The organism is Actinomycetota bacterium, from assembly GCA_035765775.1.
GTDB lineage: Bacteria > Actinomycetota > CADDZG01 > JAHWKV01 > JAOPZY01 > DASTWV01.
This window is the reverse complement of sequence record DASTWV010000034.1, coordinates 1-57125: the sequence shown is the minus strand read 5'-3', so window position 1 is coordinate 57125 and position 57125 is coordinate 1. Positions and strand designations below refer to the sequence as shown.

Sequence of the window (57125 nt, the reverse complement as noted above, 5' to 3'; positions counted from 1 at the left end):
GAGGCTTTCCACCAAGCGCTGGAATACTCCGTCGGCGATATCGAGGCGTTCAGAGAAGTGGTTGGCGAATAGCTGCCCGTTGTATACGGCGTCCAAATGCCGAAATGTGGGGACCAGCCGCCGGTACGAGTCGCTGAGCCGAGCATGTCGACGAAGTATGGGTTCATTGAGGATTCCTCGGTCCTCCATTACGCGTATGAACACGACACGATCCAGGATTCGCTGCGTGGCCTCAGCGATCTCCCATCGGTCGAGATCAGCATTGCGAGCCTTGAGATCGGTGGCGATCTCCACACGCCAGTCCGCCAGGTCAGCAAGAAAGGCTTGGTCCACTGCGGAAGCGCCACGGGTGGGATTTTGCGCCAGAAAGGTCTCAAGGCTGCCTGACACCACGGCATCTCTAGAAAGGAGTTCCCAGATCCTGTCCCACGCGTCGAGGTACTGGTCGTATCGGAGATCCAATCCCGGGACCTGGCCGCTATTGGGCTGACCGAAGCTCGGGCGATAGCGAGCGTCGAAGACGCGGAGCTCCTCGAAGTCGGTGAGAATGGCCAACGGTAGTCGCATGGTCCAGGCGTAGGATTTCGCCTGGAAGGCGGGCGCCCGGTGCTGTAGGTCCACACTCGGCTTTTTTGCTTCAGCTACCAGTCGATTACGTAGGTCGACCCGGAAAACGTAGTCAGGATACAGGTTCGTGGGCGTACGCTCTGCGACTTCATCCTCGCTGAGGTCTACATCCCAATCTTCTTCACCCGCGGCACTGGTTTCTGTCTGTTGGCGGTTTTCGACCAGGACGTCGCGCCGCGGACCCAGACCTTGGCGGTCACCCACATCCCACCCGAGAGCCTCGAAGAGCGGGTCAATGAACTGATTGCGAGTTGCGGTCTCCGAGTAAGCCGATGATTTGTAGTATGGAACGTTCGAAGCGAAAGTGCGCGTCAGTATGTCGACGGCTGCGCGTCCCTCTTCCTTGCTTCGTGCCACTGTCACGCCAGGCACCCTCTCCTGTGGTCGGTAGCTGTCCCCCAAGGGCGGTTCACACCGAGGATCGTGTCATGAACCGCAAAGGCTTGCGCGGTGAGGATTGTTCGCCGATGCTACAGCATTGATAGAAACTCCAGACCTTTTACAGACTCGGTGCCTGCACCACCACAAGAGCGGTGCCATCGGCGACGTCAATCTCACAAGGCACGGTCCATGCGCCATGGCCAGTGTGCTCTGCCTCGAGGGCAAGTCGAATCACCGTGCCTTGCTCACGTCGCCAGTCTTGGGGCGTCATCTGGGACCAAGGCGGCGGCGGCGTGTTCTCAAGCTGGAGGAGTAACTCCTCCCCGAGCGGCAAGTGCCCTTTGTAAGCGAGGGTGCGACCAGTAGCGTCCGCCAGCGCTCCATGGGAGCCTGTGAGGGGTGTAATTCGGTAAGGCCCCCAAACCTGCTGTCTTACTTGGTCCTTAGTCAGCTGCGTAAGGAGTGGGCCTTCATCCCGACCAAAGTGATCGTCCCTGACCGCTACGGTTAAGCCGTCGAGCCGGTCCAGGCCGGGAGGTCCAAGAAGCCGGACGTGTAGCCGCAACACAACCGAGCCCGGTGGACCGGGCTCGCAGGAGAGCCGGAAACGGGGGCACAGCTCCGAGTGCCGACGGTCATGCTCAATCGCAGCCATCGTCTTGGCTGCAGCATTTGCCTCCTGCGCGGAGGAGCGCGACTGGTGTGCCGCCCAGGCGGCTACCCCTGCCGCGGTCACCGACCCGACGGCTCCAACGAGTTCCCAGACGTCCATCAACCGGCTAGGCCGGCGGGGTGACCCCCTTGGCTCCCGACCCGGTCGACCTCAAATTCATCCGTCATCCGAATCACATCTCGAACCTTCACTGTCCCCAACCGTTCTGGCGGTCCTCAGGCAGGGACCCCGTGGTCCCAGCCCGTTTCGGAAACGCGCGGGCAAAGATGGCACCGCCAACCTGAGTTCGTCCCCCCATCACTCTGGCGCGCCTAGAGAAATGCGTCCGGTGAGATCGGCTTCTCGTACGTATACCCGGGCGAGGCCTCAACCTCGCCGAGGTCAAACAGCCGCAACACACCGGCCTTCTGGTCACGGGTCGCTTGGCGCATCGCCGGAATCTCGTCAGCAGCCCGGGCATAAAGATGGCTCATGATCGCCGTGCCAGCCGAGTGGTCTGTGGCGAAGATCATGTCGTAGATCGGTACCCCCTGCAGGTTTCGGATCTCTAAGGGGTGGGTCTGGGCGTATCCCAGCACGCTCTCAAGGCGCCAACGCATTAGGTTGAGATAGCCAGCGCGAGCCTGGGCACCTTCGATCAGCCCTTGCCGGCGGGCCGCAAAGATCGCCTGCCACTGGTCGGAGCCAAAGAGTCTCGTGGCCCTTGCCAGGTCAGCCTCGGATGGCTCCCCGCGTAACGTCAGGGTTCGAAGCAGGCCTCCGGTGGGGAACAGCATCCACAGCTCCACCTTGTGGTTCCCCGTTCGGTGGTCCGCCAGATGCTCCAACGTCCCCCATCGCAAGGCCATGCCGTCGGGGTCCAGGAAAGCGAACGTCGGGGCCCATCGGACATCCTTGAGATCTGACAACGCCAGCGGGATCGCCTCGTTGCAGTCCCCGCCGTACACGCGGATGTCCCTGCCTGGGTACTCCTGCTGCAGTTGGTCCTGAAGGGCCTTCGCCCGCTCGGGAAGTTCGAAGTACCGCAGCCGGGTAAACGCTGGATCGGCCACATTCAGTGCAATCCGGGCCGAACCTTGGAACTGCTCCCCGGTCACGCGATCGATGCCGAAGCCCTCGCCAGCGAAGGCGTCGAGGTACACCCGCTCGTCGGCACCCTTGGACGCAGTTGCGAAAGCCTTGAGGTAGCGCTCAAGAATCTGCAGTTTCGCCTGCGTCCAGTACCCCCAGGTCCGTTGGGCCTTCCCTTCACCTGGCACTGGCAACCAGCCCTGTCCTGTCGGGCATCTCATCCCAGGTACGGCCATCGAGGTCACGACCCCCGGCTTTCGGCGTTCGGCCTCCCACCTGCTTGAAGAAGAAGGGGACCCGGGCTTCCACGCAACGGTCTCGCAGATCCCTCACCCAAGCCAGGTCGACCGGTCGGTGGTGGTGACCCGACTCGCCGCCGACGATGACCCATTCGATGCCGCTCAGGTCAAGACTGGGTAGCGATTCGAGTAAGGGCTCGAGCGACAGGAAGTGCACCGCAGCCGGCGTCTCCCTCACGGCATCAGCCCTTCTGGCGAAACGGTCCGCTTCTATGGACGTTCCGAGCCAGACGTTCGGAAGGGGGATCGGCCGCACGTCCTTGAGCACCGCCGCCATCCTCTCCGGCCGCTTCGTCAATATCTGAAAGGTGTGCTGGTCAGCCTCCGCCATGACCCCGAACACCTTGGCGATGAACTCTGCCGGGACCCTCGGGTGGAACAGGTCGCTCATCGAATTGACGAAGACGAACCTTGGGCTGCGCCAGCTCAGGGGCAACGGCAACACGTCCTCGTGGAGGACCAACCCGAACCCAGGGCCACTGCTCTTGGGGTTGCCGTCCGTCTGGTAACGCGGGTTGCCCATCGCCTTCAGACGCTTCGCCAGGTTCAGCGCGTAGCAGTTTACGCAGCCCTCGCTAACCCGATCACACCCCGTCACCGGGTTCCAGGTCGCGTCCGTCCACTCGATTGCTGAATGATCGCCCATCGCTCCCCCGCCCTCGGCGTTGCCTTCGACAGACGGTAGTCGGTTTTCCCACTCTCGTCACGCATCGCCTTGCCATTGCAGGTGCCAAGACTAAGCGAACGCCTTCGGTCGCCAGACCGCTCCGTCCTTGACTGGTCTTTGCCGATGAGGCGTGGCATCGTCGGCAGACTCGCCGCCGGGCTGTCGCCAGTGGTAACACTGTAATCTCCGGTGACAACAATGGCCAAGCCTCAGATGTTTGGCATCGCGGAGCTTGCCGCCGCCACCGGGCGCCCGAGAGGCACGATCTCCCAGTGGTACCGCCGGGGCAAGCTACCTGACCCCACGGCCCGCCTCGCCATGGGGCCGGTGTGGACAGGCTCCGACATCGAGGACTGGATCACGACGCAACGCGTGCCTGACGCCACGCTTGTCCCCGACCCCCCAAGCCGGTCAGAGGTCCACGAGCAAATCGCCCAAGCACTCGCCCGCCTCGGGTTCCCCCAAGCCGTGACAACCCAGGTGCTCGACGAGCTGCGCACGCTCTTGGAGGATCCGGCCGGCCGGCAGACGACTGACATCGGTCTGTGGTGCGTCAACCGCGCCACCGAGATCCGCAACGAGTTGTCTGCCAGCCGCCGCTCTCCCTCACCCGCGGCCGACGAGCCCGAGGATAGGTGCCCGCACGGCCTGGGCCTGGCTCGAGTGCAAGCTCTGCATGGCCGCCGGCGAGGAGCTTAAGCGACGAGGCCTCCGAGCGTTCCTGTCCACGTTCAAACCGATCGAACCGCCCGTGGCCAACGAGTAGCGCCCGCCCACAGACCTCTGGCCGTGCCAACCCATGGGATGCGTGGCCATGGCATTCGCACCCCGGCTTGAGGCAGCCAGTTCCCACCGCGCCGTGCGGGTCCCCTTACGTTTAGCCCTGCAGGGCGACCCGCATGAGCAACCAGCGGACCTCCACGCGCATTCACGAACCCCTCCTCCTCATCTCCCCCGAACCAGCCAAGCGCCCCCTGCTCAGAGCCACGGAGAGGCACGTTCGGCGACGCTTCGGTAGGAAACCCTTCGGGATCGAGACATCCCTGTGCCCGTTACCCGCTCGTCGCCAGGGACCCTCACCTGTCACCCCCGGCGAGGCCTCCCACTCTCCCAGGCCCGGAACCCCGCGCCCCCGGCTCCGGGGAACCCCGACGGTGGCCGCCCAAATGCGGATGTAAGCAAGCCTTCCGTGCGGTGTCCACCTCCTGTGTGAAGCACAGCCTCGTCCCGTCTCCTGACGGCACAATCATTGGCCCCCGGATCCGCCCAGGACTCCTTGCCTCTCACTCCCCCGGCGACGGCTGACCGCGGATCTTGCACCGCCTTGCAGCCCGGCAAAGCGATCTAACCAGCCATCTCGCACCCAACTCTTTGCGCTGAGCAAGAAGTTTTTTTCGCGTGTAAGGCCGCCAGCAAGCATTTGAGCAAAGTGCACCCTTCCACGCTGTCCCCTATTGGTCCGCCCGGCCATCCCCGGCTTCCGTCGGCACCGGGCACCAGGAAGGGAGTGACAGCCGATGGCCTCACGAGCAGCACTTCTCGACCCCCCGAGCCACATCACCGGCCACCACCTCGACGACACGATGGATCACGCGATGGCCGACGCCCACCGAGCCTTGGCCGCCGCCATCGACGAGCTCAATGCGAGCGGGATCCTCCTGGATGTCGTCGGCCTCCGGCATCTGCACCGTTGCACAGCAGCCGCGCTGAACGTCGCCATCATCTATGAGCGTCGCACCGGGAGGTGTGGCTACCCCTGCCGCCTGCCCGGCCTGCACTGCCCGGAGCGAGAGGCACTCCCCACGGTTCTCGCCGCCCTGCAGGGCGGCGGGTGGCAGCTGGCCGACCGGTTGTCCTCCCGCCGAGTCACCTGCATCTGTGGTGCCACGATGGAGCCCACCAGCCTCCGCCTGGACCGCCGCACCAGGAGCTGGGCCGCCTGTCCGGAGTGCGGCCACTGGGTGACTCTGTGATGTCGCAGGCCAGCCCCGCGCTCGCCGAGGATCTCTCCACCGAAGACACTGCTCCAACCCAGTGCTACCTGCGCACGGGCCCGGTCAGCACCAGCGCCGGCACCGGGTTCACGCTGCGCTGCCTCGCGTGCAGCTGGTCGTGCCAAGCGCCGGTGTGCGCCATCGCCATCCGCCTCCCCCAGGTCGATGGGGGCCAGCAACCCGTGGAGAGTGCTTTGCCTGTCCCTGCCGACCTGCCAACGCGGGGGCAGATCACCGCCGCGCGCAACTACGTTCGCCGCATCCCGGATACCGCGCAGCAGGGTTACGCCGAGGAGCACTTGCTCTGGTGCCTCATGGGCAGACCGGAGGGATGCGGCCCGCGTCTTCGGACCTACGGCCTGTCGCTGGCCGCCGGCCACCACCTGCAAGCCACGGTCGAGGCGCAGCTGCGCCTCCCCGCTCCCCCACCACCGCGGAAGCGCCGGAGACGGCGGTGAGCGCAGGCGTCGTGGCGGGGGTCGCCGCTGGGGCCGTGGCGACGTTCACGATCGGGGGACTGCTGATCGGTGCCGCCTCCCCGAGCCCGGCGTCCGCTCCGGGGACGGCGCTCCTCGTTGGGCCGCTGACGCCGACGGCGGTCCCGGATGCTGCGCTGGCTCCTTGGGTGATACGGGCGGGATCGCTGTGCCCGGCGGTGCCGGCGTCGGTCATCGCTGCCCAGGTCGCGGTCGCCTCAGGGTGGAACGCCCAGGAGGCGTCCTCCACCGCCCGGGGCATCGCCCAGCTGGGCCCGGGCATCTGGTCGAGGTACGGCCAGGACGACGAGCACAACGGGCAGCCCAGTCCGATGGACGAAGCGGACGCCCTTATGGCCCTCGGTCGCTACGACTGCGCCCTCGCCGGCGCCGAGGCCTCCACCGCCACGCGGAGCGGCACCCCACTCCTCTCCCTGTTGCTCGCCGCGTACGACGCCACCCCGGAAGCTGTGGCCGCCGCTGGGGGCATCCCGCCGGTCCCCGCGGTGAGCGCGTACGTCAACCAGGTCGAGGCCCTGGCCGCCACCTACGTCGTGGCGACCGCGACCCCCTTCGGCCAGGCAGTGGTTGCGGCCGCCGAAGCATGGATCGGTACCCCCTACGTCTGGGGCGGTGGTTCCTATACCGGGCCAACCGGTAGCCCCGCGGGCTTCGACTGCTCCGGCCTCGTCATGTACGCCGTCTACCAGGCCTCCCACGGCGCCGTCGCGCTCCCCCACTCCTCGGAGCTGCAGGCCACCCTCGGCCAGCCGATACCGCTGGCCGCCATCCAGCCGGGCGACGTCGTAGCGCTGCAGCTGGACGGCCCGGGCGACTACTCCCACATCGTCATCTACGTCGGTGACGGCCAGGTCGTGGCCGCGCCGCACACCGGATCCAGCGTCCGCGTGCAACCCCTCAGCGACTTCGCCGGGATCGCTTACACCGTGAGGCGGTACCAGTGAACCCCCGGCGTCAGCAAGCTGGGGCGCTGGTCGTGGCACTGAGCCTCGGCCTGTCGGCCCTGTCCGCCTGCCGCTCGCCGCAACGCCGTGACGCCGAGGCGCCGGAGAGCCCCGGACCTATCCCGTCTGGCCGGACCGCCCCGACCCCCCAGCCGCAGGCCGTGCCTCCTGTCGCTGACGCTCCGGTGGCTCCCGGCGCCCAGGGACTGCTCGCTGGTGTCGATCCTACGGACCCAACCGCCGTCGCAGCGGTGTTCGCTCGGGACAGCTGGACCTTTGACACCGCGGTCGTTCCGAGCGAAGCCGCCGCGGAGGCCCGCCTTACCGGGCTGATGACCCCCTTCCTGGCCGCCGAGATCGCGCCTAGCGGCCAGACACTGCCCGCCACGACCTTCAGCTTGTGGCAGGCCCACCACGCCACGACCACCGCCCAGGTCGTCCAGACCCATGACTCCGGCGCACCCCAAGACACCGCCACCACCGCCTACCGGTCCTTCGCGGTGACCGTCACCCCCCACGCCGGCAACGGCTGGGTGGGGACGGCCTTCCTCGACATCGAGTTCCTCACCCTTTCCCGACCAGGTCCGGGAGGAGCCTGGCGGGTCGCGCAGGTGTCCTGACCGTCCCCACCGAAGGAGCACGTCCACCATGCACAGCCTGGTCGCACTCATGCAGCACCTCGCCGGATTCCCGGCTCAGACCGTCCCGACCGGCAACGGCGGTGCCCCCCTGCCCAGCGACGTCGTCGCCAAGCTCAACACCCTGCTCGCCTGGTTCAAATACGGCGGCTTCGGCGGCACGATCATGGGTTTGATCGGCGCCGCCGTGGCCATGGCTATCTCCCACCGCAGTGGTGGGGGCGGCCTCGGCGAGCACACCCGGGGCATCACCCTGGCCATCCTCGCCACGATCATCATCGGGGCCTCGGCCACGATCGTCGGGGCCTTCGCCTGATGCCGTTGCGCTCCCGCTCCCGCACCCGCGCCGGCACCAGGTTCTCCCCCTGGCTGATCACCTCCGTCGTCGTCCTTGCTGCGGTCCCGGTCCTGGCGGCATGGCTCGTGCTCAGCCCAAGCCCGCGGGCCCGAGCCCTGAACCAGGCAGCGAGCCTGGCCGAGCCGGCGCCCTCCGCCACCGCGACCGGGCAGACCGACGCCTGCCCCGCCCTGGCGGACACCCGCCATACGAGCCTCACCAGCGCACCTTCGGATACGACCTGGTCGGTCATTGACGGGGCACTGGCGCCGGCATCCCCCACCGCCGGGCCGGCCCAGGTCACCGCCACGGCGAGCAGCTGCTTCGCCCACGACCCCGAGGGGGCGCTGATCGCTGCCGTCCGCCTGCAGGAGCAGGTGGCCGACGCCACCGCCGCCAGCTGGCCGGCTGCCGCGGCCGCCCTCGCCCCGAGCTCGACCACCGACACAATCAAGGCCCAGGTCGCCACCGCCCTGGCCCAGGCCGATACCGCCAGCGATCCCGGCCAGGCCTTCGCCGAGGTCGCCGGCTTCGACCTCCTCAGCTATTCGCCGGGGCAGGCGGTGGTGGACCTGGTCTACCGGACCCAGGCCGGCACGCTCTATGCGGCAGCCACCACCCTGGCCTGGACGAGTGGCGACTGGCACCTGGTGCCGGTCGGCGTCAACAGCCTCACCTCGCCCCAGAGCGCGGTGGCGAACCTGGTCGGCTACGTCGTGTGGGAGCAACCATGAGCTGCTCGGCTGCGACCGACGTGATCACCCTAGGGCTGTGCCCCGTCGCGTCGACGCTGGCAGGCGGCGTCGCCAACGCGGCCTCCTCGAGCGTCCTCTCAGCGATCTCCGGAGCCATGGCCGACGCGGCCAACCAGTCCGTGAAGTACGTCGTGACCGGCTGGACGAACATCGCCACGCCGGGTGTGTCGGGCGGCACCGCTTCCTGGCTGCAGGGGATGCTCATGCCCGTCACCACCGTCGCCGGCGCCGTCGCGGTCATCTCCGCCGCCGTCCGCATGGCCTGGCAGCAGCGAGTGGAACCGGGCAAGGAGATCGCGGCAGCCCTGTTCCGCCTGGTGGTGATCAGCGGCGGCGGGCTGGCCCTGCTCGACGTCGCCCTCAAAGCCGGCGATGCCTTCTCGACCTGGATCCTCAACGCCGCCACGCCGACGACCGGCAACTTCGGCCATCTCGTCGTTCTGTCCAGCGCCGCCTTGCCCGCCGCCGGCCTCCTGCTGATCCTGGCGGTCATCGCGATCCTCGCAAGCCTCATCCAGATCTTCCTGCTCATCGCCCGGGCGGGCCTGATCGTCGTCCTAGGCGGGACCTGGCCCCTGGCTGCCGCCACCAGCGGAAGCGAGCAGGGCAAGGCCTGGTTCCAGAAGACCACGGGCTGGCTCGCGGCCTTCGTGCTCTTCAAGCCGGTCGCCTCCATTGTCTACGCCGCTGCGCTACGCCTCAGCCTCTCGCAGGACAGCAGCGGGCTGGCCACCGTCGAGGGCGTGATGCTCTTCGTGATGGCGGTGCTGGCCCTGCCCGCCCTCATGCGACTGGCGGTGCCCGCGGTCTCGGCCATCGGCGGCGTGTCCGCAGGCAAGGTGGCCGCCGGTGCCGCCGTCCTGGCCACCGGCGCCGTGGCGCTCAGCGGCCGCGGATTCGGCGGCCTCAGCGGTACCGCTGGCGGCGGCGGCCAGCCGGACAGCGCCAGCCCCAGCGGTTCGGCTCCCACCGCAGGTGGCTCGGGGCCACCCCCGGGCTCCGGCCCGGCTGGCAGCGGCGCGGCACCCGCCCCCGGATCCGCGGCGGGTTCCGCCAACACCGCAGCAGGTGCGGCAGGGGCAGCAGCGGCCGGCCCCGCAGCACCCGTCGCTGCCGCCGCCTCGGTGGCGGGCCACCTCTTGTCGACCGCCAGCAGGGCCGCCACCAACGCCACCGGAGAGGAGCACGCCCGATGACCACCAGCACAACCGCGCCAGCACCCGAGTTCCGCACCTATGGCGGCTGGCGCACGCCCGGCCGACCCGGCCTGGGCAAGCTCGGCCTCGCTCCGACCGTGCTCTTCTTCATCGCCGCGGTCGGCGTGATCGCCTGCCTGGCGTTCAGCCTCAGGCTGGCCCTGTTGACGGCTCTCGGCGCCACCGCGCTGATCGCCCCGCTGGTGCTGACCGACCGTCACCACCGCAGCCTGCTCCAGGGGGTCACCGCCCGGGCAAGCTGGCGGGTCGCCCACCACGGTGGACAGACCCTGTACCGCGCCGGCCCCACCGGTCGGGTGCCGACGGGGCGCTGGTCCCTCCCTGGTCTGGCGGCTGCCATCACCGCCACCGATCAGTTGGACAGCGCTGGCCACCCCTTCGCCCTGCTGCACCACCCCCACGCCCACCACGTGACCGCAGTCATCCAGGCATGCCCGGAGGGTGCCAGCCTCGTCGACGACGCGACGATCGACCACTGGGTGGCCAGCTGGGGAGAGTTCCTCCGGGTGCTCGGCCAGGACTCCTCGCTGGTGGCCGCCTCGGTGACGATCGAGACCGCCCCCGATCCCGGCGGCCGACTGGCCAGCGAGCTGAACCAGAACGTCAGCATCTCCGCGCCCCAGCTCGCCCAGGTGGTCATGGCGGACATCGCCCGCAGCTACCCGCTGACCGCCGCGATCACCACCGCCCGCATCGCCCTCACCTGGACCTGCACGCCCCGGGCCACCGGCCGCCGTCGACCCCTGACCGCCATGGCCGCCGAGGTCGGCCGTCGGTTGCCTGGCGTGTGCCTCGCCCTGCAGGCAACCGGCGCCGGCGCCGCCCGGCCGATGACGGTCGCGGAGCTCGCCGGCGCCATCCGCACGGCCTACGACCCAACCTCCGCCGGCGACGTCGAGGCGGCCGGGCCCGGGTCGGTGGCCTGGGAGGACTGCGGGCCGGTCAGCTTCGACGAGACCGTGGGCGAGCTGCACCACGACGGCGCCGTCTCGGTCAGCTGGGCGATGACCGCCCCACCCCAGGGGCCTGTGCCGTGCAACGTCCTGGTACCGGTGCTCGCGCCCCACCCCGACGTCGACCGCAAGCGGGTGACGATCCTGTTCCGGCCCTACAGCCCCGGCCAGGCGGCCACGCTGGTACAGCGGGACCACCGCGACGCACTGTTCAGCGCCAACTCGGTCAAGATCCCGCACGCCGCCGAGCTCGGCAAGCTCAGGGCGGCCCAGCAGGGGGAGGCCGAGCACGCCCGGGGCGCAGGCCTCGTGCGCTTCGGCCTGGTCGTCACCGCCACCGTGCGGCGCCGTCGCACTCCCGATGCCACCGGAGAGGCACTCGCCCTCGCCGAGGCGGCGGTGGACGGACTGGCCACCGCCAGCCGGCTCACCATCCGCCGGGCGTGGCGCAGCCAGGCGACCACGTTCCTCGCCGCCCTGCCCCTGGGGCTCGTGCTGCCGGCCCACACCCGCATCCCCACCGAGTTCAAGGAGCTGCTCTAAATGGCGGGTGCCACCTCCCCCCCGACCCCGGGACGGCGCGGGTGGGCTGGCCGGGCCCAGGGCAGCACCCACCTGGTGGAGCCTGCCCTGGAGTTCCGCGCCACCACCGTGCAGGCATGCGGGCTATGGCCCTACGCGGTCGGCGCCGGGGCGCCCCGCATGGGCGTGCCGCTCGGACAGCACCTGCATACCGGCGAGACGGTGTGCTGCGATCCGATCAGCCACTTCCTGCGGGCCGGCCTGATCCCCAACCCGAGCGGGCTGCTGATCGCCCTGCCGGGCTTCGGCAAGTCGACCGTCGCCCGGCGCATGCAGCTGGGGCTGGCCGCCTTCGGGGTCAACCCGTTCGTCATCGGAGACCTCAAGGGCGAGCACGTCCCCCTCATCGAGGCGCTGGGCGGCAAGGTGGTCAAGCTCGGCCGGGGGCAAGGCTGCCTGAACATCCTCGACCCCGGCGCCGGGCTCGCCGCCACCGCCCGCCTGGCCGGCCAGGCCCGGGCCAAGCTCACCGCCGACATCCTCGGCCGCCGGCTGAACGTGCTCTGCGCGCTCATCGCCCTCAACCGGCGCGGCCAGGTCCTCGACATCGAGGAGGCCGTGCTCTCGCTGTGCCTGAGCATCCTCGACGACCGGCTGCCCCCCGGGCATGCCACCCTCCACGACCTCGTCGCCCTCCTGGAGGAGGGTCCCGAGCCGGTGCGGGCTCTGACGCTGGAGCGGGGTGAGGACCCCCGCTACCGGGCTGCCGTCGACCCTCTCCAGCTGTCCGTTCGGGCGCTGACCGACGGCGCCCTGGGACGGTCTTTTGCCCAGCGCACCACGGTCGAGCTCGACCTCACCGTGCCGTTCTGTGTCGACATCTCGGGCATCGCCGAGTCCGACGAGCGTCTGGTGGCCGCCACCCTGCTCGCCACCTGGGCCGAGGGCTTCGGCGCCATTGCCGCTGCCCACGCCCTCGCCGAGGCCGGCCTGCAGCCCCGGCGCAACTGGCTGGTGGTGATGGACGAGCTCTGGCGGGTGCTGCGCAGCGGCGCCGCCGGCATGGTCGCCCGCATCGACGCGCTCACCCGGCTGGACCGCTCGCTCGGCACCGGAACGCTGCTCATCACCCACAGCGTCAGTGACTTCCTCGCCTTCCCCGACCCTGCGGACGCGCTGCGAGCCAAGGGCTTCGTCGAGCGCGTCGCCCTGAAGATCGTCGGAGCGGTCCCGCCAGCCGAGATCGCCGACCTCCGCCAAGTCATCGGCTTCTCCGACGCCGAAGCCGAGTTGGTGACGGGCTGGTCCTCCCCGCCCTCCTGGGACACCGCCGGCGAGCGCCACGTCGCCCCGCCCGGACGCGGCCATTTCCTGATCAAAGTCGGCGGCCGCCCGGGCATCCCTGTCCGCGTCGCGCTCACCCCCCGTGAGCTCGCCCTGAACGATACCAACCAGCGCTGGGAGTCCTCATGAACTCCTCCCACGGCACCACCGTCGCAACCGACCAGGAGATCGCCGCCTGCGCCATCGCCGCCCTGATGGCCGTCGCCGTCGGCGTCGCCATGGGGGCCGCCCATCTCGCCGCGGTCTTCGCGCATAGCCCCCGGCCGACCGCCAACCCGATCGTCTTCGTCGCCCAGCTGGCGAGGGGCCGCTTCGCCTGGACGGGCGCCGCCTCGGGCTACGCCGCGGTCCTGGGCACCCTTGCCGTGTCGATCGGCGTCTGGGTGATCAGCGCGCTCGCCCGCCGCAAGCCCCCCACCCACGTCGACCGCCGGGCGCTGCACCTCACCCGCTCCCAGGAGATCGCCCGCTACACGACCAAGCCGCCCGCCCACCTGTATTGCGCCCCCGGCCTGCCGATCGGCAAGGTCCTGCCGGGCGGCCGCCAGCTGGTGCGGGCAACCTGGGAGGACCAGGTCATCCACATCGCCGGCACCCGCACCGGCAAGACCACCTCGACCGCGATACCGGCGGTATTGGCCGCCCCCGGCGCCGTGGTGGTGACCTCGAACAAGAGGGACATCGTCGACGCCACCCGCGGGGTGCGGGAGAGCCCCGATCGGGGCCCGATCTGGCTGTTCGACCCGCAGGCCCTCGCCGGCGGCCAGCCCACCTGGTGGTGGGACCCCCTCAGCTACGTCACCAACGTCCGCACCGCCCGCCAGCTGGCAACCATCTGGGCGACCTCCGGCCGGGACGCGGATGCCCGCCCGGACCCGTACTTCGACCGGGCCGGCCAGGAGCTGCTCTCCATGCTCCTGCTCGCCGCCGCCCGGGGCCGCCGGCCGATCACCGACGTGTACGAATGGGTCGCCAACCCCGACGACGACATGCCGCGGGAGCTGCTCGCCGAGTACGGCGACTGGATCTGGCACCGGGGCCTCACGATGACCCAGCGCCTCCCCGAGAAGCAGCGGGCCGGTGTCTACGGCACCGCCGCCACCTTCATCGCCTGGGCCGCCGACCCCGACGTGCTCGCCTGGATCGCCGACCCGGGCGGCTTTCGGCCCGCCTTCGACCCCCACGCCTTCGTCGAGGGCGCCAACGCCACCCTGTATTCGATCAGCCGGGAGGGGGAGGGCTCCAGCGCCCCGCTGACCACCGCTTTGACCGCGGCGGTCCTCGAGGCCGCCGAGGAGCGAGCCTCCACCTTCCCGGGCGGCCGCCTGCCGGTGCCGCTCACCGCGATCCTCGACGAGGCCGCCAACATCTGCCGCTGGCACCAGCTGCCCAACATCGTCTCCCACTACGGCAGCCGCGCCATCGTGCTGGTGATCATCCTGCAGTCCTGGTCCCAGGGGATCCGTGCCTGGGGCCAGCACGGCATGCGGGCAATGTGGGGTGCCGTGAACCTCCGGGTCTACGGCGGGGGTGTCGCCGACACCGAGTTCTTGAAGTCGCTCTCGGACCTGTGCGGACAGTGGGACCGCCCGATGCGCAGCCGCTCGCACAGCTACCGCATGGGGCCGTCCACCTCCCTGGCGCACCACCGGGAAGAGGTCTTCGACGTCGCGTCGCTGGGCGCCCTGCCACCCGGGCGGGCCCTCGTGCTGATGTCCGGCGCCCGTCCCGTGCTGGTCGCCGCCCAGCCCTGGATGGCCGGGCCCCACGCCGAGGCCGTGCGGGCGAGCATCGCCCGCTTCGAGCCTGGTTCCGCCGCGGACCCCGTATCCGACTCTGCCTCCTTCATCCCCTACCCCGACTGGCTGAGCGAGGAGGCGCCTATGGAGTGACGCCTGAGGTACGGGTCGAAGACAGCAACTGCACACATCGTTTGATCGACATCTACGACACGAGGAGAAATCCATGAACAACGTCAGCATCGCCGGCAACCTCACCCGCGACCCCGAACTGCGCTACACGCCCCAGGGCCAGGCCGTCGCCAACTTCTCCCTGGCGGTCAACCGGTCGTACTTCAACCGGGCCGGGGAGCGCGTGGAAGCCACCGACTTCGTCAACGCCAACGCCTGGGGCAAGCTCGCCGAGAACGTCGCCGAGTCCCTCCGCAAGGGCAACCACGTAGTGGTCTCCGGGCGCCTGCAGTCCCGCCAGTACGAGACCGAGGACCACTCCAAGCGCACCGCCATCGACATCCAGGCCGAGGAGGTGGCCGCCTCTCTGCGCTTCGCCACGGTCAAGGTGACCCCGTCCGCCCGGGAGAACGGCAAGGCCCAGGAGGCCGCCGTCGGCCGGCAGGCACCGACCGCCGAGGCGGGCCAGGTCGCCAACCTGGCGGGCGCCTCGTTCCCGGGCGGGGCCAACAACGCGGCACCGGCTGCCGCCCCCACCGCCCAGCAGCCCGCCCAGCAGCCGGTCCCGGCCATGGCGACGACCGCCCAGGCCGGGCCCGCGCTCTGAGGTCCGCAGGTCCCGACATGGCAGACCCCCTCGGCCGTCGCCAGACCCACCGGTCGACGGCGGCCGGGGGGGACCCTCACGAGAAAGCCGCAGGCGCCCATGACCCTGACCGACGCGCCCTACCAGCCCGACGCCCCGCCCGGCGGCCTGGGCGAGTCCTACTACCCGGACCTGCTCTCGTTCTACACCGGCTTCCTTGCCCCGCTGATCCGGCGCCGGGACGGGGGTGGCCGGCGCTGGTGCGCCGAGTGGTGGCGCCACGCCGAGGTCGTCGCCCGGCTGACGGCCCTGTGGCACGCCTGGGAGGCCCTCCGGATGGAGCCGGGCACGGGCATGTCCACCTGGTGGACCTACCACTTCGAGCCCTGCTTCAGCGTCCTCGCCGACGCCGAGCGGGGCCCCTTCCAAGCCTGCGACGGCAAGCACAAGGACAAGCTCAAGCCTCTCCCCCACACGCCCCTGCCTTCCGAGTGGATCGCGGTGTGGAGCGGCCCCCCCACCGAAAGGAGCAACTGACATGCCCGAGCCTGTCGACGATCCGCTGCGCGAGGCCGGCGAGGCCATCAGCGGCACCGTGCGCACCGCCGCGATGGCGGCCGGCCAGATCCTGCACGTCAAGCTGACCCGCCAGGCCCACGCCGACCGTAAGGCTGCACTCGCCGACCAGGCCGACGCCCGGGCCACCACCCAGCGCCTCCAAGCCGAGCGCACGACGGCGGCAGCGCTCTACACCCCGACCCGGTATTCCAGCTGGTGGCAGACCGCCACCCCGGACGGCGTGGCCACGGCCTGGGACGCCGCCGTCGCCTTCGAGCATTCCGACCCGGCCGCGAGCCGAGCCTTGCACGACTTGCGTCAGGGCCTTGACCAGCACCCCGACCTCGCCCGAGACCTGCGTGCCGGCCGCCCGGACTGCGCGGCGGCTCAGGCGGTCCAGGGCTCGGGGACGGAAACGGGCGGGATCACCCAGCCATCGGCCGCCGGTGCCGAGTCCGTCGTCGACGCTCCCCTGGCCGAGCCGCTCCAGGCCGCCGCCGTCGCCGAGCTCGTGGCCCCGAGCTTCCCTCCCGAGGCCTCCGGATCGCCGCCCCGCCTGGCCAGCACCGGCGGGGTACTCCAGGACCCTGCCGCCGTCAAGGAAACCCCGACAGCCGTCGCCGAGCTCGTGGCCCCGAGCTTCCCCGACGGCCCCGCCGAGGCGACTTCCCGACGGGCCCGGGCCCTAACCATGGGCAACGCCCCCTGGCAGGTACGCGCCGGCGCCGCCCACGACCAGCCCGCTCTTCCGCTCCCGACCTTGCCCGCCGTCGGCGCCGAGCTCTGAAACTCACTGACCACCTTGCTCGACGCCGTTACCCGACCTCACAAAGCCCATGAGCCGACCTTACACACACCCCGGCGGCCACCGATGCCTCCGGCGTCAAAGGACGCAAGTGGTCCGAACAGGTGCCCTACGCGCGCCTGCCGACCTTACACACGCCCGCCGGCGTCAGTAACGGTGTCCCGAACCAGCACCGTCTACCTCCTGCACTTCGACCGCCCGATCGGTGCCGGCGGCCCGCATGGCTTCGCCCAGCATTACATCGGCAGCACCTCCGACCTCCCCGCCCGCATGGAGGACCACCGCGCCGGGCGGGGCGCCCGACTGATGGAAGTCATCTCCGGGGCCGGTGTCAGCTTCGTCGTCGCCCGCACCTGGCCCGGCGGCCGGACCCTGGAGCGCCGGCTCAAGAACCGCAAGGAGGCTCCACGTCTCTGTCCCATCTGCCGGGCGGACGCCCACAAGCCCGGTGGCCACCAGTCCCGCACGAACGACCTTGCTCAACACCCGACCCGACCTGACACACCCTTCCAGGAGGTCCCCGTGACCAGTCCCCCCTACACCAGCCACCACGACCCGCGCTTCTTCGTGATCGACGAGGCCAGCCAGCTGATCGACACGTTGGAGACCCACATCCCCATCGCCCCCGACTTCCCCGGCGAGCTCTACAGCAGCTGGGTGGCCGCCTGGGACGGCGTCATCGCCGACCCGGCCGACCCCTCCGCACGGCAGCGCATGCTCTTCTACGCCCGGGCCCGAGGCCCCGAAGGTCGTCAGGACCTCGCCGCTCGTGAGGCGCTCTGGCGTCGAGTGCAGTCCCCGGCCTGGTACCGGACGGCCAGCCCGTCGATGGTCATGCGGGCCGTCCGGGAGACCACGGCCTTCGCTGATCGCAACCCCCATGCCGCCGCCGGCCTGGAGGCCCTTCGCACCCACCTGCCCGCCAACCCCGTCCTGTCGGCGGAGGTGCTGCAGCACTGCCCGGGTTCCCTCGCCGCCCGGGAGATCCGCCAGTTGCTCCACGCCCCGGCCGCAGAGGATGCAACGGCAATCAGCCAGTTGGTATCCCCCAGCTTTCCCGCCCTCCAAGGGCCTGCCGGCGTCAGCCCCGCCGCGGCTGGCCCTGCCCGGACCGGGACGCCCAGCGCCATCGCGATCCCGCCCCCCGTCATGTCCCCACGCCACGCCGCACCCGAGGTTGCCTGATCCCCGTCACCCCGCGAAACGAAAGGACAAGCAATGACTGACACGATCATCACGCCGAGCGGTGTCGACGCCGACATCGGCCAACTGATCAGCCGAGTGGCCGACGCCGTCACCCATCTGCACAACGTCACCGCACAACTCGAGGGCGCAGGCGACACCGACCCCCAATTCTTCGACCTCATCCGGGCGGTGTCGAGCTCGGCCGCCGAGAGCGCCTACTACGGGCGAGCGTGCCTCAAGCATCTGCACCAGCTTCTGGGGACCGACCGACACTCGGCGCAGGGAACTCCCCCGCGCCAGCAAGAACGCCGCAAGGGTCTCCAGACGGCCACAGCCCATCATCCGGCTCCCACCCAGACCGACGCTGAGCTGGTCGCGGAGCTCACGACGAGCTGTTTTCCTGGCCAGACTCACCAGACCAACCATGACGAGCCGGCTCCGCTGCGCGGCACCCGGACCGGCTCCGCCCTCCTACCACCACCACTGCCCTCGATGGCCCGGCCCGCACCGGAGGTGGCGTAATGTCGGTCGTCCGGGACTCCATCCCCGAGGAAGCCGCCTGGACCGTCCGTGACTCCAGGCCACACCAGACGATCACCGAGGTTCACCCCTACCACGGCATCACCCGAGCGGGCCTGGACGCTCTCGACCGCGACGCCATGGCCAGGGTCTGGCCCGAGCTTGACGAATGTTGCCCTCTCTGCCGCCAGGAACGAGCGCAGGGCCTCAACCTCGGAGCCCTCAACCAGCGCTCCCCCTACCGAAGCGAAGCCGAACAGATCGCGGAGCTCACCGCCACCTCCTTTCCCACCACGGCCGCCCCAACAACCCGTGGGGAGTGGGTTCCGCCGGGCGTAGCGCAGTCCGAGACGGAGGCAAGTGTCGCCCGAGGCGACGGGATGGGGGTTGCCTGATGGCGACCGGTGAGCTCGGCAGGTACGACGAGAGGGGTCCAGAAGAAGCCGGCCCGGTGGGCAGTGGTGTAGCCCGGGCGGAGACCCTCGTCGGCGACGCCGGAGAGAGCGAAAGCAGCTGCAGCAAGTTATACGCTACGCGTAGCTTATCCCTCCAGGATGGCTCGGTTGCCGCCCAGGGAGAGCCGAACCATCCGGCTACGCCGGTCGCTGCGCTGGCCGAAAGCACTGCCTCACCGCAAGGGCGGCGCCGTCCCCGGGACGCGGCCCTGCGGACGCGGATCATCCAGGTCCGCTGCAACGACGACGAGTACGCCCGCATCCGTGCGCGGGCGGAGGCCGGCGGGGTGTCACCCCCGCGCCTGCTGGTGGAGTTGGCCCTGCTGGGCCCTGCCGTCATCGCCGAGCGCCACGCGGTGAAAGAGACAGTCCTGCTCATCCGCCGCCAGCTGGTGGGGATCGGCGTCAACATCAACCAGCTCGCCCACTGGGCCAACGGCCGCCAGCAGCTGCCGCCGGGGTTGGACTCCAGCCTTGCCGCGGTCGAGCGGATGGAGGCCAGGGTCAGCGATCTAGTCGAGGCCCTGGAGCGTTCGTGAACGGACCGATCGTGCGCGGCGACGACATGCCGGGCCTGGTGCGGTATCTCCTGGGCCACGGCCGGGAGGAGGAGCACGTCAACCCCCGCGTGATCGCTGCCGAGGCCGGGATCAGCGTGGCGCTCGGGGTGACCCCGTCCGGCGATGAGATCCGCTCCCTCGGCTTCCAGATGGACCTGCCCCGGCGGATCCATGGCACCAAGGTCACGCGTGCGGTCGAACTCTCGGACGGCACGAGGATCCAGCAGCCGGCGCACGTGTGGCACCTGGTGCTGGCCAACCCCGCCGGCGATCGCCTGTTATCCGACAAGGAGTGGGCCGGGATCGCCGAGGACTCGATGCGGCGGATGGGGTTCGCCGGCAGCGAGGGCGTAGCACCGTGCCCCTGGGCGGCGATCCGCCACGGCCTGAGCGCCAACGGCAATGATCACATTCACGTGGCCGTCTCTCTGGTGCGGGAGGACGGCCGCAAGGCCAACGTACACAACGACTGGGTCAAGATCGGCACAGCCTGTGCCCAGTACGAGCGGCGGTACGGCCTAACGGTGGTGGAGGGCCGCAGGGGCGGGGCACGACACGATCTGAGCCCGGCGGAAGCCCGGAGGGAAGTGGAGCGCAGGGCTACGGCAGCCGAAGCTCCCCGGGAGGCGAGCGTCAAGGAACGCCTCGAGCAGAGCGTCCGGGCGGCGGCCGTGGCCGCCGGCAGCGAGGCGGAGTTCGTCCGGCGCCTGCGGGTCGATGGGATAGCCGTGCGGCCCCGCTACGAGACCGGGGGCAAGGACGCAGTGATCGGGTACTCGGTCGCCTTGCGTGGGGACAAACCCATCTGGCACGGGGGTGGGACTCTCTCTCCCGACCTCAGCCTGCCCAGCCTCCGGAGCCGGTGGCCAGCCGGTGCTGAGGGCGACGCCGTAGCCGAGTGGCGCCGTGACCGGCGGCTGGTTGGCACCAACGCGGCGGGCGAAGGGCGGCGCTACGGCTCCACGGAATGGCAACAGGCGGCGGATCACGTCGGCGCCCTCGTGGACCGCCTCATGGCGGTGCCACCGGGTGATCCGGCGACCTGGCAGGCGATCACCGGCGACGCCGCCGGCGTCCTCGCCATCCTCGCTGACCGTGTGGAAGGACCCATTCCAGGGAGCCTGACCCGCGCCGCCCGCCAGCTGGCCGCCGCAGCGCACCGCCCGGGGGTGACCCGGCTGTCCCCAGGAGCCACGGCCGACGATCTACGCGGCGTGGCCACCGTGGTCGCGCAGGCCCTCTTGCCCGGAGGGCCACCTGCATGGCTGTGCCTGCTGGGCCAGATGCAACGTCTCGTGAGCGCGATCGCCAACGCCGACGACGCCCACGTACAGGCGGGAGCGGCCCGGCGGCTGGCGACCGAGGCATCGAAGGAGCTGAACCGCGTGCACCAGCACCACTGCGCGCTGCCTGGGCGGCGTCACCTGCTTGGCATACCGCTGCAGAACCGGCCTATACCCGTGTCGGCGCCGGGCGCGCCCGACCGGGGTATGGGGCCATGAGTGGCGAGACGGCGTTTGGCGTTAGGAAGCCACGGGGGAGTTATGGTGGCAGGGACGTCGGCCCGCAGCTTGGAGGTGAGTGCCGTTTCGGGACGCGCTTTGGTTATCGCGACGGCCGGCGCGGGTGGAGATCTGCAGCCCCTGGTTGCGGCTGCGCTCGCGCTTCGCGAGCGGGGGCACGAGACGGTCTTCGTCGGCGACGCATCGGTGGCGCGTTCACTCGGTCCGCTCGGTATCGAAACTGAGGTATTGGCGTCAGAGCTTGACCTTGGTCCGCGTTTGGTCGGGGCGGTCCGGGATGCGATGTCCTCGACCGGCGGTGACCTCGCCGCGGCCGGTCCGATCGTGCGAGCGCGCATGACAGCATGGGCAGAGGAGGTCGCGCTGCCCGTCGCCGAGATCGCACGCACGAGAGCGCCGGGCGTGATCGTGACGTCGCTCTTTGGCGTCGAGGCGGTGGCAGCGGCCCTGCCTGCATCTCCGTGGGCGGTCGTCAACAGCACGTTCTACGTGGGTCCCGATCCTCCACGACCGCTCGAGCAGGACTTTGGACCGCGCGCCGTACCCCTGATCGAAGGCTATGCCTCCCTGCTCAAGTCCGCCGACCTGGTACTGCACGCCACCGATCCCGTGTTCGACTTCTCCTTCGACCGGCTCCCGGATCATCACCACTACGTTGGTCCACTGGGAATCTGGGAGCCACCCAGCGATGTGCCGGCATACTTGGCCGAGCCGGGCGATCCGTGGGCGCTGGTCACGATCAGCTCGCAACCCGGCGATGACCTGCCCCTGGCCGAGGCTGCACTCGAGGCGCTCGCGGATCGGCGGCTGCGGGTCGTTGTGACCGTCGGTCCCGGGCGCGATCCCGCCGAACTGGGATCGGTTCCGCCGAACGCTCGCGTTGAACGGACTGTCTCGCACGCCGCCGTCCTCGCACATGCTGCGCTGCTCGTCAGTCACGCGGGTCACGGGTCCGTGATGAAGGCGCTCTGGTACGGGCGTCCAATGGCGCTTGTGCCATGGGGGCGAGATCAGCCTGGTGTCGCGGCGCGTGCGTTGGCGCTGGGCGTGGCCGTATCCGTGTCCCGGGAGGAGGCCTCGCCCAAGACGATCCGGGCTGCCGTCGATGTGGTCCTGGCCGACCAGAGCATGAGCGGACAGGCCCAGCTTCACGCGAGGCGCTTGCGCGAAACAGATCCACCCAGCGCAGCCGCCGCGCTCCTCGAGTCGCTGCTTTAGCCCGCTCCCAGTCCGTGTGACGTCGAGGGGGTGTCATCCTACACCGCCGACCGCGGCAGGCGCGAAGCCTTCCCCGTCCAGCCCTCCGCTCTGCCACTCCGACGGCCGGATGCTGTTCACCGCCTGACCTGCCGGCGCCGGGATGTGTTCGTGGGGCGCCGGGCTTCGACTTGATGGCGTGGCGAGGTACATCTTCGCTGTCGCGCCTGGACGCTCCTGGACGCTCCGGCTCGCAAGGGCAGGCGAGACGGAGCGTGACGTGCTAGGCGCTACCCCCTTCCGGGGGTGACGCCGGCCGGATATTGGCGTTGAGACGGAAGGTGTTCTCGGGATCGTAGCGCCGCTTGAGCGCGACCAGGCGCTCGTACTTGCCAGGCCCGAAGGCGCTGGCCACGCGGCCCTGCTCGTCGTTGCTCATGAAATTGACGTAGGCGCGCCCGGTCGAGGCCGGCTCGAGAGCGGCGAAGAGATCGCGGGTCCACCCCACGTCCTGGGGCTGGGCGGGGTCGGTCCAGGCGGCGTTGATGTTGGGGGAGAACTCCGCCGACCGGTCCTCGAAGGCGCTGGCCTCCGGTGCGAGGTCGCGGACGGCACCCCCCATGTGGAACATGATCGTGTACGAGCGCTTGGACGACGCCTTCCAGGCGGATTCGGTGAGCACCTGGATCGCCTCCGGCGTGAGATCCCGTAGGTAATGGGACTTCCAGTAGTAGCCCCACCCGTGTGGCACCGATGCGTCGAAGAACGAGTGGTACTCGGTCAGGTCTCGCGGCCCAATGGCATCGACCAGGGGCCTTCCGAAGCGCCGCAGCGGCGCCAGATCGCGCTCCGCGTCGGCAAGCGCTCCCGCGTGGCAGGCCGCAATGACCAAGACGGGCCGGCCGTGCAGCTCGGACGGCACCCACGTCGCCGGCGGAGCGAATCGCAGGAAGCTGATGGTCGTGAGCTCGTCAGGTTCGATGTGGGCGAACTCCCGGTAGGACGTCAGCACTTCCTCGGCGTCCTCAGCCGCCCACAGGACGGGTCCCGCCAGCACCGTGGGACCAATGGCATGGCAGGCGAACTCGAAGGAGACCACCACGCCGAAGTTGCCGCCCCCGCCCCGAAGGCCCCAGAGGAGGTCGGGGTTCTCGTCCTCGGAGGCGCGCACGCGTACCCCGTCGGCGGTCACGACGTCAGCGGCGAGGAGGTTGTCGCACGTCAGACCGAAGCGACGCATCAGCCAGCCGATGCCCCCGCCGAGGGTGAGCCCAGCCACGCCGGTGTGGCTGACGATCCCGGAGGGGACGGCGAGCCCGAAGGCTTGGGTGGCCGAGCACAGGTCGCCAAGCAGTACGCCTGGCTCCACCCGGGCACGCCGGACTGCCGGGTCGACGCGGATGCCTCGCATCCGGGAGCAGTCCACGACGATCCCGCCTTCGCTGAGTGCGTTGCCCGCGACCCCGTGCCCGCCGCCCCGCACCCCGATCTCGAGGCCCTGCTCCCGCCCAAACACCACCGCGGCTGCTACGTCGTCAGCGGTCTGGCAGCGGGCGATGACCGCGGGGTGCTTGTCGATCGCCCCGTTCCAGATCCTGCGGGCCTCGCCGTAGCCGGCATCTTCCGGGAGCACCACGTCGCCTTGAAGTGAGCCCCGCAGCCGTTCCAGCGCCACCTTGGGGATTGAACGGCTCATGGTTCCGAACATGAATGCCTCCTTCCGTCGCCTCCAGGATTGGCCAGCCGGGGGCCTCCAGGCAAGAACAGAAACTGGACTCGGCGGTATGAAATCTGTACTTGCGTGGGGCCCGGACCCATGGGACCCTGGAGCGGTGAGAAGCTACGGTCAGTACTGCCCGGTGGCCCGCGCTGCGGAAGTCTTCGCCGAGCGGTGGACACCCGTCATCCTGCGCAACATCTCCCTGGACTGCCACTCCTTCAACGAGATCCTGGGCGGCGCGCCCGGCCTGTCCAAAACCTTGCTCTCGGAGCGGCTGCGCAGCCTTCAGCGTGCGGGGGTCGTGGCCGCGGTGCCGAACCCTCGGGGCCGGGGCTCCCTGTACTACCTGACCGAGGCGGGGCAGGAGCTGGCCGATGTGGGCAGGATCCTTGGCGAATGGGGCGCTCGGTGGACCGAGATGGAGGTCCAGCACATGGACCCGTACGTCGTCTTGTGGGCGAAATGCCGACTGTGGGACCTCTCGAAGCTCCCGCGCCCGCGCATCGTGATCCGGTTCGACATCTCAGACTTCCGCCAGCCCCTGTGGATCCTTGTCCAACCCACGGGCGCCGAGGTGTGCGCCAAGCACCCCGGTTTCGACGAGGACCTGGTCGTCGCAGCGGACCGGGAAACGCTGGCCCTCTGGCACTCGGGGAAGCTGAGCTACCGAGAGGCCCGGGCGGGCGGCCGGTTGCGGGTGGAGGGAGTTCCTGGGCTGGTGCGCAGCTTCCCAGACTGGGTGCCCCTGAGCATGTTCGCAAGCGTCAAGTCGGCCCGGCCCGCTTAGTCAGAGGGGCTCCACTTCTGCGGCGAGGTTGTTCAGCTCAAGCCTCATCTCGCCAGCGAGCAGGTGTGCGATCGGGTCTTGGATCCGCCGAATGACGGGGCGCACCGTGTTGGCCAGGTAGACGCGACACAGGACGTAGCGTTGACGCTCCCGCATGGCCAGGTTGAACTCGGAGCGAGACCATGTGAATCGCCCTTCCCTTCCGTTGGTTGCCTTCACTTCTATCCAGAGATCCCCTCCGTCGTCGGCGACAGACTTGATGTCGTGGTCGCCAGCGGGGTTCGTGTCCGCGGACCAGACAACTCGCTCCGCCGGAACACCGCGAGCCGCAACGCGCGCGAGCTCGCGCCGCAGCACCAGTTCCTCGCCCCGACGACCAACTTCCGCGTCGGCCATCTCTTCCTGGGCGCTCCGTGGAGCCCACCAGCCGCCGCCGCCAGAGTAGCCACCGGAGCCAGCATGGGTGGGGGCTGACCAATGCGTTTCTGGTACTTCGGATTCCTGGACGGTAGACAGGTCGGGAAGGGCTGCCCGTGGGGCGCGACCGCCAGCGGCCTCCGGGCCTGCACTATCAACGGGCGCAGGGCTCGAGGGCGCGGAGGCCAAAGTTCTTCGACCCGATCCCGTTCACCTTCTGTGGGATTACCTGCCCGCTGGCTCCAGCTACGTGCCCCGTGCCGAGCATCACCGTGAGGCGCTTCCACCCGAGAGCATCGATCGGCCGGCCGTTGCCCGTGATCGTCAGCCCCAGATCGCCGAAGACGACGCTGAGGACACTCCCTCCGGCGTCGTATTCGTTTTGCACCAGCTCACGCAGGACATCGGAGGCTGTGTGCCCCAGTACAAATTCGTCGAGCATGCTGCTGGCGACCTGAAACTGGAACTGTCCCTCAACGATGTGCGGCGCACGCCACTCAGCATCCGGCCTCATCCACAGCTTCTCCCGCGTAACGCTGGATCATCCGGCAAGATTTGAGGGTGTCGAGGGTTCAGGCGCCGACCCGGATACGGCCTGGGTGGCTGAACGGAATGGTACTCCTGGGGGACTCGGGGGCACAAGACCCCGAGAGGTGAGGATCGCAAGGTGTCCGGTCAGGGAGCGGCCTCTGGGCGGACAGTGCCGTCCAGTCAGTAGAGCCCGATGACGGCGCCACAATAGGGGCAGGCCGGAGGATCGTTGAGGCAAGAAATCCGCCCACAAGACTGGCACGGCACCCCGGACCCGAGGGGCTCACCGAACTCTCCCGGGTAGGCATTTCCGAAGAAGTGGCACCTCCTTATCGCTCGCGAAGCGGCGCGCCAGCCTCGAGCTGCCGCCTCGCTGGCTCGCTGGGCTTGGGCGGCGTGGGCCGGATCCAAGGCGTGTTCTTGGCCGAAGCCCGGCTGATTGCTCCAGAGCTCCCCGCATTGGTGAATGACCTGGACTACTGCCCTCCTCAACGCCTCATCCCCTATCGCGTCTCGCCGATCATCCATGAGTTGCGCAAGCTGGCGCGCTTCACTTCCAACCAGGGGCCCTACCCCACCCTCACCGGAGACCCGATCGAAGAGAATGCGGGCAAGTTCGAGGAGGTAGAGAAACGTATTTGCAGCGCGGGCCACGGCGGCAGGATCGGCGGGATGGAAGAAGGTGTCAAGGGCGCGCCTTGCTGCGGCCTGAATCGAGGCGTTGTCTCCCTCGGCATAGAAGGCGACGTATTGGCCGGCCGTGGAGTTGAGGACCTGCCGTCGGAAACGTTCCTGTTCAATGCCACTGGGCTCAGCGGTGGTGACGATTGCGAAAACGGGTACATCAGCCTCACGGGCAGCGAGGTATTCCTGCTCAGTCATGCTGGGGGAAGGGGCGTTCCCGTAGTCCGACCCGAGGACAAGCACCAACCCGTCCGATCGCCGCACCTCATCGAGGCATGTCTCCTGCGGTGAGGCCGGGCCCGCTGGGAAGTCCTCGGCGAGGACCGGTACGCAGTCGGCGGCCACTACCCCTGATCTTGCTGCTTCTCGTTCCCCGCGAAGGGTTGCCATCACGGAGGATACGAAGATTCGGGGGGCAGTCATCGTCAGCGATGGTCGCATACTTCGATGGCCCGGAAGCCGAGGACTTCGGGAAGGAGCCCGGCCAGCACGGCGTGAAGCCTGCTGAGTGGCTCTTTCACTTCGCAAGGGCCAGCAAGCCCCCGGGGAATCCGCGGGATTGGTTGGCAGAATCACTACTGACTTCACCGGCCGAACGCTGTGCCCGGGCCGGGTGGTCCTGCCCCGAGCGCTCCACCAGGTACAGAGTAGTGCACGGACGGTGGAAATCCTAGCGCGGGATGCGACTCGGCCGCCGGCCCCGGCGTCGCCGCCCGCTCTTGGGCGGCGTCTGATTCCGCCGGTATCAACGCCGCCTCGATCTCGGCCTGCTTGCGCCGCAGGGTGTCGAGGCGCTCCTGCTGATCGAACGGGCGTCCGAGGCGACCCTCGGCGTCGGCGAGGTCCTTCCGGGAGCGGGCCAGCCGGATCTCAAGGGCTGCACGGGTCTCCTCCAAGGAGCGCAGCTTGTTCTCCAAGCGGGTGACCAGGCCCATGGGATCGAGCTGCGGGAGCTCGGCGGCCAGGGCGTACATGCGGTCCAAGGGAGTGTCGGCGATGGACACCACGACCTGGGCGCTGCCACTGAGGGCGAAAGCCGGCCGGATCTCGACGTCGAGACCGCCGAGGCTGGCCACCCACCGGGGTTCCTCGGGCCATTCGGTGGTCGGCAGCTTGGCTTCGCGCTGCATGACGTGGATCAGGTGGCCGCCGGCGTCGGCCCGCCGACGGTAGTCGGTGCCGCCCACCCGCATGACGAAACGCTCGCCGGCGGTGTCCCGCCGGCGAAGCAGTGCGGCGTCCAGCTGGGCGATCTGTGCCTCGAAGCGGGGGATATCCCGCCGGGCCGCCTCGATGCTGCGGCGGAGGAGGCTCTGGTCCTTGCCGTGCGCCTGGCGCAGGCGCAGCAGGCGGGCCACCTCGTTGTCCACCCCGGCCTTCTCCAGGATCAGGGGGTTGCCGGTCGCCAGCGCTTTGACCTCGGCGTAGGACAGCGCCACGTCGCCGATGTCCTCGAGCTCCCGGCCGGCAACCTCCCCGGCCATGACCTGGTGGATGAACGCCGCTTTGCGCTCAACAGTTTGCCACATGTAGACGTCGAAGCTGGCCTCGGTCGCGTAGCGGTAGATCCCGACCTCCTCGTTCTGGTTGCCCTGGCGGAGGGCGCGCCCCTCCCGCTGGGCGATGTCGGCTGGGCGCCATGGGCAGTCCAGGTGGTGCAGGGCGACGAGGCGCCGCTGCACGTTGGTCCCGACGCCCATCTTCTCGGTGGACCCGATGAGCACGGCCACCCGCCCGTCCCGGCAGGCGGCGAAGAGCTCGGCCTTCGCCCGGTCGTCGCCGGCCTCGTGCACGAAGCGCACCAACGCTTCGGGGATGCCCCGGCGCACCAGCTGGCCACGGAGCTCCTCGTAGACGCTCCAGGCGCCAGCGTGCGGCGTCCCGAGGTCGCAGAAGACCACCTGTAGGGCGCCCGGGCGGGACGAGGGTTCACCCGTCGGTCCTGCGTAGACCCGCTGTTTGGTCTCCTCGTACAACGCTGCCAGCCGGTCGGCGCAGGCGGCGACCTTGCCGCCGGCCGGGTCGGGCTGCCGGTCGACCAGGCGTAGGTCGAGGGCCGCCTTCCGCCCGTCGCCGGCGACCTTCAGCATGTTGTCCTCGTCAGGGCGGACCTGGCGGTTGCGCACCGCCTCGGCGCGCTCGACCAACTGCTCCACGTAGTCCCGGAGCTCCTCGGACGCGGGCACCACCACGGTCTGCGGCCCGCCGCCGCGGAGCCGTGGGATGGCCAGACCCAGGTCCTTGGCACCCCGCACGTCTGCGGTGGCCCGAAACATCGTGAGCAGCTCGGGCACGTTGGCGAAGCGGGCGAATCGGCTGTGGATCCGGTAGCTGCCGCCGTCCGGAGCCAGCTCTAGGCCGGTGACCGTCCGGCCGAAGGTGGCCGCCCAGGCGTCGAAGCTCTCCACCCCGGCCAGGGCCAACATCCCCGGCTGGAGATAGCTCTGCATGACCCACATCTCCGAGATCGAGTTGGCGATCGGGGTTGCGGTAGCGAAGGTGGCCACCCGCTCGCCGTGGTGCCGGCGGAGGTAGGCGAGCTTGAGGTCGAGGTCGGTGGCGCGGTTGGAGCCCTCTCCCCCGACCCCCTGGACGTGGGTGGCAAACTCCTTGTTCTTGAAGCTGTGTGCCTCATCGACCAGCAAATAGTCGATCCCCGTGTGCTCGAAGCACACCCCGTCGTCTTTGCCCTCCTCGGCCATCAGCCGCTTGTAGCGCTCCTCCATCCGGGCGACCGCCGCTTCCAGACGCTTCACGGTCGGGGCGTTGCCGGCCTTGGCGGACTCAATCTCCGACCGCAACTGGCCGACCCTGGAGGAGAGGAAGTCCCGGCGGAGCTCCTGGCTGACGGGCAGCCGGCCGAAGGCCGAGTGGGTGATGACAACGGCGTCCCACTCCCCCGTCGCACAGCGGGCGGCGAACTCCTTGCGTCCGCCGGCGGACATCTCATCCCGGTCGGCCACCAGCACCCGGGCCATCGGATAGGTCTGGAGGAACTCCCGCGAGACCTGCTCCAGCATATGGTTGGGGACCACGATCGCCGGCTTCTTCACCAGGCCGAGGCGTTTGAGCTCGACGGCGGCGATCGCCATGGTGGCGGTCTTGCCGGCGCCGACGTCGTGGGCGAGCAGGACAGTGGGCTCGGAGAGGATCCGCCACACCGCGTCGCGCTGGTGGCCGTGGGGGGAGAAGGTGGCAGCCAGGCCGGGCATGCTCAGGTGGGCGCCGTCGTAGCGCGGGACTACGACCGAGTTGAACCGCCGGTTGTAGTCCGCCGCCAGCCGGGAGGCTCTGGCCGGGTCCTCCCAGACCCAGGCGGCGAAGCGCTGTTCCAGCGCCTCCTGCTTCTCGCGGGCGGCGAGGGTCTCGGCCGTGTTGAGGACCCGGACGTCCCGGCCGTCAATTTCCTCCTCGTCGTAGATCGCCACCGGCGCCTGCTCCAGCGAGAGGCTGAGCAGGCGCACGGCGTCCGCCCGCGCGGTCCCCCACTGGCTCGTGGCGGTGATGCTGTGGCGCTCCGACAGGTTGTCTAGCTTCACCGCCCAGGTGGCGGCTGCTGCCGAGTACTCCGCTCGCAGCGACGGGCAGGCCAGGACATCGGCGGCGAAGGCCTCGACGTCGCCGGCCGGGATCCAAGTCGCCCCCAGCCGGGCATCGATGTCGCTGGGGCCGATGTCGACGGGGACCACGGCGCGCAGGGCCTCGACGTTTGGCTGCCAGCGGGGGTCGCCGGCGGCAGCCGCCTCGGCCTCGGCGAGCTTGCCCCGGACGTCGCCCGAGAGGTACGCCTGCGCGGTCACCACCTGCGACGAGGCCGGGTCCTCCCACACCAGGGCTCCGAGCTCGCTGCGTGCGGAGTCGACCTCAGTCCCCAGCAGGGAGGCGATGACCCCGAGGTCCACTCGGCCGAGCTCGTCGAGAGATATTGCCAGGGCGTCCTGGGCGGTGTCGGCACCGCGACGAGGCTCCCGCCTATTGATGACCCGGGTGGAGAACACGGGCGCCTTCCCCGCCCGCTGCGTCTCCGGGTCGAACATCTCCAGGGCCAGCACCGACCGGTAGTCCGGGTCGTGACGGAACCCCCCCATCCCCGGGAAGGCCCGGCGCAGAAGCGCCTCGCCGGAAACCGGGTCGAGCCGACCGGTCCGCACCTGCTTGAACCGGTTCAGCGCGCCGTAGCGGGAGTGGTAGTCGTCGTAGCGCCGGTTCAGCGCGTCCCGGGCGGTCGCACAAGCAACGTCATCCGCCCCGGCCGCCTCCAGGTCGAGGACCTGGCCCATGGCGTCGCGGAGGCGGATGAGTCCGCGGAGTTCGCCGGCATCACGGGCGGGTTTCGCTTCGTAGGGGCGGGCGGCGCCTTGAACCACCCGCGCCAGCGCCCCCGAGGGCAGGACCAGGAAGCTCCCCTCCTTGTGGGCCGACCCCACAGGGAGGATCTCCAAGTCGCCGCCGTCCACCTCCGTATCCGGGGCCTGGGACCACGTGAGTGCGCGGCGCTTCCCCTCCCCCACCACGGCGGCGAGGGCAGCGGCCAACGACGTCTCCAATGGCTCCGGGCCGGCCACCACCTGCAGGTCCAGCTCGCTGTACTGGCCGCCCGTCGCCCGAAGCTCACCGAGGATTTGGGCGGGATGCTCGGCGAAGTACTGGTTGACGCTCAGCTGGCCGTCGGCGAGTTCGAGGGGGACTGTCCGTTCCCACGCCACACCCGCCGGGGGCTCCCCCACACCTCGGCGGCGCAGGACCAACAGGTCCGTGACCGCCCCGGTGCCCGCCGCGGCCTGCATCGCGCCGCCGGGGAGGCGGACCGCGCCCACGAGGTCCGCCAGCTCGCTGATCTCCCGCCGCGCCGCCGGGTTGCGGGCGTCCATCGTGAACCGCGAGGTGATCACCGCGACCAGCGCTCCGGGGTGGCTCAAGTGGAGGGACTTGATGATGAAGTGGTTGTGCAACGAGTGCCGTCCCCGGTTGTGGCTCAAGTCGTGGAGGACCACCCGGGCGAAGGGGACGTTGCCCACCACCAGGTCGAAGGAGCCGTCAGGAAGGCGGGTCTGTTCAAAGCCCTCCGCCCGGATCGAGGCCCGCGGATACAGGGCGGCGGCGATGGCGGCCGTGGTCGGGTCGAGCTCGACACCCACCATCTCCAGCGCCAGATCGGACGGCGCCAGCCCGATGAAGTTACCGCTGCCACATCCCGGCTCCAGGACCCGCCCACCCTCGAAGCCGAGATCGCGCACCGCGCCCCACATCTGGGTCACGATTGCCGCCGGGGTGTAGTGGGCGTTCAGCGTCGTGCGCCGGGCGGCATCCCAGGCGGCGCCGTCGAGGTGTTGCCGCAGCTGCTCCCGGAGCGTCGCCCAGCGCTCATCGGCCTCGTCGAAGATCTTGGGGATCGCCCCCCACCCTGACCAGCGGGCCAGGACGTGCTGCTCGTCGGGTGTGGCGGGACGGCTCTCTGCCCGGAGCTGTCCCAGGACCTCCAGCGCAGCGAGGTTGGCCTGGGCCTTGGCGACGACGCCGGAGGGGGCCAGATCGGCCTGGCCGCCCGGCCGGAAGGCGGTTAGGTCTCCTCGGTGTCCGCCTGCTCCATCGCCGCCCGGGCCTCCCGCTCGGCTGCCCGCAGATCCGCGAGCTGGCTCAGGTAGCGGTTGTAGGCGGGGTCGGCCGGATCCGGGATGAGGTCCTGGCTGTCGTCCTCCGCCGGCCAGCGGTCGAAGACCATCTCCTGGAATACCCGGCTCTCGGCCGCCAGGTGCGTCATGCGGATCTCCCCCAGCGCCGTCCCCCAGTCCTCCCCCGGCCCAGGCGCCGGCCGGAGCGCCTGCTCCGTCACCAGGACCTGATCGCTGATCTCCTCCCCCAAGGTCACGAAGAAGCCCACCGGGTCCTGGATCGTGGCGAAGGCCATTGGGCAATGGTCCCGGACGTAGCTCAGGGCGCGAGCTCCGAGCGGGCCCAGCCGACCCAGCTCCTCGGGCGTCAGATCCTGCGCGCTCACCAGCGGCCTCCTCAGTGAAGGCCCCATCATCGCTGCTGAGGAAGTCCTCGAGCGACAGCTGGCCACGATCGTGCGCGGGACCCTTCTTGCGGACCACTGGCGGCTCCTCATCTCGCTCCCGTCGTCCTGCGTCTTCCTGGCAGCAAGTTCACACCTCCGCGCGCACGTCAAGTGTTTTCACGGCTCTCCTCTGATGCGACCAGCGTACGGGATAACCGGGACGCGTCAACCGCAACCCGGCTCCTTAAACGGGCACCTCCCGCCCCAGAACCCCGCGGGGCGGGTCCCTCCCATTTACCGCCGGGCGCCTGCGGCGTCGGTTGACCCGCCCCGGCCACCCGGCCCCGTCGACAACACCAACCGCGTCGCCGGGGCCACCCCGTGGGCTCTGCGGCATCAGAGCAGAGCGGCTGCTCTCGAAGCGACAGGAGGCTCCCCATGGGACGTGTGCCCACCACCGATCACGGCTTCGTCCGGGCCAAGACCGAGGCGATGCTCCGCCAGGGCGTGTACCGGAAGCTCCCCCACACCACGGTCACCACCCCAGCCAACGGGTTCCGCCTCAGCGACGCCCTGGTGGACCTGGCCGACACCGAGGGCAACCTGGAGCGCTACCGCCTCGGCTACTGCACCAACTGACAGGAGGTGAGGGACTCCATGCCACGCATGCTGATCGTGGCGAGGGCACGTCATGCGTGGCCGCCTCGCCTGTACCCGCTCTCGATGGCGCGTCGCCTCCCCCTGCGTCGCCATAAGGCACGGGCACCCTCAGCTGCAGACCAGCGGTCATGGATAGGGATCTCCGAGCACTGCCTCCGCTTCCGCAGTGGAGGCAAAGGGGTCAGCGCGCCGTGACCGGCCGATAGCGCCGGTAGCGGTCCCCCGATCGCAAAGGGGCACACCCAGGCCTGTGGCTCCGACAGCAATCGCATGGGATAGGCCGACCGCGATCTGTGGCGCGTGCACCCAGCAACACTTCCCACGTTTTTTGGGCAGCGGCACGCCAAAGGCAACGGCCAGGCACCGCCGTTGCGTGCGGGTGGGTCGCCCTCGACCACCCGAGCCTCGGGGGTCAGGGGTGGTTCCCGGCAAGCGCAACCCCCTCCGGACCTTTGCTCTTGGGCGCCGCTGAAGCGGCGGGCTTGCTCTTTTGCAAAGTCCTCCGGGGGTGTCGATTCGAACAGCTCCCAAGCCCGCCCCAAATGCACCCGGCACCGAGCCCGTCGGCGTCGCCCGGAGCTGTCCGAATCACCATCGCTTGCCGGGAGCCCTTCCCCCCCTGACCCCCTGGTTTGAGCGCGGCAGGCCACGAGGGCCTGCCGGAACGGGTGGTCGAGGGCGACCTCGCCAGACCTTCCGGGAAACCGGCAGAAAGGGGCAAGGCGATGCAGAGGCTCACCAGCGACAACGGGATGTGGAGGAGATCCGGGGGCGGGTGCGCCGGGCCGGATCGGAGGTTCAGGGGGTGGCCTTCGCCACCGCGAACGCGGCCGACCACCACCCCGGTATGCCGGTGACGGTACTGACCGGCATTGAGCAGCTGGTGGCCCACATCCAGGAGGCCCTCGCCTGCCTGGACCTGCACCTGGCCGACCTGCAGGACGTCGATGTCGCTGCCGCAGCCGGGGTGGCCCGATGACCCTTCACGAGTACCGGAGCCGGGGGTCGTGGGAAGCCTACGAGGAGTCGCTGCTGGCGCAGGGCTGGGTGCCGTGCTGGAACTCGGCGGTGGAGCTGCGGGTGGCGCAGGGATCAACGCCCTGCTCCGAGTGCGGTCAAGTGCCCGCCTACGTCGGGATGCGCAAAGGCGAGCAGGAGCGGAGCTTCGCCGTTTGCCGGTGCGACCGGTGGTCGGGGTTGTCCCCGGCCACCGCGGCGCTGGCAGCCGCCCAACGGCGGTGGCGGGCGGCGCATCGGGCCGACGGCCGGGCAGGGCGGTAGCCGTGGAGCCAGAGCACACCCTCACCGACGGGGTGGAGGGCTGCGGGGCGCCCGTTGCGCCGTGGGGCTGGTGGCGCCGCTACTTCCAACGGTGGTACCGCCTCGGGCACCCGCTCGGTGGCGGCCCGCGCTCGTGGCCCGGGACGCTCTGCGGCCGGCGGGGGTGCCCGCGGGAGGCCCGGGCCCGGGGGCTGTACTCCTGCCACGACCAGCAGCTCGACGGCGCCCGGCAGGCCGGCCGGAGCGCCCAGGCCCAATGAGCGCACGAAGGGAGGCCCTGATGAGCAAGCGAGCGGCCGAGCAGGCCGAGCAGGACGGCATCGCCCCGGTGAGCGACCCGGGGTCGGGGGAGATCGTGTCCCTCCGCCTTGAGCAGCTGGTCCCCGCCGAGGACAACCCCCGGCGCGAGGTGGGCGACCTCGCCGAGCTGGCGGCCTCGATCCGGACCGCGGGGATCCTGCAACCTCTGGTGGTCATGGCCCGTGAGGACGGCCGCTACCTGGTCGTGGTGGGGCACCGGCGGCTGGCGGCGGCCCGGGTGGCGGGGCTCACTGTGGTGCCGGCGATCGTCCGGGGGTTCACCGAGGCGGAGCGGCTGGAGGCTATGGCTATTGAGAACCTTGCCCGTGAGGGGCTTTCCGCCCTGGAGGAGGCGGGGGCGTACCGGGCGCTCGTCGATCGGTGTGGCTACAGCCAGCGGCGCCTCGCCGGGCGGGTGGGGCGGTCCCAGGCGCACATCTCCCGGCGGCTGGCGCTCCTGGAGCTCCCGGTCGAGGCGACGGCCGCGCTTGATACCGGCGGTATCAGCATCGAGGACGCGGTGGAGTTGACCAAGCTCAAGGAGCACCCAGAGCGGCTGGCATCCGCGCTCGCCGAGGGGACGAGTCGGGGCGCCTGGGACATCCGCCGGGCGGTCGAGGCGCAGCTGCAGGACCAAAAGCGCCAGGAGGCCTTCGCCGAGATGGTGGCCCAGGCCGAGGCCGGAGCGGTGCCGTACCTGGCGATGGTCCCCGACCAGTGGGGCGGGTGGAAGCTCCCGGGAGCGGCGGCCCGGCTCGGCACCAGCTGGCAGGGCCTCAGCATCAGCGAGGCGACCCACGCCGGCGAACCGTGTCACGCCGTCACGATCGACCCCCGGCGGGGGTCGTTGGTCGCGATCTGCTCCGACTTCCACCGGCACCCGGAGGAAGCGAAGGAGGGCGGTCTGCTGCGAGGGGTGGCCAGCCGCAATGAGGACCAGAAGGAGGAGGCCCGCAAGAAGCGCCAGCACAACAAGGACCGGCGGGCGGCCGAGGCGGAGCGCATCGCCTTCATGGAGAAGCTGGTGGGGGGCCGGATCCACCAGGGCGACGTCGTCGAGCGGCTGGTGGGCGCGCTGCTGGAGGAACAGAGCAACGACCGGGCAGCGCGGCGCGCTTGCGAGCTGCTCGGGGTAGAGGTCCCCAAGGGCCCGTACGGACCCGACGCCAAGAAGGGCCTCGCGGACTACGCCGCCCAGGGGGCGGAGTTCCTTACCCGGGCGGGGCTGGCGCTGGCGCTCGGCATCGCCGAGGACCCGCTGCGCAGCGACTACCCGAGCTTCCGGGCCGCCGGGGCCCACTTCGCCTACCTGGAGCGCTGCGGGTACGGCGTGTCGTTGGCCGAGCGGTTGGAGCTGAAGGGCAAGGCGCCCCGGTGACCGGGACGGAGGGCGGCCGCTAGTACGACCTCTTCGGCGAGGTGGAGGCCGCGGAGGCAGCGGCTGCCGCCCTGGCGGCCCGGGTCGCCGAGCACGCCAGCTGGCGGAGGGCCATCCACCTGGACTGCTGCACCGGCCTGCCCTGTCCCCCGACCTCGGCGGGGGTTGCCTCAGGTGCGCTGCGGGCGCTGCGGCGAGTTCACGTTCGTCTACGGGATGACCATCAACCACGACCTCGGCTGGATCGGCTGTCCCCGGGACTCCCGGGACGCGGACGGTCACTTCATGGGCCACCGACGGTTCCGCAACGCAGAGGAGATGAGCGCCAACCGTCACGACTCGCTGCACCACCCGCCGTGTGGGCAGTGCGGGCACGCCTGGGGGGTCCACAGCCAGGGCTTCGCCGTCCTTCCGGCGGAGGAATGCCCGTGCCGGGGGCCTGTGCGCCTGCCCGGGGTACGTGGCGCCGGCGCCCCCGGCGGACGCGCCCCTGGGCTGACGTTCATTCGTTCATTCAATCATTCGTTCATTCGTCCGTTTATGATGAACGAACGTGGTAGGATCAACCCGATCCCGACCGGAGGAGGCCCGCAATGCCCGAAGATCCCGCGGCAACCACCACGATCTGCGCCTATCCGGGGTGTGTGCGGCCGGCCGCTCCCCCGCCGGCCACCGGCGGGCGCTCCAAGTACTGCGACGACGCCGAGCACAACGCCGCCACTGCGTTCCGGGCCCGCCAGGCCCAGCGGGCGGCGGTGTCACCGGAGGAGGTCCTCGAGGTCGACCTGGACCGGCCGGTGAGCATGGCCGTCTTGCGCATCCGTGAGCAAGGCGACCGGTTCCAGCGTCTGCTGGGCGAGCTGCGCCAGCTGGTGGAGCGGGCGGCCGTCGACCTGGCGCTCGTCGGCAACGCCGAGGCGGTGGAGGCACAGCTGGCGGCGGTCCAGGCGGAGGCGCAGGCCCGGATCGCCGAGGCGGACAGCCGGATGGCGATGGAGCAGCGCCGGCGCATCCAGGCAGAGGACGACCTGGAGACCGCGAGCGAGGCGACGGAGGTGATGGGTGCGGATCTTGCCGTGGCGCGGGCCGGCGCGGAGGCCGAAGCCGCCAGGGCGGCCGAGGCGATCCGGCTGGCCGGCGAGGCCGGCGACCGGGCTGCGGAGGCGGAGCGGCGCCAGGAGGTGGCCGTCGCCGAGCGTGACGCCGCCGTGGCCGCCGAGGCCGAGGCCGAGGCCGAGGCAGCCGCCGCGGCCCGTGAGCGGGACGAAATGAGCCGCCAGGCCGAACGGGCCGCTGCAGGCCAGCAACGGGCAGAACGGGCGGCTCAGGAGGCCACAGAGGCCCTCCGGGCGTCGGAGGCGGCCCGGCGGGAGCACGAGCAGGCGGCGGAGGCCTCGGAGCGCCGGGCGCTCGCCGCTGAGTCGGCCACGGCGCAGGCGCGGGGGGCGGCGGAGCTCGCCGAGGAACGAGCCCGCTCGGTGGAGCAGCTGCTCGTCACCGCACGGGAGACGGCCGAGGCCCACCGGGGCCGGGCCGAGGCCTCGGAGGCGGCCCGTGGGGACGCAGAGCGGGCCCGGGCGGCAGCTGAATCCGGGCGGGCCGAGGCGGAGCGGCGGGCCGAGGAGGCCCGGCAGGCGGAGCGGGCGGCGGTCGCGGCGGCTCGGGCGGCCGAGAAGACGGCGGCGGACGCCGAGCGGGCGCAGGCCGCAGCCGAGGCTGGGCGACTGGACGCCGAGCGACGCCTGCAGGCACTGACGGGCGGTCCTCCGCCGGAGGCTGCCGCGGGGAGGCCGACGAGGAAGGCGCCGGCCAGGGGTCCCCGGCGACCCAAGACCGGAGGTGAGCCCGCATGAGCGAAGGGGATCCGTTTTCCGAGGTGTGCGGCCACGTCCAGGCGGCCGGATCGGCCCTGGCGGCCGCGCTGGCGGCGTGCGACCGGCTGCCGGCGGACGTGCGCCAGGATCCCGGGACCGGGGGGGACCTCGGCGCCATCCGGCAGAGCTTGCTCGCCGCAGCCCGGCACCTGGACCGGGCCGAGCGCCTCGCCTACCCACTCCCCCGCGCCGAGGAGGAACCCGAGTGAGCGCCGCCGGCGAAAGCCTGCGCGAGGCGGCGCTCGACTACGCCCGGGCCGGCTGGGCGGTGTTCCCCCTGTTCGGGATCCGGGCAAACGGCGAGTGCGGATGCCGGCGGGCGGACTGCCCGCGGCCGGGCAAGCACCCGCTGGTGGCCCGGGGGCTGCACGAGGCCACGACGGAGGTCGGCGTGGTGGCTGGCTGGTGGGGCCGGTGGCCGGCAGCCAACATCGCCGTAGCGACGGGCGCGGCCTCGGGAATCGTGGTGATCGACGTCGACGAGCCGGGGGGTTCCGCGTCTCTCGAGCTCGTGATGAGGGCTCTGGGGCCCCTTCCTGCGACCCTCGAGGCCCTGACCGGCGGCGGGGGCCGCCACCTGGTGTACGTCCACCCCGGCGGGTGGATGGGCAACACGGTGGGCAAGCTGCACGGGTTCGCCGATCCCCTCCCCCACGTCGACCTGCGAGCCGACGGCGGTGCCATCGTCGTGGCGCCCAGCCGCCACGTCTCGGGGCGGACCTACCGGTGGGTGGACGCGACCACCCCCCCGGCCCCGGCTCCGAACTGGCTGCGCGAGGCCCCCCGGCCGGCCCCGGTGCCGATACCGGCGGTATCGATGGGCCCGGGCGGCAACACCGGTTACGGGCTCGCGGCCCTCCGGCGGGAACTCCAAGAGCTGAGTGCCACCGAGCACGGCGAGAACAGTCGTCTGAATCAGGCTGCGTTCAGCCTCGGCATGCTCGTCGCCGGCGGCGAGCTGGACCGCAGCACAGTCGAAGAGCAGCTGACGCAGGCGGGCCTCGGAATCGGGCTGCACCCAGCCGAGATCGCCCGGACGATCGCCAGCGGGCTGGGGCGGGGAGCGCAACTGCCCAGGGTCGCCCCCCACCGGTTGCGCCGACCGTAGAGCCCCCCCGGAGAACGCCCTCGCCTACCGCGGCGCTCGGGTTTGGAACTCGCGGACTCGAGCGGCGAGCGCCAGGTCGGGATTCGCCGGCAAGGTTGAGACCAGGAGTTCGACGAGCTCGACTTGGGACGTTCGGAGACCGTGCTTGCGGCGAAGGTCCACGACGAGGTCCTCCAGCCGCTGGGCCAGCGAGACCCGCAGCTGCATGGTGACGCTCTTCTTCGGCTCGCTCGCCGAGGGCAGCCAGCCCAGAGGCTCGACGGCGGGCGGCCCCGACGCAGGAGGACGGGCGGGGCGGGGTGTTCGAACGGCGGGGGCCTCATCGGCCGGGACCGGTATCGGCGCGGCAGGGGCCTGCGCCGGCAGGTCGACGCCTCCGGACTCCCCCGGTGTCGCGTCCGGGCCAAGCGGGGCGGGTTGGTCCGTCGTGTCGGAAGGTTGCGGACCGATTGCTGGGACGCGGGCGTGACGGGGCGGCGGCACCGCCCGGGTCTTGCGCTGGACCCGCTGGCCGAGCGCTGCTAGCCCATCTTCGATTTCAGCCACAGATCGCCTCCACGGTCGCAGCGAGCTTTCGGTATTCGGCCGCGGCGGCTTCCACCCAGGCGCCAGGGCTGGGTTCCAGTGTCATGGCCGCCCGCCGGACCCGCCTCGGGATCCCGGGGTAGTGAGAGATGGGAGGGGCAACCGGCACGGAGGCGTCACGGGCTGCCGCCGCCAGCCGCTCGTAGAGACGCCGGGGTGGCTGGCGGGGAACCTTGGTGGGCACCAGCAGGAGGTTGTAGTCGGTGTAGTCGCCCAGCATCCCCTCCAGGGCGTCCATTTCTCGGGTTGCCAGGACCACCGGGACCAGGACCAGGCGTGCAGCTTGCATGGCCCCGTCGGTGAGCTCGTTGGCTCCGGGGTGGGTGTCGACAACGGCGTAGCGGAACTCCCTCCCCCACTCCACCGCCCAGGCCTCCAACGAGTCGGCCACGACGGCCGCACTGAGGGAGGTGGCGCCGAGGTCCGGATGCGACGGCACCAAGGCAGGCCGGCGAGCCGCCCGGAGGGGGCGCGGCACGCGCCCGGACTCCAGGGCGTCGAGGAGGCGCGCCCCGCGATGTGCGAGTGGGTCGTAGCCCCACATCCGAGTGAGGCCTCCGTGGCTCCAATCGAAGTCGACGGCGAGCGCATCCATTGCGGCGGCGAGCTCGAAGGCCGTGGTCGTCTTTCCGATGCCGCCCTTGTCAGCGGCCACAGCCAGCAGTATGGCTGTAGCGCTTGCTGTAGGGCTGGCTGGCTGTACGGCTGGCATGGCGGCCATACTCGCATACAGCTGTACAGCTTGCAAGGAGCTACGCGGGGGGGTCAGGTAAAGGCTCCCCCACCAATACAGCTTGCAAGACCGCCAGCTTGCAATACAGCTTTACATCTGTACAGCGCGCAACCGGCGCGCAACTCCTGCGCTGGGAGGACCCGCCGGAGGCCGCAGGGGGCGGGCATTCCCACGTGCGCGTAAAAATCCACCACTTCAGGGCAGCGGGGGAGTATGGTGGCGCGCGTTGAGACTTACATCGTTGTAACTCCCGCAGAAAGGAAGGGCTCCAACGATGGGCAGACCCCGGATTGGACCACGGACGGAACTGACAGCTCGCGTCCCACCCGAGTTGCACGAGGCCACCCGTGTTGCGGCGGACCGACGCGGCATCCCGATTTCGAAGCTCGTCATCGAAGCCCTCACCGAGAAGCTGGAGAAGGACTCTGCCAGCGGGATTCGAGTCGCGTAGGGGGGAGACCGGGGGGCAGGACGTCCCCAAAGGAAAGGGCCGCACCCAAGGCTTTGGCTGGCAGCGGGTACGGCCCCTGAACTGAAGGAAGCGGTATTAACCAGTGCGCAGAATAGCGCCTCTGAAGCGCGGAAGCAACTACCTCGACCGATGCCCAACTCTCCAGTTGAGCGTGAGAGTTCGGTGCCTGCGCCGGCCCAAAAGACCCGTTGCGCCATGGGGAAACGCCGCGGTCGTCCGTAGGCACCCCGACACGGGCGTTCTTGCGCGCGCGCATAAACTACAGCCGTGTAACTCCCCACCAGCCCTTGAGCGCGCTCAAAGCGCTTCGGGGGGAAAGGACGCCGGCATGAGAAGAAGCGGCCAACGGCAAAGGGGCCGCCTCTGGTGAGACGACCCCTCTAACCAAAAATCCAACCTAGCTGGCTTCCGGTCTGCCAGGACCGCAAGCCAAGTGCCTCGACCCCTCTGCCTGGAGGTTGTCTTGACGTTCGCCATTTTACCCCGCGGCAGCGCGGAAGACCAGACACCTGTACGTCCAACCCGGGATGGGTGCCGACCCGATCTCGTCTCGCTGTTGGCTCTTGACCGGCGCCGGGAGCGAGCGTGGCCACGGGCCGAGCTGCGGGCCGCTCTGGCCCACGTGGAGCGCCAGATCGTTCTCGACGACTCCCTGTGGAGCGGAAAGGCTGGCGCTACTCGGCGCCGGCTCCTGGAAGCGCTGATTGGGCTGGCGCAGGACCGATGCTCACTTGAGGTCGAGGAGACCCTGGAACGCCTTGGCGCCCTGGTCGGCCTGCAGAGCGCAGGCACGGTGGGCGAGCGCATCCGGGAACTGCAGGCCGCCGGCTGGCTGACGCGGCTTGGCATCGGCCGCAAGAACCACTGGGGGAGCGTCTGGCGGATCGAGGTGCCCCAACGCCTGTGCCAGGGGCGCCCTGCGCAGCGGCCCCAGGCCCCGGCTGGTCCCTTGCCGGCAAATCGCGACATCATGAAGGCAACTTCTGATCGCGCGCCTTTGCCTTTAGAATTAAGTCTTACCGTAGAAGAAGAATCATTAACACCGCGTGCCACACCCCCAGCCTCCGCTCCCACACCACCCCCCAACCCCAAAAGCGCACCGAAAGAAGAGCCGACTGCGACCCCGACCCGCCCGGCTCCCCAGCGGCGGGCAGAACCAACATCTCGCAACGACCCGAAAGCCAACGGCAAGGCAAGACCGCGCAGGACTCGGGTCTCGCGCACCGGACCTACAAGCACAACCGTGGGTCGTGGTGTTGGTGGTGGTGTTGGTTCTGGGGCTAAGAGTCTTCCGATCTGGCCGGCGGCCGAGTACGGGGCGATGCGGGCGGCGGTGGAGGCCGCCAGCGCCGGGGCGGAACCGGGTGAGCGCGTGATGGGCCAGATCCGGTCGGTCACTAGGGCGCTGCTCGCCGGCGAGTTCCAACCGGGGGACGTGCGCGCCGTCGTTGGCAAGGTGGGGCGGTGTTCGCCGCTGCGACTGCGAGCCATCCTCGAGGGGCAACACGTCGATCTCCCGCCCAGGCAGGCCCGGGGGATTCCGGAGGGTGCGGCCCGGGAGTTGGTGCGGTCGCTGCTCGGTGCTCTGCCGGAGATGGAGATGGAGACGGGGCACGGCCGTGAGCCGCTCGCCGAGGTTGACTCCCGGCAAGAGGCGCTGGCTATGCAGGAGTCGGCGAATCGAGCGCAGCGGCAGCTGGGCGAGGAACTGGTCGACCGCCGGCGAGAGGAACTCCTCGCCCGCTGGCTCACCCGCGGGAGGGCTCTGGAGGCCGAGCCGATAGGGGAGTAGGGCCGGAGGCACTATCCAAAGTGGACGGAAGAGGGGAACGGAGGGAGGCAACCGGATGGTGGTAGTTCCTGGGTGGTATCGTCGGCTTCCTCCGGGTTCCGGCGACGGGCTCGTGACATTTGGCGTTGGCGAAGCGGATCACACGGGTGTAAGCTGCCGCGACGAAATGCCCCCCGCGTCGCGGAAACGACCGGGGGGCTGGCCGAGACCTACGTAGGAGGTCCAGGCAATGGCAAAGGGTACACGCAGCAGATCGTTGGAAGCGGTCTACCCGGACTCGCAGCCGCCCCCGTCAGCCAGCTATCGACCACAGGCGTCGAGCCGGCGCGTGCTGGTGGGATTCGTCCTCGCGCTGGTGGCCTTCACCGTGGCGTTCCTGGGGCTGGAGAGGAACAGCCAGACGCAGCTGGTGGTGAGTGTGAAGGCGCCGGTCGCCGCCGGCTCGGTCATCAGCGGCTCGGACCTAGGGGAGGCCTCAATTCCGGTGGGAGCGTCGGTGCCGGCGATCCCGAGCGGGCAGCGGGGGAGTGTCATCGGCCAGGTGGCTCAGATCCCGCTCTACCCGGGCGACATCCTCGACCCGCACGACGTGGGCACCCAGCCGGCGCTACCGCCCGGGGACGTCGCGATGACGCTGTCGCTCGCGCCGGAGCAGGCGGTGGGGGGGACCCTGCGGGCTGGAGACAGTGTGGACGTGTTCGCGGCCCCGACAACCGTGGCGCCGGGGGCATCCCCGGCAGCGGCCGAAGTTCTCAGCGGGGTAGCGGTCCGAGGGGTGGCGACGCCCAGCACGCAAGCCGGGTCGCCGGCGGTCTATGTGACGTTGGTCCTGACGCCGGGGCAGGCCACGACCTTGGATGCCGCCTACCGGGCCTACAAGGTCGACCTGGCCCTGGCCAACCGATAGGGGGCGAAGAGCGTGCTCACCGGTTTCACTGCGGGCAAGGGAGCCCCCGGTGCAACCCTCGCAGTCGCCAACGTGGGGGCCGCCGGCGCCAGTCGCAGCCAGCGCGTTGTCGCACTCGACCTCGACCCGGCGGGGGGTGTGCTGAGCGCGTACCTGGGCGGGGACCCCCGCAAGGGGTTGTGGCCGCTGGCGTACGGAGGAGTGGAGCCGACACCGGCGGCCCTGGTCGAGCAGATCCAGACGCTGCACCGCCTGGCGGTGATCGGTGGCGTGCCGCGGGCAAGCGATGCGGCCGGTATCGATCTGGCCGAGGTCGCCCGGGTGGGAGCGGGGCTGGGGCCCCACGTTCTCGTCGACGCCGGGCGGCTGCCCGGACCGGGTCTGGCGGTGCTGGCCATGTGCGAGCGGATCGTGCTGGTGGTGGTACGGGACCCGGTCGGCATCCTGGCGGGGGAGCAGGCTCTCCAGGCCCTAGGACCGGCACTGCGCAGGCGGGTGGCGATCATCGTCACCGGTAGCACCGCCAAGGCCGAGCTCGCGGAGGTCGGCGAGCTGGTCGGCGTGCCAGTGCTGGGCGGCGTGCCGTGGGAACCCGATGAGATGCGCCGAGCGCGCCAGGAGCAGCGGCCCGTGACGGGTCGGGCAGAGCGGGCCTACGAGCGGCTGGCGGACGTGATCGTGCCCACCGCCCGGGCACAGGCGGCGCCGGTCGCGAGCAGAAAGGTGATCCCCGATGGAGCCTGACGCTCTGGCGTTCTTGGCGCGCGACGTGGCTCCCCGAGCGGGGCAGATGCTTACCCGGTTATTCCCCGGCAAGGCGCTGACCGAGCTGAGTGAGGCCGAGAAGGCGCGGGCCGAACCGGCGCTCCTGCGGTTCTGCGATGAGATCGATCAGGAGCGTTCGGCCGTCGGCCAGGGCGCGTTGCGGATTCCCGGACAGAAGTTGCTCGCGCAGTACCTGTGGGACGAGCTCTTCGACATCGGCGCCGCGCTGGCGCAGTACTGCGACGACCGCCAGCCCGATTGCGAAGAGGTGTGCGTGGATACGCCCAGCCAAGGGATGCTGCGCCGCGTCGGCAACCGCATCGAGGTGTTCCACCCCGGCTTGAGCTCGGACGACGACCTGCGCAGCCTCATCACCCGCATCATCGAGATCGGGGGCGGCCGGATCGACGACGCCGCCCCGTACGTGACCGTGCATCTGCCGAACGGGTGCCGGGTGACCGCGGTGGTGGCGATCAGCTCGCACCCGCGGCTCACGATCCGGGTACCTCGCCTTCGGGTGCGGTCCCTCCAGGACCTGGTAGACGCCGGCACCATCGACGACACCCTGGCGGCGTTCCTCACGGCCGCGGTGATCGGGCGGCTCAACATCGTGGTGACGGGGGCCACCTTCTCGGGGAAGACCACGTTCGTGCAGGCGCTGTGCACGGCCATTCCGAGCCACGAGCGGGTCATCACCATCGAGGAGGACCCCGAGCTGCAGCTCGAACAGGTCGTGGCGCATGCGATCGACCTGCGGGAGCGGCCGGAGAACATCGAGGGGGTGGGCGCCATTACCATGCGCCAGCTGGTGCGCCTCGCACTGCGCATGACCCCGGACCGGATCATGGTCGGCGAGGTCCGTGGCCCCGAAGCCATCGAGATGCTCCTGGCGATGAATTCGGGGCATGCGGGTAGTTTCTGCACAGTACACGCCGACGAGGGCCGCCGGGGCCTCAGCAAGCTCGAGATGTACGTGACGCAGGGCGCCAACTGGACGCCCCGGGCGGCCAAGGAGTTGATCGGCGAGAACGTCGACCTCCTGGTGCACCTGCGGGAGGACCGCGAGCTCGGCCGGCGGGTCGTCGGCGAGGTCGTAGAGGTAACGGGTTGCGAGAACGGTGAGGTCATCACGACCAACACCCTGTTCACCCGCCGCGAGGGTGAGCTGTGCTTCAGCGGGATCCGACCCCGTCGGGCCGACCGCCTGGAGGGCGCCGGCTGGAGGATGCGGTGATCTGGGCGGCGGCGGCGCTCTTCGCCCTCGGGGCCGCGCTCGTGATCGACGGCGCCAGCAAGCGAGTCCGGCCGCCATCCCGGCGCTCCGCCGGGGAGCTCGTCATCTCGGCATCCGTTCAGGGCGTGGCAGGCGCTGTCGTCGCGACGGCCGCGGCGCTGGCTGCTTTCCTCCTCACCCGCTGGGCGGCCGTGACGGTGGTGGCGGCGGTGGTGGGCGCCTTGGCGCCCAAGGCCTACGTGAACGCACGGGCGGCCCGCCAACGGCTCGCCCGCCAGGAAGCGCTGGCGAAAGTCACCGACCGCCTTCGGACCGCGGTCAAGGCCGGCACCGATCTGAAGGAAGCCCTGGTGCGTGCGGCCGATGCCGCACCGCCGGTCCTGGCCGGGGAGATGGCTGCCCTGCGGGAACTGATCCGCCTCCGGGGTGTGAAGGAGGCCCTGGAGGCGTTGGCGGAGCTTACCGACGATCCCTTCCTGGAGCGCTTCGCCATGGTGCTCGCGAGTGCGTACCAGGGCGGCGGCCGCCTGGGGCCTCTCCTCGGCGCGGTGTCGGACGCAGCGTCGTTGCAGGCGAGGACCACGCATGAGATCCACGCCCGCCAGACCCAGCTCCGCATCAGCGCCAACCTCCTTGGAGCCGTACCTCTCGTTCTGATGCTGTACCTCCGGGCGGCGAGCCCGAACTTCCTTCGCAGTTACAACACAGTGCAGGGGCAGCTGGTGATGCTGGTGGGCTTCGGGCTGGTAGCCGCTGCGTGGTGGATCGGGCGCTCGCTGGCGAGGGTACGGGCGTGATCGCTGACATCGTCCTGGCCATCATGTTCGCCACCGGGGTGGCGATGGTGGTGGCCGGGCGGCGGAAGCCGACACTTGCGCAGCGAGTGGATGCGCTGCGCCCGTGGTCGATGCGACCGGTGCCGCCGCCGTCCGTCTTCCGGTTCGCCGCGCTGGAGGCGCTCCGGCCGGCCATGGAGTCGATGGGGGAGCTCCTCGCCCGACTGACGCACCTGGACACGGGACGGATTGGTCGGGACCTCGCGCTGGCAGGTCGGAGCGACTCCGTGCCTCTGTTCGTCGCGACGAAGGTGGTCTCGGTCGCAGCGTTCGCAGTGGGGGTCCCCGCAGCCATGCGCACGCTGGGGTTCCATATGCCGATCTGGCTGAGCGTCGCCATCGCCGTCGGTGCCTGGCTGCTGCCGGACCGCATCATCCGGGAGGAGGCACGAGCACGTGGGGTGGCTCTGGAGGGCGGACTGGCGGTCGCCTGCCTCGACATCGCCTTGCGGGTTTCCGGGGGAGCCGGTATCAGCGATGCGGTCCGCTCCGCCTCCCAGGCGCAGGGGGCGTTCGGCGAGGAACTGCGCACCGCCCTGGGCCGCGCCGCCGCTCAGCACCGCGGGCCGGCGGATGCCCTGGAGGATCTGGCAGCCAGGACGGGACTCGAGGAAGCCCAAGAGCTGGCGACCACGCTGCGGGCTGCGGAGCGTGGGGCGGCGGTCGCGGACACCGTCATGGCCCAGGCGGCGGCGATCGGCGACCGCCACAGCCGAGACGCCCGCATTGCTGGGCAACGAGCCGAGGTCCTGATGGTGGTGGTCCAAGCCGGCCTGGTGTTCCCAGGGGTCGCCCTCCTGCTGATCTATCCGACGGCCGCGGCTCTGATCCGGATCGCCCATGGCTGACAAAGGAGTCCCTTGACAACGTGCACAAGTCATGACCACTTAATTCAGAAGCGATTTGAGCAAAAGGAGGCAACTTGATGGAGAGCATCCGAAGCGCCGAGTCCAGGCTGGCCTCGGCGTGGCTGTCAGCAGGCGCTTTCATGCTGGCTCTTCAGATGTCGGTGGGGGAGCGGGTAGGGGGACTGCCCCATCGGCTCCGCACCAGCGACGAGGGCATGGCCGTCGTCGAGTACATCCTGCTGCTGTCGGTGGGGGTAGTCGCGTTCCTCACCATCCTGCAGGCGCTGACCGGCTCGGTATCGGCATTCGCCAGCCGTGTGATCAAGAACATCGACTCGCTCAACTGAGGCAGGGAGTGCGAGGGATGCAGTACCGGGGCGCGAACGACGGAGGGCAGGCAACGCTTGAACTGTTGCTCGTGTTGCCGCTCCTGCTGTTCGTGCTCCTCGGGTTGATCCAGTTCGCCATCTGGTACAACGCCGAGCAGACCACCATCGCCGCCGCGCAGGAGGGAGCCGCACAGGCGTCGACCCACGGCGGAGAGGCCGCCGCTGCCCAGCAACGCGCCCAGCTACTCATGGCGGGCGTGTCGTCGATGAGTACGGCGCCACAGATCACGGTTGCGCCCGCCGGCGCCGGTCAGATCTTGGTATCGGTTTCGGCCCATCTGCAGAGCCTGATCCCGGGCCTGGGTGGTTTTGGCCTGCACGCCTCCGCCCTGGCGCGCGTGGAGCAGCTGCCATGAGTTGGCGCCGGGGCGGGTCCCTACGTTCCGAGGACGGGGCAGCTGTCCTCGAGGTCCTGATCCTGATGCCCGTTCTGGTACTCGCCCTCGCCATCATCATGACTGTCGGCCGGCTCTGGATGGTGCGGGCCGACGTCCTGGCTGTTGCCCAGCAAGCAGCCCGGGCCGCCGTAACGCAACCCGATGCGGTCTCGGCGGCGAACTCGGCCACAACAGCGGCGCAGTCCGCGGCGTCGGACTACAAGTTGGACACCTCGGAGTTGAGCGTCGATGCCATCGGCCCGTTCGCGCCAGGTGCCACCTACAAGGTCGTCGTGACCTACCACCTCACCATGAGCGAGATCCCGGGACTGGGGTTGCTGCCGTCCAGCGCCACGATCTCCGCCAGCGCGGCCCAACCGATCTCGAGGTACACGAACCAATGACCCTGCCGCGAGACGAGCGGGGGCAGGCGACGGTGGTCATCCTCGTCTTCGTCCTGGTCGTCATCGCCCTGGTCGGCGTCGTGTCCGACGGGGGACAGGCGCTGGCCCAGCGCCGGGAGCTCCAGGGCCTCGCCGACGGCGCAGCGCGGGCAGGGGCCGGCGCCCTGAACCAGGACGCTCTGGTGACCACGGCGACGCCGCAGATCGATCCCCAGCAGGCGCAGGCGGCGGTGACGCAGTACCTGAGCGCGGCGGGCTATGCCGGGAGCCCCCCGCAAGTAAGTGTGACCCCGTCGCAGATCTCCGTGGCCCTCACGCAGAGTTATCATCTGGCATTCGATCAGTTCATCGGAATTTCCACGGTGACCTTGCACGCAAGCTCCTCGTCCGCACCGGTGTCGACCAAGTAAGGGAGGCCACGATGGCCAGGAGAACTGAGACCAAGCCTGAGGTCGGGGCGCCGCCACCGATAGGACCCCCGGGCCCGTGGCCTGCGCCCCCGGAGGAGCACCGCTCGCGGCTCGGGTGGGCCGCGCTCACATTCGTGGTTGTGGTGGCGCTGACCGCCGGCGGTTGGCTCGTCCTCGGACACTGGACGCAGCACCACCAGCCAACTCCGGGCAATTCGGCGAGTCCGCCGGGAGGCACGCCCTCGTTGCCCGCCCCCGTCCCGGCTACGACTTTCGAGGCCTTCGCTGCGTTGCCAGCGGATCAGCAGCAGGCCGTAATGTTGGAAGTAATGAACCGATTCAACGAGGTTGTGAATCAATCGTCGGAAAGGCTCGACGCTTCCGTACTTCCACTGGTCGCAACCGGTGATGAGCTCGGTGCGTTAAAGCAAAGGTTTCAGACCCTGCAGCAGTCCGGCTACGGATTGAGCACCGGCACCCAAGTGACAGTGTTGCGGGTAGTGATGTCGCCTCAGCCGTACAGCTTCGTGTCGATTCACATCCAGTCGACCGAGACTGCGCAGTATGTGAAACCGACGACCTTAGAGCCTGTTGGGTCACCCGCACCGGCGACTTCGGTGACATCGAGCTTCTCGTTCGTAATCGAGGACGGCACGTGGAAAGCGAGTGAGCACTTCCAGGACTTCAAAAAGTGAGCAGGCTCGCAGGCATACTCAGCGTCACAACTGGATTGCTCTTAATCGCGGCTCCGGCCGTCGCCCAACCTCCTCCGTCGCCAGCACCGGCAGCTCCAATATCCCCTCCAGTGTCGCTGTTGCCAGATGGCAGTACCTTCACAGCCCTTGCGACGACCAACCAGCAAAACGGGACCGTCGATTACGCAGTGGGTGGTGGCGCCACGAACGTGCAAGCCGGTTCGGGGTCCAGCGTGCCGAAGTCGGGCCCCCATCGTTCGGGGCCATCGTGCACGGCGAGCACCACTATCCCGTCAGGAGTCCAACTACCCTTCCGCGATGTGGTCGGGCCCCAGGCCTCGACCCCGCCCCCAGGGACGCAGGTGACGTACAACGGGCAACCCCTGCCCAACTATGGAACCGTCAGCTCGAACAACATGGGCTCGGATACCCTCGTAATCGTCTCCTGCAGCGGGGTGCCGAAGGGGTTCGCGTTCCTGACCCCACCTAAGCCGGGTGCCCCGGCCCCAGTGCGGGCTCCGACACCGGCGCAGATCCAGACCATCGCTGAGTCCGCCGCCGGCCAGATCCGTATGCCGAACGTTGCCATCCAAGCCAACCCGCCAGTAGGCGGGGGTACGGTGCATGTGGATACCTGGTTCTACGCCACCGGCTACAACGGCGGGCCGATTCGAGTGACGCCCCCCACGCCTGGCGTCAGCATCGCCATCGTGGCCACGCCGACCTCGTACGTCTGGACCTTCGGTGACGGGTCCCCGCCACTGTCGAGCTCGTCGCTTGGTGTTCCGTGGCAAGCGGCATACACCCCCGCCACCGCGCACGCCGACTGCACCTTCGACGGTACTCCGACCCATATCGACGCCATCGTGCCGGGCTCGGTGACGCACTGCTGGACGGCGCCGAGTTCCAGCGTCACGGTTTCGCTGACCTTCAACTTCGCGGTGAGCTACTCGGTCAACGGCGGCCCCCAGATCCCGCTACCGGCCATCCGGCGCAGCGCAACGCTCAGTTACCCCGTCCAGATCATCGACAGCCTCGTTACGGCCCGGGGTTGACCAAAATGTCCCGCCGCTTGCCTACCTACACTGCCAGGCCGAGGCGCTTTGCCGCCGGCTTCGAGGTTCTCGCGGTCGTTATTGGCGTCCCGGCGATTCTCCTCACGACCATCCACCCAAACGGAGGCCTCCACCGTCCGGCAGCGCCGTCAGGGCAGTCCCTCCACGCCTTCGCCCTAGCGCCGGCGAGCGTGAAGCTGACTGCGCTCGCGCACGTAGGGGTATGGGTCGTCTGGGCCCTGTGGGCCTACTGCCTGACCATCACGGTGCTCAGCCTGCTGGGCTTCGTCGCCCATCACCTGAGATTCAAAGGCCCGGCGAGCGCCGTCCTCAGTATCCGCAATCGTGTAGTCCCAACGTCCGTCCGCGTCATTCTCGACACCGTCTTCGTCGCGGCAGTCATGGCGCCCGCACTGAGGGCATCCGCCTCCATCGGCCACCTGCCGGCAGGCCAGGCAGTCACGCAACTCGCCCCGCCCAGCCCGAGCCCCACACCCTTGCCCGCACTCACGCCGGCACATTCACCCGCCCCCGATGGCTCAACCGACAGAGGCGCCACGTACACGGTGACCCGGGGTGACACTCTCTCGAGCGTCGCCCTGGCCGACTGCGGCGACGCCTCCCAGTGGCGCGCCATCGCTGGCGCCAACCCGCAGATCAAGAACCCGAACCTGATCCACCCCGGCGACCAGCTAGCCATCCCATGTGCACCCGGCAATGGCGTTGATAGTCGGCCGGCCGCCGTGCTTCACACCGTCGCCGAAGGCGAGAGCCTGTACAGCATCGCCGCCCACTACGCGCCGGCGGGGACCAGCGAGACAGAGATCGCCGAGCGCTCGAGTCAGCTATTCAGCGCCAACCACAACCGAGTGGTGGGTCCGTACGGCGAACGGCTGGACCGGCCCCGATTCATCGAGGCGGGATGGACCCTCGTGATCCCTCCGAGCGTGTCGGCCCCTGCCCGCATCACGGCGCCAGCACCGCCGGCGGCCGCAACTGTCCCCGTCGTCCCGGCTGAGCCCCTCCCGGCCGTGAAACCGCCGGTATCGGCTGTGACCCCCGCGCCGGTCAGCCCTCAGGCCCCGGCGCCGGCCGTCCCCGTTGTGTCGCCCACGACCGCATCCGCCCTCACCCCGGCCACGAATACAACGGTGGCGCCAGTTACCAACGTGAGGCGATCCCAGGGTCACGGCCGCACGCACGGTTTCCCCATTGAAGTCCCTGGCGGGGTCGTCCTTGCTGGCTCCAGCGCCGGGCTGCTGCTCGCCCTGCGCCACCGGGCGCGAGCGCGGCGTCTCCATGAGGCCCACCTGGACGGGACCCCAGTCCGCCTCGAGCCTGAGGGCGAGATCCTCTCGACCCTCAGGACTTCCGGCCTCGGGCCGGCTTTCGACGGCCTCGGCGCCCTGGCCGAAACCGTGTTGCAGCGCTGGGCGAACGCCAACGGGGGAGTGGTGCCCAAGGTCCTCAGCTGCTGGGAGGGTGAGCCAACCACCTTCGTCCTGGACGTCGCTGCCGACGCACCGTGTCCCGACCTTTACGAGGACGAACATGTCCGGGTGGAGTTCCGGCCTGTCGGCAATCGGCTCGCGGGTCTGATCTCCGACAGCGCGCCGGCACCGATCGTCCGGGGAATGAACGCGCTCGCCGACGGCATTTTGGTCCCGGTTGGCAGCCGAAACGACAGCACGCTCCACGCCCCGCTGCTGGGCGGGCACATTGCCGCGGACGGGGGGGAGGCGCCATCGCTGGTCGCAGCCATGATCCTGGCGGCCCGGGCGCGCTGCCTGCCCGACGACCTCGAGGTCATTGTCGTTGGCGGAGCTCTACCGCCGGGCTTTGCCGAGACCGACTCCGAACTTGTGCCGGTGCGTCACGTCTCGCTGGGGGAGCAGGAGTCCGTTCGCCTCGAGCTGGAGGAGCTGCTACAAACCAACGCCACAGTCATCGCCGGGCACCAGCTGCAAGACTTGGCCACCCACGTCATCACTCACCCGGACGACCGTGTGCGGGCCAGTGTCCTGATCCTGCCCGCCGGCGAGGTCGAAGCGTGGGTCCCGCTCCTCACCCGCAGCCAGGGCCTAGGCATCGGCGCTGTGATTGTCGGCGATTACCGCGTTGCGCCCCGCCAGCTGATCCTGAACGCCGACGGCATTCTCTATATGGAGGGCGAGGGTATCGATCGTGAATCCCTGAGCCCGTGCCTCCTCCCGCAACCCGTGCTGGATGAGCTGGCACCCGTCGCCGACGAGGAACCTCCTGACAATGTCGAGGTACCGGACACCGACTGGCCACCGTACGAAGACCCCGACGATGGCGACGAGCAGCTGCAGCTGGTGGCCAGTAAAGCAGTGGTCCACGTTGGCCTCTTCGGCACCCTGCGCGTCACGGACGCTCGCGGAGAGAGAGTGGCCCAGCCCGGCCGGGGGAGGAGGGCTACCCGAGACGCTCTAGCGTTCCTGGCCGCCCACCCAGGATGGGTAGACGCCGATCAAGTACGGCAGGCCTTAAACAAGGGGGATGACCTCCGCTCCACCCATCAGGACCTGTACGCCGCAGTGTCGGAGGCACGCCGGTGGCTCCTGGCGTCGTGGACCTCCAGCAACCCGGGCGAAGTGCCACCCAAGGGGACCGAGCTCATCGCGCAGCAGTCTGGGCAGGGTTACCGCCTCGCGACCGAGCTCGGCATCGAAGTCGACGTCGCCGAGTTCGACCGTGCCTGGGCCGCCGCGAAGGCGCATCCGGAATCCATCGCTGCCCTCCGGAGGATGCTCGCAACTTACACCGGGACCCTCCTCGACCCGGACCGCAATAGCGAGGCCGTGGCTTGGGTGGAGAAGGAGAACCTGCGCACCACGCAGCAGAGCAAAGTCGCCTGGGCGGCGCTGACCCTCGCCGAGCACCTCTGCGCTGCAAACAGGCCTCGCGAAGCACTGGACGCCCTCGAGCCCCTGCTCGCCGGCATTCTCAACGAAGACCTGTGGTTGTGCGCGCTGCGCTGCCAGGGTGCAGCGGGCCCTCGAGGACTCGACGACCGGCCGGGTCTGATCGACCTCTACGGCCGATACCAGGCCCTTCTGAGCGCCGCCACGCTGCCACCGCCCGGACCTCGCGCGGAAGAGCTTTACCGCTCGCTACTTTCCGCCGCCGGCGCCCGTCAGACGTCCACGTTGGACACTAGCGGCGTCCCACCCGCGTTGGTGTCCGAGGTCAACGGGAACAGCCCCCGGCGCCGGCTACGCCTCATCCGGCGCGAGGCTGTCCGCTAAGGCACGCGGTCTCTCGTGACGACTTACCCCCAGGTCAACGCCTTCTGGCGAACTTCCATTGATCTGGGGACCATGCACGTAGGCATCGATGGATGCCCAGGTTCTGGCCCAGCGAGCGACGCGTTGGCGCCTTCTAGGAAGGGTGACCTGGAGTATGGATGAGGCGGAACGGGCGTTTCACCGTGACATGGTCAATGGCGGGGAAGTCTTGAAGCGCGAGATCGGATACAGCCCCACGCGATTCAACCAAATGGTAGCCCGACATGGCGGCATCGCGGCTGCGCGCGTGTTACTCAGAGGACCGGACGCGTCAGACGGGTTCACCACCCTGTGGGAACATCGGCGACTGGATAGGAGCGTCGAGGCGTACGTGCTGCTTCCCTGGTATGAGAACCTGTTCACTGAAGAGGAACGTCGCGTGGCGAAAGAGCGGCTGCAACAGCATGGCTTTGACGTGCTCGGTTTTCTGAGAGCCGCGGAACAGAGCGCTCCGCCATGGAGTGAGGGCCGCGACAAATGAAGGTCGACGCGAAGCAGCTTTCTGCTCTGAGCGTGTACAAGAGGCTCCAGAAGGGCGAGATCGACCTGGCACCCGAGTACCAGCGTGGAAGCGTTTGGAGTCGACGCCGGCAATCATTGCTAATCGACAGCATGCTTCGCGGGTACGACTTGCCGAAGTTCTTCATCCGTGAGGTCGATGGTGGACCGTCCGAAGTTGTGGATGGTCAGCAACGGCTCAACGCGATCGTGGCCTTCCTGGCGAACGAGTTGAAGCTTCCGAGGGAGTCTGGCGTTCACCTCGCCGGCCGAAGCTATGCATCGGTCCCGATCGACGTTTCGGACGCGATCGATGACTACCAGCTGAGCTTCTCGGTGATCAGGGACGCCGATGACGAGGCCATTCGAGAGATGTTTCTCCGGCTGCAGATGGGCGTCCGGCTCAACGCTGCGGAGGAATTGAACGCTGTTGCGGGAGGCATGCACGACTTCGTGCAAGCGCTGGCCGAGAAGGCGTTCTTCTCCGAGCGGGTCGCTTTCTCCAGCAATCGTGGCGCACATCGCCACGTGGCTTCGCAGCTTGCTCGGCTTGCGGTCGAAGGCTTCGGCGACGTTCGCAAGTCTGATCTGCTCACGCTGTACAGGACCCGGGCCGCTTGGGCGCCGGATGACAATGCAAAGCGGCTCCGGCAGGTTATCGACTGGCTCGGTGGGGTCTTCAGCACGAGGGATCCCGTATTAAGGAACCGGGGTCAAGTCGTGTCAGTAGCCTACGGGATCTACTCGTTGTGGACGGATCTGGTGTTTGCAGGCAGCGAGCAGGCCGTGCTGCACGCGATGCGAATGCTCGACCAGAAGCACCTAGGCGACGATGCGGCTTATGGCGACTTTCGGCTCGCGCTCGCTCACTCATCAGACCAGAAGCGCTCCTTGGAAACCAGGCATCGGTACGTCCTCGGGGGACTGGCTGAGTTCGCCCCGGACATCCCACGTCGTGATCCGAAGCGAATATTCAGTCCCGAGGAGCGCGCCGCGATGTATTACCGCGATGGCGGCAGATGCCAGCACAGTGGATGTGGTCTTGTTGTCGACTTCGCCTCGTTTCATGCGGATCACGTCGAGGCTTGGGCGAAGGGAGGCGCCACCACCTTGGCAAACGCGCAGGTGCTGTGCCCGACGCACAACCTTGCCAAGGGTGCTCGATAGGAACTGCCGCGCCATTCAGTTGAGCCCTCAGCGCGGGCTTCTCCCGCGACGATCTAGACTTGGCGGCCTAGCCCCCCAGATCAGAGGAACCATGGAGATCAACGAAGGAAAGCGGCAAGAAGCCGTCGACAAGTTCGTTGCATTGGCTGGCGTGGAGGTCGCCTCTGCCGAGCAGTTGGTGGATGCGACGCTGAACGCCCACGTTGACGAGGCTTTGGAGCTCATTGTGGGAACCGGGCCCGTGCCGTCCTCGGTGACCTCGTTGCGCGCCGACCTCATCCGTTACGCCTGCCGCCGGGTGGGTCGTATCTTGAGCGAACGGGAAGTCGAGCTGCTGTTTCGAATCCCCCGGTCGGCGGCTAGGAGCATACTTACGAATGCCCGGGCGACCTACGAACAGGAACTGCGCCAGCAGGCCCTGCTGCGCATGAGGCAAGACGCCACAGTCACCTCCACGGGATCGGTGGAAACGGGTGAAAAGTGGCGGCTGAGGTTCACCGAGAGCGCCACGTACGAAACCGCTTGGTCGGAAATCGTTCGGCTGCATCTTCAAGATGTCGCTGAGCCCTCGGCACTCCAGCGCAGCTTCGAGATGACAAGAACAGTGCACAGGGATAGCGGCGACATTGATACACTTTCTTCGCTCGGGTTGTCTGCCCCACCACCCGAGGTCAGTCGCCGACGACGGTGACCCTGGTCGGGCGAGTCGGGGACGCCTCGACTCTGGTTGGTGTGCTCCTGGTTCTAATCACCCTCTTCACTTCCGAGCAGGCACGAGCGCTCGACGTTGAACGGCACCGAGACGGTGGCCCCCGACTCTCGGCTTTGAGAAGGGTGGCGGCCGTCGCCGCCGTGTTGGCTGTTGTGACCGCGATTTCATGGCTCACTCTTGTCCCCCTGGGCCTAGACGTTGTGCGGACCTGCTGCTCCGGATCGAGCGAACCCGTCCTGCAGATCTTCGACCTAGTGTGGATGCTTATGGTGCCCCTGGTGGTTTGGCAGGTGTTGGTAGCCCTGGGTGCTTTGCGTCTGCTGTGAAGCGGTTTCGAGTCTCTCATTGCCCAAAGGACCTGCGCGCGGTATGGGGACCGTCTATCGCGGGAACTCTTCGCCTTCTGCAAGAGACGCGGCTCGGCCTGGTTCACTACAGTCCCAGCAAGAGATGGTATGGTCCATAAAGCCGATTCCCAACTATCACGGGGTTTGGTAATAATCTATCTTATGTCGGGCACAGCGGGGGGGCGCAGGACTCGCTGAACGCGACCCTGCCGAAGCCACAACTGCCAGCTGACCTGCCACTTCGCAAGTCAGAGGTGAGGGATGATCCAGGTTCGATGGTCCCCCACGAGCAGGGCCCATAGCTCGATCCGCGTGCCTCGTGAGAATGGATGTTCGGCCCCAAAGTTGCATCTGATGCACGATTCGTGCGTCGGCGTTGCGCTCGGAGCTGTGTAGGCCGGGCGAATCCGGACACCGATTCCGATTGAATCCGGACACCGAGTCCAGTTGAAAGTGGACACTCGTTCCGGCTGATTCCGGACACCTGACCCCCGGCGGGGTAGCGCCTTGGTCCAGATCCACCAAGGCGGGCACGCGGTCCCCTTGAATGGCGACTCCCCAGTTGCCGTTCGAAGGAGGACCAGGCGTGCCCAGGAAGAGGCTACCCATGCGCAAGATCGAAGAGGTGCTGCGGCT

Annotated in this window: 58 protein-coding genes (1 of these 58 running past the window's edge); 47 read left to right on the top strand and 11 right to left on the bottom strand. The window is 69.4% G+C overall.

The genetic code is table 11. From position 1 onward, the window contains the following. The 3 genes from VFW71_07420 to VFW71_07410 form a co-directional block, all read right to left on the bottom strand. Positions 1–990 carry the 5' portion of an N-6 DNA methylase gene (locus VFW71_07420; GenBank protein HEU5002590.1) on the bottom strand. It extends 2124 nt beyond the left edge of the window, so only the first 990 of its 3114 coding nucleotides appear in the window; it begins with the start codon at positions 988–990; its stop codon lies beyond the left edge, outside the window. 1002 nt (positions 991–1992) lie between these two features. Then, positions 1993–2940 carry a three-Cys-motif partner protein TcmP gene (locus VFW71_07415; GenBank protein HEU5002589.1) on the bottom strand — a complete coding sequence of 316 codons (948 nt, stop codon included), beginning with the start codon at positions 2938–2940 and terminating at the stop codon, positions 1993–1995. After that, complete coding sequence (locus tag VFW71_07410) at positions 2930–3697, bottom strand: phage Gp37/Gp68 family protein (GenBank protein ID HEU5002588.1); 768 nt, start codon at positions 3695–3697, stop codon at positions 2930–2932. The genes VFW71_07415 and VFW71_07410 overlap by 11 nt, the downstream gene beginning before the upstream one ends. A 234-nt stretch (positions 3698–3931) precedes the next feature. Between VFW71_07410 and VFW71_07405 the strand changes: the two genes are divergently transcribed. From VFW71_07405 to VFW71_07310, 20 genes are all read left to right on the top strand, one after another. Further along, positions 3932–4417: a hypothetical protein gene (locus tag VFW71_07405; protein HEU5002587.1), complete on the top strand. Its 486-nt coding sequence runs from the start codon at positions 3932–3934 to the stop codon at positions 4415–4417. A gap of 818 nt (positions 4418–5235) precedes the next feature. Continuing rightward, entirely contained in the window at positions 5236–5691 is a 456-nt protein-coding gene (locus tag VFW71_07400; GenBank protein HEU5002586.1) for a hypothetical protein, read from the top strand. Continuing rightward, positions 5688–6170 (top strand): hypothetical protein, encoded by a 483-nt coding sequence (locus VFW71_07395; GenBank protein HEU5002585.1) that lies wholly within the window; start codon positions 5688–5690, stop codon positions 6168–6170. Before VFW71_07400 ends, VFW71_07395 begins: the two co-directional genes overlap by 4 nt. After that, a complete protein-coding gene (locus tag VFW71_07390; protein HEU5002584.1) occupies positions 6167–7153 on the top strand; it encodes an NlpC/P60 family protein in 987 nt (328 codons plus the stop codon). Before VFW71_07395 ends, VFW71_07390 begins: the two co-directional genes overlap by 4 nt. Positions 7154–7314: 161 nt before the next feature. Continuing rightward, positions 7315–7773 carry a hypothetical protein gene (locus tag VFW71_07385; GenBank protein HEU5002583.1) on the top strand — a complete coding sequence of 153 codons (459 nt, stop codon included), beginning with the start codon at positions 7315–7317 and terminating at the stop codon, positions 7771–7773. Between the two features lie 28 nt (positions 7774–7801). Further along, positions 7802–8107, top strand: a complete 306-nt coding sequence (locus VFW71_07380; protein ID HEU5002582.1) for a hypothetical protein — start codon at positions 7802–7804, stop codon at positions 8105–8107. Then, positions 8107–8862: a hypothetical protein gene (locus VFW71_07375; GenBank protein HEU5002581.1), complete on the top strand. Its 756-nt coding sequence runs from the start codon at positions 8107–8109 to the stop codon at positions 8860–8862. The genes VFW71_07380 and VFW71_07375 overlap by 1 nt, the downstream gene beginning before the upstream one ends. Further along, positions 8859–10079 (top strand): hypothetical protein, encoded by a 1221-nt coding sequence (locus tag VFW71_07370; protein ID HEU5002580.1) that lies wholly within the window; start codon positions 8859–8861, stop codon positions 10077–10079. Before VFW71_07375 ends, VFW71_07370 begins: the two co-directional genes overlap by 4 nt. Continuing rightward, positions 10076–11596, top strand: a complete 1521-nt coding sequence (locus VFW71_07365; protein ID HEU5002579.1) for an SCO6880 family protein — start codon at positions 10076–10078, stop codon at positions 11594–11596. Before VFW71_07370 ends, VFW71_07365 begins: the two co-directional genes overlap by 4 nt. After that, positions 11597–13048 carry an ATP/GTP-binding protein gene (locus tag VFW71_07360; GenBank protein ID HEU5002578.1) on the top strand — a complete coding sequence of 484 codons (1452 nt, stop codon included), beginning with the start codon at positions 11597–11599 and terminating at the stop codon, positions 13046–13048. Then, positions 13045–14811, top strand: coding sequence for a TraM recognition domain-containing protein (locus VFW71_07355; GenBank protein HEU5002577.1), 1767 nt, complete (start codon positions 13045–13047; stop codon positions 14809–14811). The genes VFW71_07360 and VFW71_07355 overlap by 4 nt, the downstream gene beginning before the upstream one ends. Positions 14812–14884: 73 nt before the next feature. Continuing rightward, positions 14885–15436, top strand: coding sequence for a single-stranded DNA-binding protein (gene ssb, locus VFW71_07350; protein HEU5002576.1), 552 nt, complete (start codon positions 14885–14887; stop codon positions 15434–15436). Positions 15437–15535: 99 nt separating this feature from the next. Then, a complete protein-coding gene (locus tag VFW71_07345; protein ID HEU5002575.1) occupies positions 15536–15952 on the top strand; it encodes a DUF4913 domain-containing protein in 417 nt (138 codons plus the stop codon). Between the two features lies 1 nt (position 15953). Then, complete coding sequence (locus tag VFW71_07340; protein HEU5002574.1) at positions 15954–16760, top strand: hypothetical protein; 807 nt, start codon at positions 15954–15956, stop codon at positions 16758–16760. 174 nt (positions 16761–16934) lie between these two features. Next, positions 16935–17963 (top strand): hypothetical protein, encoded by a 1029-nt coding sequence (locus VFW71_07335; GenBank protein ID HEU5002573.1) that lies wholly within the window; start codon positions 16935–16937, stop codon positions 17961–17963. Positions 17964–17996: 33 nt separating this feature from the next. Beyond that, complete coding sequence (locus VFW71_07330) at positions 17997–18485, top strand: hypothetical protein (GenBank protein ID HEU5002572.1); 489 nt, start codon at positions 17997–17999, stop codon at positions 18483–18485. Beyond that, positions 18485–18877 carry a hypothetical protein gene (locus VFW71_07325; protein ID HEU5002571.1) on the top strand — a complete coding sequence of 131 codons (393 nt, stop codon included), beginning with the start codon at positions 18485–18487 and terminating at the stop codon, positions 18875–18877. Before VFW71_07330 ends, VFW71_07325 begins: the two co-directional genes overlap by 1 nt. Positions 18878–19224: 347 nt before the next feature. Beyond that, entirely contained in the window at positions 19225–19476 is a 252-nt protein-coding gene (locus tag VFW71_07320) for a MobC family plasmid mobilization relaxosome protein (GenBank protein ID HEU5002570.1), read from the top strand. After that, the gene (locus tag VFW71_07315; GenBank protein ID HEU5002569.1) at positions 19473–20999 is read left to right on the top strand and encodes a hypothetical protein; all 1527 of its coding nucleotides are present in this window, start codon (positions 19473–19475) and stop codon (positions 20997–20999) included. The genes VFW71_07320 and VFW71_07315 overlap by 4 nt, the downstream gene beginning before the upstream one ends. A 75-nt stretch (positions 21000–21074) precedes the next feature. Further along, positions 21075–22238: a nucleotide disphospho-sugar-binding domain-containing protein gene (locus VFW71_07310; GenBank protein HEU5002568.1), complete on the top strand. Its 1164-nt coding sequence runs from the start codon at positions 21075–21077 to the stop codon at positions 22236–22238. A 262-nt stretch (positions 22239–22500) separates the two neighbouring features. Here VFW71_07310 and VFW71_07305 read toward each other — a convergent pair whose 3' ends face one another. Continuing rightward, positions 22501–23925, bottom strand: a complete 1425-nt coding sequence (locus tag VFW71_07305) for an FAD-binding oxidoreductase (protein HEU5002567.1) — start codon at positions 23923–23925, stop codon at positions 22501–22503. Between the two features lie 124 nt (positions 23926–24049). Here VFW71_07305 and VFW71_07300 point away from each other — a divergent pair, with 124 nt between their 5' ends. Continuing rightward, positions 24050–24724 (top strand): winged helix-turn-helix transcriptional regulator, encoded by a 675-nt coding sequence (locus tag VFW71_07300; GenBank protein ID HEU5002566.1) that lies wholly within the window; start codon positions 24050–24052, stop codon positions 24722–24724. Here the strand turns inward: VFW71_07300 and VFW71_07295 are convergent, their stop codons facing one another. Both VFW71_07295 and VFW71_07290 read right to left on the bottom strand, forming a co-directional pair. Next, entirely contained in the window at positions 24725–25120 is a 396-nt protein-coding gene (locus VFW71_07295) for a DUF3883 domain-containing protein (GenBank protein HEU5002565.1), read from the bottom strand. A gap of 175 nt (positions 25121–25295) precedes the next feature. Beyond that, on the bottom strand, positions 25296–25655 hold the full coding sequence (locus VFW71_07290; protein HEU5002564.1) for a hypothetical protein: 360 nt from the start codon (positions 25653–25655) through the stop codon (positions 25296–25298). 413 nt (positions 25656–26068) lie between these two features. Between VFW71_07290 and VFW71_07285 the strand changes: the two genes are divergently transcribed. Beyond that, positions 26069–26647, top strand: a complete 579-nt coding sequence (locus tag VFW71_07285; GenBank protein HEU5002563.1) for a hypothetical protein — start codon at positions 26069–26071, stop codon at positions 26645–26647. 293 nt (positions 26648–26940) lie between these two features. Here VFW71_07285 and VFW71_07280 read toward each other — a convergent pair whose 3' ends face one another. Next, entirely contained in the window at positions 26941–31605 is a 4665-nt protein-coding gene (locus VFW71_07280; GenBank protein HEU5002562.1) for an SNF2-related protein, read from the bottom strand. 174 nt (positions 31606–31779) lie between these two features. On the opposite strand from VFW71_07280, the gene VFW71_07275 reads away from it, so the two are divergent. Further along, positions 31780–31920, top strand: a complete 141-nt coding sequence (locus VFW71_07275) for a hypothetical protein (protein HEU5002561.1) — start codon at positions 31780–31782, stop codon at positions 31918–31920. On the opposite strand, the gene VFW71_07270 is transcribed toward VFW71_07275, so the two are convergent. Further along, positions 31917–32354: a hypothetical protein gene (locus VFW71_07270; protein ID HEU5002560.1), complete on the bottom strand. Its 438-nt coding sequence runs from the start codon at positions 32352–32354 to the stop codon at positions 31917–31919. The two genes, VFW71_07275 and VFW71_07270, sit on opposite strands and share 4 nt — an antisense overlap. Positions 32355–32792: 438 nt before the next feature. Between VFW71_07270 and VFW71_07265 the strand changes: the two genes are divergently transcribed. From VFW71_07265 to VFW71_07230, 8 genes are all read left to right on the top strand, one after another. Continuing rightward, positions 32793–32993 carry a hypothetical protein gene (locus VFW71_07265; GenBank protein ID HEU5002559.1) on the top strand — a complete coding sequence of 67 codons (201 nt, stop codon included), beginning with the start codon at positions 32793–32795 and terminating at the stop codon, positions 32991–32993. Positions 32994–33768: 775 nt separating this feature from the next. Beyond that, on the top strand, positions 33769–33993 hold the full coding sequence (locus tag VFW71_07260; protein ID HEU5002558.1) for a hypothetical protein: 225 nt from the start codon (positions 33769–33771) through the stop codon (positions 33991–33993). Further along, entirely contained in the window at positions 33990–34295 is a 306-nt protein-coding gene (locus VFW71_07255) for a hypothetical protein (protein ID HEU5002557.1), read from the top strand. The genes VFW71_07260 and VFW71_07255 overlap by 4 nt, the downstream gene beginning before the upstream one ends. 2 nt (positions 34296–34297) lie before the next feature. Then, positions 34298–34555 (top strand): hypothetical protein, encoded by a 258-nt coding sequence (locus VFW71_07250; GenBank protein HEU5002556.1) that lies wholly within the window; start codon positions 34298–34300, stop codon positions 34553–34555. A 20-nt stretch (positions 34556–34575) separates the two neighbouring features. After that, positions 34576–35973, top strand: coding sequence for a ParB/RepB/Spo0J family partition protein (locus VFW71_07245; protein HEU5002555.1), 1398 nt, complete (start codon positions 34576–34578; stop codon positions 35971–35973). Between the two features lie 593 nt (positions 35974–36566). Further along, complete coding sequence (locus tag VFW71_07240; protein ID HEU5002554.1) at positions 36567–37826, top strand: hypothetical protein; 1260 nt, start codon at positions 36567–36569, stop codon at positions 37824–37826. After that, on the top strand, positions 37823–38056 hold the full coding sequence (locus tag VFW71_07235) for a hypothetical protein (GenBank protein HEU5002553.1): 234 nt from the start codon (positions 37823–37825) through the stop codon (positions 38054–38056). The genes VFW71_07240 and VFW71_07235 overlap by 4 nt, the downstream gene beginning before the upstream one ends. Then, on the top strand, positions 38053–38955 hold the full coding sequence (locus VFW71_07230; protein HEU5002552.1) for a bifunctional DNA primase/polymerase: 903 nt from the start codon (positions 38053–38055) through the stop codon (positions 38953–38955). The genes VFW71_07235 and VFW71_07230 overlap by 4 nt, the downstream gene beginning before the upstream one ends. A gap of 24 nt (positions 38956–38979) precedes the next feature. On the opposite strand, the gene VFW71_07225 is transcribed toward VFW71_07230, so the two are convergent. The 3 genes from VFW71_07225 to VFW71_07215 form a co-directional block, all read right to left on the bottom strand. After that, a complete protein-coding gene (locus VFW71_07225; protein ID HEU5002551.1) occupies positions 38980–39162 on the bottom strand; it encodes a hypothetical protein in 183 nt (60 codons plus the stop codon). A 331-nt stretch (positions 39163–39493) separates the two neighbouring features. Further along, a complete protein-coding gene (locus VFW71_07220) occupies positions 39494–40195 on the bottom strand; it encodes a ParA family protein (GenBank protein HEU5002550.1) in 702 nt (233 codons plus the stop codon). 1277 nt (positions 40196–41472) lie between these two features. Beyond that, complete coding sequence (locus VFW71_07215; protein ID HEU5002549.1) at positions 41473–41610, bottom strand: hypothetical protein; 138 nt, start codon at positions 41608–41610, stop codon at positions 41473–41475. Between the two features lie 468 nt (positions 41611–42078). Between VFW71_07215 and VFW71_07210 the strand changes: the two genes are divergently transcribed. From VFW71_07210 to VFW71_07135, 16 genes are all read left to right on the top strand, one after another. After that, complete coding sequence (locus VFW71_07210) at positions 42079–42537, top strand: hypothetical protein (protein HEU5002548.1); 459 nt, start codon at positions 42079–42081, stop codon at positions 42535–42537. Between the two features lie 229 nt (positions 42538–42766). Beyond that, positions 42767–43444, top strand: coding sequence for an RcpC/CpaB family pilus assembly protein (locus VFW71_07205; protein HEU5002547.1), 678 nt, complete (start codon positions 42767–42769; stop codon positions 43442–43444). A 12-nt stretch (positions 43445–43456) separates the two neighbouring features. Then, the gene (locus VFW71_07200) at positions 43457–44188 is read left to right on the top strand and encodes a hypothetical protein (GenBank protein ID HEU5002546.1); all 732 of its coding nucleotides are present in this window, start codon (positions 43457–43459) and stop codon (positions 44186–44188) included. After that, complete coding sequence (locus VFW71_07195; protein HEU5002545.1) at positions 44178–45443, top strand: ATPase, T2SS/T4P/T4SS family; 1266 nt, start codon at positions 44178–44180, stop codon at positions 45441–45443. The genes VFW71_07200 and VFW71_07195 overlap by 11 nt, the downstream gene beginning before the upstream one ends. Next, on the top strand, positions 45440–46240 hold the full coding sequence (locus tag VFW71_07190) for a type II secretion system F family protein (protein ID HEU5002544.1): 801 nt from the start codon (positions 45440–45442) through the stop codon (positions 46238–46240). Before VFW71_07195 ends, VFW71_07190 begins: the two co-directional genes overlap by 4 nt. Beyond that, on the top strand, positions 46237–47127 hold the full coding sequence (locus VFW71_07185; GenBank protein ID HEU5002543.1) for a type II secretion system F family protein: 891 nt from the start codon (positions 46237–46239) through the stop codon (positions 47125–47127). Before VFW71_07190 ends, VFW71_07185 begins: the two co-directional genes overlap by 4 nt. 77 nt (positions 47128–47204) lie before the next feature. Next, positions 47205–47474: a hypothetical protein gene (locus VFW71_07180; protein ID HEU5002542.1), complete on the top strand. Its 270-nt coding sequence runs from the start codon at positions 47205–47207 to the stop codon at positions 47472–47474. A 17-nt stretch (positions 47475–47491) separates the two neighbouring features. Beyond that, positions 47492–47872 carry a TadE/TadG family type IV pilus assembly protein gene (locus VFW71_07175; GenBank protein ID HEU5002541.1) on the top strand — a complete coding sequence of 127 codons (381 nt, stop codon included), beginning with the start codon at positions 47492–47494 and terminating at the stop codon, positions 47870–47872. After that, on the top strand, positions 47869–48297 hold the full coding sequence (locus tag VFW71_07170) for a TadE/TadG family type IV pilus assembly protein (protein HEU5002540.1): 429 nt from the start codon (positions 47869–47871) through the stop codon (positions 48295–48297). Before VFW71_07175 ends, VFW71_07170 begins: the two co-directional genes overlap by 4 nt. Beyond that, positions 48294–48707, top strand: a complete 414-nt coding sequence (locus VFW71_07165; GenBank protein HEU5002539.1) for a pilus assembly protein TadG-related protein — start codon at positions 48294–48296, stop codon at positions 48705–48707. The genes VFW71_07170 and VFW71_07165 overlap by 4 nt, the downstream gene beginning before the upstream one ends. 143 nt (positions 48708–48850) lie before the next feature. Further along, a complete protein-coding gene (locus tag VFW71_07160; protein ID HEU5002538.1) occupies positions 48851–49402 on the top strand; it encodes a hypothetical protein in 552 nt (183 codons plus the stop codon). Positions 49403–50022: 620 nt separating this feature from the next. Beyond that, positions 50023–50457, top strand: a complete 435-nt coding sequence (locus VFW71_07155; protein ID HEU5002537.1) for a hypothetical protein — start codon at positions 50023–50025, stop codon at positions 50455–50457. Between the two features lie 191 nt (positions 50458–50648). Beyond that, entirely contained in the window at positions 50649–53726 is a 3078-nt protein-coding gene (locus tag VFW71_07150; GenBank protein ID HEU5002536.1) for a LysM peptidoglycan-binding domain-containing protein, read from the top strand. Between the two features lie 154 nt (positions 53727–53880). Further along, positions 53881–54246, top strand: coding sequence for a hypothetical protein (locus tag VFW71_07145; GenBank protein HEU5002535.1), 366 nt, complete (start codon positions 53881–53883; stop codon positions 54244–54246). After that, positions 54243–55430, top strand: a complete 1188-nt coding sequence (locus VFW71_07140) for a DUF262 domain-containing protein (protein ID HEU5002534.1) — start codon at positions 54243–54245, stop codon at positions 55428–55430. The genes VFW71_07145 and VFW71_07140 overlap by 4 nt, the downstream gene beginning before the upstream one ends. A 91-nt stretch (positions 55431–55521) precedes the next feature. Next, positions 55522–56121, top strand: coding sequence for a hypothetical protein (locus tag VFW71_07135; protein HEU5002533.1), 600 nt, complete (start codon positions 55522–55524; stop codon positions 56119–56121). The last annotated feature ends 1004 nt before the right edge of the window (positions 56122–57125 follow it).

Excerpts from the sequence above, each read along its gene's own strand:
- VFW71_07410 (HEU5002588.1), bottom strand. The coding sequence starts at position 3,697 with ATGGGCGATCATTCAGCAATCGAGTGGACGGACGCGACCTGGAACCCG.
- VFW71_07405 (HEU5002587.1), top strand. The coding sequence starts at position 3,932 with ATGTTTGGCATCGCGGAGCTTGCCGCCGCCACCGGGCGCCCGAGAGGC.
- VFW71_07400 (HEU5002586.1), top strand. The coding sequence starts at position 5,236 with ATGGCCTCACGAGCAGCACTTCTCGACCCCCCGAGCCACATCACCGGC.
- VFW71_07380 (HEU5002582.1), top strand. The coding sequence starts at position 7,802 with ATGCACAGCCTGGTCGCACTCATGCAGCACCTCGCCGGATTCCCGGCT.
- VFW71_07375 (HEU5002581.1), top strand. The coding sequence starts at position 8,107 with ATGCCGTTGCGCTCCCGCTCCCGCACCCGCGCCGGCACCAGGTTCTCC.
- VFW71_07370 (HEU5002580.1), top strand. The coding sequence starts at position 8,859 with ATGAGCTGCTCGGCTGCGACCGACGTGATCACCCTAGGGCTGTGCCCC.
- VFW71_07365 (HEU5002579.1), top strand. The coding sequence starts at position 10,076 with ATGACCACCAGCACAACCGCGCCAGCACCCGAGTTCCGCACCTATGGC.
- VFW71_07360 (HEU5002578.1), top strand. The coding sequence starts at position 11,597 with ATGGCGGGTGCCACCTCCCCCCCGACCCCGGGACGGCGCGGGTGGGCT.
- VFW71_07355 (HEU5002577.1), top strand. The coding sequence starts at position 13,045 with ATGAACTCCTCCCACGGCACCACCGTCGCAACCGACCAGGAGATCGCC.
- ssb (HEU5002576.1), top strand. The coding sequence starts at position 14,885 with ATGAACAACGTCAGCATCGCCGGCAACCTCACCCGCGACCCCGAACTG.
- VFW71_07345 (HEU5002575.1), top strand. The coding sequence starts at position 15,536 with ATGACCCTGACCGACGCGCCCTACCAGCCCGACGCCCCGCCCGGCGGC.
- VFW71_07340 (HEU5002574.1), top strand. The coding sequence starts at position 15,954 with ATGCCCGAGCCTGTCGACGATCCGCTGCGCGAGGCCGGCGAGGCCATC.
- VFW71_07330 (HEU5002572.1), top strand. The coding sequence starts at position 17,997 with ATGACTGACACGATCATCACGCCGAGCGGTGTCGACGCCGACATCGGC.
- VFW71_07325 (HEU5002571.1), top strand. The coding sequence starts at position 18,485 with ATGTCGGTCGTCCGGGACTCCATCCCCGAGGAAGCCGCCTGGACCGTC.
- VFW71_07305 (HEU5002567.1), bottom strand. The coding sequence starts at position 23,925 with ATGTTCGGAACCATGAGCCGTTCAATCCCCAAGGTGGCGCTGGAACGG.
- VFW71_07295 (HEU5002565.1), bottom strand. The coding sequence starts at position 25,120 with ATGGCCGACGCGGAAGTTGGTCGTCGGGGCGAGGAACTGGTGCTGCGG.
- VFW71_07290 (HEU5002564.1), bottom strand. The coding sequence starts at position 25,655 with ATGAGGCCGGATGCTGAGTGGCGTGCGCCGCACATCGTTGAGGGACAG.
- VFW71_07280 (HEU5002562.1), bottom strand. The coding sequence starts at position 31,605 with ATGTGGGGCGCGGTGCGCGATCTCGGCTTCGAGGGTGGGCGGGTCCTG.
- VFW71_07265 (HEU5002559.1), top strand. The coding sequence starts at position 32,793 with ATGGGACGTGTGCCCACCACCGATCACGGCTTCGTCCGGGCCAAGACC.
- VFW71_07255 (HEU5002557.1), top strand. The coding sequence starts at position 33,990 with ATGACCCTTCACGAGTACCGGAGCCGGGGGTCGTGGGAAGCCTACGAG.
- VFW71_07245 (HEU5002555.1), top strand. The coding sequence starts at position 34,576 with ATGAGCAAGCGAGCGGCCGAGCAGGCCGAGCAGGACGGCATCGCCCCG.
- VFW71_07240 (HEU5002554.1), top strand. The coding sequence starts at position 36,567 with ATGCCCGAAGATCCCGCGGCAACCACCACGATCTGCGCCTATCCGGGG.
- VFW71_07235 (HEU5002553.1), top strand. The coding sequence starts at position 37,823 with ATGAGCGAAGGGGATCCGTTTTCCGAGGTGTGCGGCCACGTCCAGGCG.
- VFW71_07225 (HEU5002551.1), bottom strand. The coding sequence starts at position 39,162 with ATGCAGCTGCGGGTCTCGCTGGCCCAGCGGCTGGAGGACCTCGTCGTG.
- VFW71_07205 (HEU5002547.1), top strand. The coding sequence starts at position 42,767 with ATGGCAAAGGGTACACGCAGCAGATCGTTGGAAGCGGTCTACCCGGAC.
- VFW71_07195 (HEU5002545.1), top strand. The coding sequence starts at position 44,178 with ATGGAGCCTGACGCTCTGGCGTTCTTGGCGCGCGACGTGGCTCCCCGA.
- VFW71_07180 (HEU5002542.1), top strand. The coding sequence starts at position 47,205 with ATGGAGAGCATCCGAAGCGCCGAGTCCAGGCTGGCCTCGGCGTGGCTG.
- VFW71_07175 (HEU5002541.1), top strand. The coding sequence starts at position 47,492 with ATGCAGTACCGGGGCGCGAACGACGGAGGGCAGGCAACGCTTGAACTG.
- VFW71_07170 (HEU5002540.1), top strand. The coding sequence starts at position 47,869 with ATGAGTTGGCGCCGGGGCGGGTCCCTACGTTCCGAGGACGGGGCAGCT.
- VFW71_07165 (HEU5002539.1), top strand. The coding sequence starts at position 48,294 with ATGACCCTGCCGCGAGACGAGCGGGGGCAGGCGACGGTGGTCATCCTC.
- VFW71_07145 (HEU5002535.1), top strand. The coding sequence starts at position 53,881 with ATGGATGAGGCGGAACGGGCGTTTCACCGTGACATGGTCAATGGCGGG.
- VFW71_07140 (HEU5002534.1), top strand. The coding sequence starts at position 54,243 with ATGAAGGTCGACGCGAAGCAGCTTTCTGCTCTGAGCGTGTACAAGAGG.
- VFW71_07135 (HEU5002533.1), top strand. The coding sequence starts at position 55,522 with ATGGAGATCAACGAAGGAAAGCGGCAAGAAGCCGTCGACAAGTTCGTT.